This is a genomic window from uncultured Gemella sp. (assembly GCF_963525875.1).
Lineage (GTDB): Bacteria > Bacillota > Bacilli > Staphylococcales > Gemellaceae > Gemella.
This window is the reverse complement of the sequence record NZ_CAURMG010000013.1, coordinates 1-45,283: the sequence shown is the minus strand read 5'-3', so window position 1 is coordinate 45,283 and position 45,283 is coordinate 1. Positions and strand designations below refer to the sequence as shown.

Sequence of the window (45,283 nt, the reverse complement as noted above, 5' to 3'; positions counted from 1 at the left end):
ATTTAGAAGATAAAGAAGAAGTAATCGCAAGAATTAAAGAAGCTAGCGAATATGTACCATTAGAAAACATCTACTTAAGTACTCAATGTGGATTTGCTTCTACAGAAGAAGGAAACGTGATTACAGAAGAAGATCAATGGAAAAAAATAGCCCTAATCAAAGAAATCGTAGAAGAAGTTTGGGGTACAGAAGAATAATAATATTTTAGGTGCTTCCCTAAAAGTCTTAAAATTTAACAAAGTTCATATGAGAACTCATAGACGCAGTGGTTTATTGATATCTAAAATAGCTTTATAAAACTTTTTAGATATCTAATGAACTGTGTGGGAGTGACTCGACAAAATCTTGTCTCTACGAAATCCCGATTTTTGAGTTACTCTCAACAAAAGAGTTATATAATTAATGTAAATGACAAAAATAAGCACTTAAATTGACATCTTTATATATAATACAGTAAACTAAACTAGCATTGATTTCATTCGTTCAATGTTAAATAATATCTGGTTTTATTATTCTTATTATGAAATATAGTCTGTTTAATCAATACATGAGTAGCAATGTAAGTCTCTCACTGTCGAATAGGCAAATGTATTTAACCATTATTAAATAGGGGAAACCAAAATATTTTGTAGTTAGAAAATAGGACTTAAAATCAAGGAGGAAAAAAGAATGAAAAAAAACAAATTGTTTATAGGAGCACTAGCGTTAGTAATGAGTGTTGTAACAGCATGTAGTTCAAAAACGCAAAACACAATTACCACTTCTCAAGATAAAGATACTTTCACGTATGCTATTAGTGATGATCCATCATCAACTAACCCAATCAAGGTAAGTGACCGTTGGGGATTAACAATGACTAATATTATCTATTCACCATTAATCAAAGTTAATGGAGATGGTTCAAAAGAATACGCCTTAGCAGAATCTACTGAACTTGCAAAAGATGGTCTTAGCTTAAAAGTTAACTTAAGAAAAGATGTAAAATGGTCTGATGGACAAAAATTCACAGCTGATGACGTAGTTTTCACTTATCAAACAAAAGCTAAAAAAGAAAATGGAAACTTTAAAAACTTATGGATTGGTGACAAACCAATAACTGTTGAGAAAGTAGATGACTACACTGTAGTATTTAAATTCCCAGAACCAAGTGCAGCTGCGGCAAATAACATTGCGAATGAAACTTACATTATTCCAAAACACGTTTATGGAAATGTATCAGATTTCTCAGTTAAAGAATTAAAAGAAACACCAGTAGGAACTGGACCATACAAACTAGTAGAGAACAAACGTGGAGAATATATTAAATTTGAAGCGAATGAAAATTATTATAATGGTAAACCAAAAGTTAAAAATGTAGTACTACGTATTATTAAAAACGCTGATACTACAAAAGTAGCATTACAAAAAGGTGAGGTAGATGCAGCATATGTATTACCTGCTGCAATTAAAGATTTAGATTCTAAAAATATCGATACTTATCCTTATAGTGAAAACCGTATCGGATACTTAGGACTAAACACAAATACAGATGAATTAAAAGATGTTAAAGTTAGACAAGCTATTTTATACGCATTAAACAAAGAAGATATGAATAAAGCAGCTTACTTAGACAGTAAATACTACCAAAATCCTTATTCATTCTTACCACCGAAAAATCCATTCAATACTGATGATGTAGAGAAATATACTCAAAATATTGAAAAAGCAAAATCACTATTAAAAGAAGCTGGAGTTTCTAACTTGAAACTTAACCTAGGATATGCAAGTAACGATGCTGCAAATACTATCCAAGCAACATTCATTCAACAACAATTACAAGCAGTAGGAATTAATGTTGAGCTTCGTGGTGGAGATGAAACAGCTATCTTCACAGAGTTAAGAAAAGTTGGTTCTAAAGCTTACAACCTATTCTTAGGTGGATATATCATGGGTAATGATCCTGATTTATACTCTAAGCTATTTGGATCAAATGGTACTTCAAATTACTTCCAATTCAGAAGTGAAAAAATTGATGGATTATTCAAACAAGGTGCAGCTGAATTAGATGAAACTAAACGTAAAGAAGTGTACAAAAACCTTCAACAAGAAATTGCTAACCAAGCATACCTATACCCAATCGTAGATAACCAAAAAATCTTAGCGGTTAACAAACGTGTTGGAAATGTTAATGATGCTAAGTTAGTACCAATCTACACATTTGATGATTTATCAAAAATTACTCTTAAATAGTAATAAATAGTAGAAAATAAAATATAGTATGAGGGGGAGTACGATAAAATCCTATTTAATAATAAGATTTTATAGTATCTCCCTCGCTTTGTTAGTTTTAAGGGGAACGTTTATTTATAATTTATAACAAAAATATTTATGATAAATTATAAATTAATCTCATAAAAATATAGTAATTAGAATTTAAAGGAGATTGTATGATTCGATATATTTTGAAACGTATATTACAAGCAGTACCATTACTTTTAGTAATATCGTTTATAGTATTTACTTTAATACATTTAGCACCATATGATGCTATTGATGCACAGATAACATCGAATATGTCACAAGAAGAAATTAATATTCTTCGTGAACAAAGTGGGCTTAATAAACCATTCTTAATTCAGTATGTTGATTGGTTAGGGCAAATATTAAGCGGGAACTTCGGGCACTCACTAGTAACTCACAATAGTGTAGGAGAAGAAATCCTAGCGAAAATACCTAATACAATATCATTAGTATTACCAGCCTACATAACAGCACTAATAATCGCAATAGTACTTGGATTACTAGCTGCTGCAAACAAAGGTAAATGGCAAGATAAATTCATTGATGCTGTAGCTTCATTAGGAATAGCTACTCCATCATTTTGGATAGCGATGATATTTATTTATGTTTTAGGATATCAATTAAACTTATTCCCAATAATAGGGATGCACACAATAGGTAAAGAAGGCGATTTTGGTGATTTCTTATCACACTTTATTATGCCTTATCTAACTTTAACAATCGTATTCTTCGCAGAACTTACACGTTATGTGAGGTCTTCAGCTTTAAGTCAAACAAATGAAGAATATGTGGTAGTTCAACAAGCTTTTCAAGCGACAAAAACTCAAATTTTTACAAGACACATTATTAAAAATGTGTTAATACCGGTAATTACTCAAGTGGGTATGTCACTACCAATGTTAGTAACTGGAGCGATCATTACAGAAACAGTATTTAGTTGGCCAGGAATTGGACCATATATTACACAAGCAACTAGTGCATTAGATTATCCTATTATAATGGCAGTAATGTTACTTTCAGCTACACTAGTAATAGTAGGTAATTTAATTTCAGATATACTTTACTCTATAGTAGATCCTAGAATTAGAAGAGGAGGTAAATAAGATGAAAAGATTTATTAAAATAGCTAAAAGTTCAAAAATTTATATTTTTTCACTTATTTTTATAGCGATATTAGTGTTCGTTTCATTAATAGCACCTTTACTTCCTATTGATCCAGCGGCTACTGACGTAGCAAATCTATCTCAATCGCCGAGTTTACAACATTTATTCGGAACTGATGAGGTAGGACGTGATTACTTTATTCGTGTAATCTATGGAGGTCGTATTTCTCTTATAGTAGGATTACTGGCGATGGTGACTGCCGTAACGATTGGAACGATAGTAGGTCTTATCGCAGGTTATGTTGGTGGAGTTGTTGATACTTTACTTATGCGTTTAGTCGATGTATTATCATCTATTCCATGGCTAGTGTTAGTAATTGTACTTAGTGTGTTTTTAAAACCAGGAATTGGCTCGATTATTATAGTAATAGGATGTTTTTCATGGATGCGTCTAGCGAGATTAGTTCGAGCAGAGACTCTATCAGCAAAAGAATATGACTATGTGGTTTATAGTAGATTTAGTGGTGTTAAAACTATCAATATCTTAAAGAAACATATTATTCCAGCAATAATACCAACTCTAGTAGTAGCAGCAAGTGCTTCAATAGCTAATGCAATAATGACAGAAGCGGCACTTAGTTTCTTAGGACTTGGCATTCAGCAGCCTATGACCTCTTGGGGAACACTTCTACAAAATGCACAACAAAGTCTACAACGTGCTCCTCATATGGCAATTATCCCTGGATTATTTGTAATGTTAACAATTTATTCATTTAATAATATTGGTAACCTACTTACAAAATATATTCAAAAGGAGGAGCAGTAGTATGACAAACATAGTAGAATTAAAAAATTTAACGGTTAATTATAAACCTAATAAAGAAGTAGATAAAGAGCTAATACACGGTATTGATATTAATTTTAGAAAAGGTCATATCACAGGAGTTGTAGGCGAATCAGGAAGTGGTAAAAGTATCTTGATGCGTAGTATAATGTCTATTCTTCCTAACAATATTTTTGATAAAAATGATAAGTTTATCTTTGATGGAAAAGAAGTTAAAAAGGATGAAAAATTACCGATTTCTATGATTTTCCAAAACCCTATGACTTCACTAGATCCAGTTAGAACTATTGGTTTCCACTTAATAGAAGTAATAGAAAGATTTCAAAATAAATCTAAAGAAGATGCGAAAAAACTAGCTATAGAGCAACTTGAAAAAGTAGGTATTCTTAATGCGCCTCTAAGAATGGAACAATATCCACATGAATTATCTGGTGGTATGCGTCAAAGAATATTAATAGCTATGGCGCTACTTGCTAATCCTAAGTTATTGGTAGCGGATGAACCTACAACTGCTCTAGACGTTACGGTTCAAGCACAGATTTTATCTCTTATTAAGAAATTACAAAAAGAAACAGAACTTAGTGTAGCACTAGTCAGCCACGATTTTGGTGTAATAGCTGGAATGTGTGACTATGTGTATATTATGTATAGAGGTAGAGTTGTTGAAAAAGGAAATGTTGAAGAAATCTTTAACAATGCACAACACCCATATACAAAACAACTTCTTGCAGCGGCAAGATTAGAAAACACTAATAAAGAACTTCTGACTGTTGATTATAAGGAAGATGGCAAACACTATACTTGGCAAAAACTTAGCGATACTCATGAGTATCTGAAAGAGGTGGAGTAATGAGTAAAGAGTATTTAAAACTTAAAAATGTACGAAAAGTATATAAATCTAAAGGAATGGACAAAGAAGTCAAAGAAACTATAGCTGTTAATGACATTAGTTTAGATATTTATAAAGCAGAGACTTTAGCTGTAGTAGGTGAATCTGGAAGTGGAAAGACTACCCTAGGTAAAGGGATTTTAAATATAGATCCATTCATATCAGGGGATGTTTTTGTAGAAGGTAATGAGAAATCTTTAACAAAAATGTCAAAAAAAGAACTTGCAGAAGTTTATAGCAAGATGCAAATTATTTTTCAAGACCCATATTCATCATTAAATCCACGAATGAGTGCTTTAGATATAGTTATGGAAGCTTTACACAAAGAGGATAAAGAAACTGCGAAGAAAAAGGCGTTAGAAATTTTAGAGTTTGTTGGGATTTCTAACGAGGATGCGCTAAAATTATCAAATGCTTTTAGTGGAGGGCAACGACAACGTATCGGTATTGCTCGTGCAGTTGTAACGAGACCAGATTTCATTTTGTGTGATGAACCGACTTCTGCTTTAGATGCTTCAACACAAGCACAGGTAATTAATTTATTAAAAGATTTACAAGAAAAATTCTCTCTAACATATCTTTTCATTTCACATAACTTAGGTGTAGTAGAGTATATCGCAGATAGAATAGCTGTAATGTATAGAGGAAATCTAGTAGAGCTAGGAACAACAGAACAGATTATGAAAAATCCACAGCACATTTATACAAAACGTCTTCTAAGTTCTATGCCGATAATTGATCCTGTAAGAGCTAGAAAGATGTTCGAAGAATTTGAAGTTAGTGCAGAGGAAATAGTAATAACTGGCATAGAAAAATTCGAAGAAGTTGAAGAAGGGCACTTTGTGTTAAAATAATAATTTGAATGCCAATTTCAAAGATTAGAAAGAAAGTCAATCTTTTGAAGTTGGTATTTTGCAAAAATATTTAAAACAGATTTTGACAGCAAGCAAAGTTTGGAGTAAAATATTAGTTATAATTTATAACTAATGAAGAAGTTAAATAATGAGGTACAAATATGAGTAAGAAAAAAGAATTAAAAACTAATGCTATGCGATTTTTAGATGAAAATGGTGTAGAGTACAATCACTTTGAATTTGATGCAGAAAGTGATGCTGCGAAGACTGGTGTGGGAGTAGCCGATATTATCGGGCGCGATCATAATCAAGTTTTTAAAACAATTATGACTACAGATGGTAAAGGAAATTACGTTGTTGGAGTACTTATGAGTGAAGATAGCATAAACTTTAAGAAACTTGCTAAAGCAGCAGGTGTGAAAAGTTTATCAATGCTACCGCTTAAAGACTTAACAAAAATTACAGGATATGTAAAAGGTGGATGCTCACCTTTTGCAATGAAAAAACTATTTCCTACTTTTATAGATGAGAAATGCCGTGAAGTTGAAACGATTATTATCTCTGCAGGTAAAGTAGGTCACCAAGTAGAAGTAAAACCAGAAGTACTTGAACAGCTAATTGGTGCTCAAGTAGTAGACTTTAAAGCTGAATAATATAAGTAGTACGACTTTAGATAATGATTTGCTCTCAAAAAATTAGAGCAGATTCATATTTAAAGTCGTTTTTTATAAAAACAATCTTGAAAAGGCTTGCGTCGTTTTTTTAAAAAAGAGTATAATATTATTAAAAAAAGTAGATAGGGAGGTCAATACTTATGAAAAAAAGTATTAAAATAGGAGCAATGAGTTTATTATTAGTGCTACTTCCAGGAAGCTTAGGAATTGGTACAGTTTATTCTTCATCAGGTGGAAATACTAATGTGAATGAAGAAAATACAACATATCAAGATAATAATGTTGTAACGGATAAAAGTACAATTGTGAATAATTCTGAGAATACTGTAGAAAAGATTTCTAAAAGTATTCCTTATGACTATCCTGTAGGTTCAGCATACCCAACAAGTGTAAATTATAGTCAATTTTATGATGGAAATGGTTGGGTTTCAGGTACATTATACTTCAGTGATATATACCCAATAGGGAATGGAAAAGTACGTGTTTGGTATCATGGAGAATTAAATTAAGTATAATAAACTTATTTTACAGAGGTGTCTTAGAGCGTTTAAATGCTCTAAGACATTTTCTTTTTTTGGATAACTCCTTAAAAAATAATAAATTATTGTTGGAAAAAGACAATAATTCTCCCTAAATCTTTATGAAAACGTATAAAGTAACAATTTTTATGTTAATTGAAAAAGTATTGTAACATAATTGAAATACTTTAGATATTCTAATGAAACGTTGTTTTGATATAATCATTACAGTAAGGAGGCGTGGTATGTTATTTGATACACATGCGCATCTAAATGATGATGCTTATTTAGAAGACTTAGAAGAAACCATTGCTCGTGCAAAAGAAGCGGGAGTAAAATTAATAAATATAGTTGGTTTCGATGATAAAAGTATAGAAAAAGCACTGGAAATCACAGCTAAATATGACTTTTTATATTTAACAGTCGGTTGGCACCCAGTTGAAGCAATAGATTTCACTGATGAAAAATACGAAATGATTAAGAATATTGCTTTAACAAATGATAAAGTGGTAGCAATTGGAGAGATCGGATTGGATTATCATTGGGATAAAAGTCCAAAAGATGTTCAAAAAGAAGTATTTAGAAGACAAATTCAACTAGCAAAAGAAGTAAACAAACCAATTGTAATTCACACACGTGATGCAATGGCAGATACGATACAAATACTTCAAGAAGAAAAAGCTAGTGAGATAGGTGGAATAATGCATAGTTTCTCAGGTTCAGTTGAGAGTATGAATATTATGCTAAAAGAGAACTTTTATATTTCATTAGGTGGCCCAGTAACGTTTAAAAATGCTAAAACACCAAAAGAAGTAGCAAAAGCTTGTCCACTAGATAAGTTGTTAATTGAGACAGATTGTCCATATTTAACACCAACACCATATAGAGGTAAGAGAAATGAACCAGCATATGTGCATTATGTAGCACAGGAAATTGCAGATTTAAAAGAAATGTCATATGAACAACTAACAAAACAAACATTTAACAATGCATGTACGTTGTTCGGATTAGAAGAAAAAAAGGAGATTGATTAATAGAATGAAATTAGGTAGAATTATAGCCGCAGCGGCAACGTCGGGATTATTATTATCAGGAGCTTTCGTAGTAGCGGAAGAATATACAGGGCACAATGTTTTTGCCGTTAATTTAGATAATAGCAGTAAAATTGAGCTTAAAACTAAAAAAGGAACAGTAAGAGAAATTCTTATTGCTAACGATATTCCTTTTGGAGCAGATGATAGAGTAGAACCAGGTTTAGATACAAAAGTTAACGGTGGAGAAACTATTAACATCTATAAAGCACACGAAGTAACAATCGTTGATGGAGATACAACTACGGTAAGAAAAACTACTTACAGAAAAGTTGAAGATATCTTAAAAGAATTAAATATTACTTTAGGAGAAAAAGATCAAGTTACACCTGGATTAAATAGTGAGGTAGCAACAGTTGATACAATCAAAATTTTAAGAACTGGAAAAACTACTGAAACTAAAAAAGAAGTAATCAAATTTGAAACAAAAGAAGAAAAAGATGATTCTAAATATGTAGATGAAAAAGTTACAAAAGTTGAAGGTAAAAACGGTGAAAAAGAAGTTACTTACAATGTTGTAAGAGAAAATGGTAAAGAAGTATCTAGAGAAGTTGCTTCTGAAAAAGTAATTACAGAAGCTACAGCTAAAGTAGTGGTTGTTGGTACTAAACAACGTCCAGCAGCTGAACAATCATACGCAGCACCGGCTCAATCATATTCAGCACCAGGTGGTTCACTTGTGTTAGCTAATGGGAACACAGCAGGAGCGGATGGAGTAGCAGCAGCTCAAGAGATGGCTCGTCGTACTGGAGTGCCAGCGTCAACTTGGGAACACATCATCGCTCGTGAATCAAATGGTCAAGTAGGAGCTAGAAATGCTTCAGGAGCTAGTGGGTTATTCCAAACTATGCCAGGATGGGGATCTACAGCAACAGTTCAAGATCAAATCGAAGCGGCAACTCGTGCTTACAATGCACAAGGGTTATCTGCTTGGGGAATGTAATAAATAAGTAAAAGAAGACGATTAATCGTCTTCTTTATTTTTTTATATTTATATTTTCTTTTCAACTAGTTTGAATGTTACGAATGATATAGCTGAGCAAAATACTATTGATATAGCACTAGAGTGGAAGATGTTTCCAATTCCTACTAATGGAGAAACGACTCCACCTAAGAAGAATGGTACAAATCCAAAGAAAGCCGAGGCACTTCCAGCACGCTCACGCTCTAGACTCATAGCGATAGCAGAACCAGCAGGTAAAATAAATCCTAATCCTAGTAAAAGAAGGAAGAATCCTACTTCAATAAATAGGAAAGGTAATGTAAGTGTTAGTGCCACTGCAAGGTAGATGCTAACTAGTAACATGAGTGATAAACCTAGTTTGATACTAACTTTCTCTTTGAAATTACTAGTGCTCTTACTTCCTAAAACTATAGTAAAACCGTTTAGACCAAAGCATAAGCTGTACATTAATGGAGTTAAGTTATAGTGAGTTTGTAAGATGAATGGCGATGCTGCAATATATGCGAACATAGCAGCTAAGGCAAATCCTTGAATAATAACAAGAGCAAAGAATAGTCTATTTTTTGCAACGTGTACAATTGAATAATATGTCTTAGTTATTGGAAGGTCTAAGCGTTTTTCAACGGCTAAAGATTCATTGAATTTGAAGCTTACAGCTAATAAAATCACACCGATTAGAGCAAGTGTAACGAAAATTCCTCTCCAGTCTGTAAGTTGTAGTAATAAACTTCCTAGAATAGGAGAAAGAATAGGCGCTAAGCCATTAACAGCCATTAGTAATGCAAAGAAAGCGGCTAATTCACGTCCATTATATAAATCTGTAGAAATAGCACGAGAAATAACTACAGCTCCTGCAGAAGATACACCTTGTATAAATCGTAATACTATTATTGCATATACATTGGGGAAAATGATAATAGCGATAGTACTTAGTAAGTAAACTATTAAGCTGATTATTAATGGATTTTTACGACCATATTTATCACTAATAGGTCCGATAAGTAATTGTCCTAATGCAAGTCCGACCATACTACCTGTTAGCGTAAGTTGAATGGTAGAAGTACTAGCATTAAAAAACTCACTCATATAAGGTAATGCAGGTAAATATAAATCTGTAACAAAAGGCCCGAAAGCCGATAAAGTTCCTAAGAATAGTACTAGAAACAATTTAGAATTTCTTTTTAATGTCATGTTGACTCCTTTCGATTATTTAAGCAATATTAACAGATTATAGCATAAAAAAAATTTTTTCGTAAGTTTTTTTGTCTAGTTTTTTGGAAAAAAAGTTTATGTGTAATTTTCAGTTTTCATTTTTATAAGTAAAAGTTGTATTCCACAAAATTTTTAAAGAAAGATGAAGTCTGAGATGTTTACAGAAAATAACAAAAGTACTTAAATAATCTCAAGTGATTGATTTAAGTACTTTTATTTTACATCGAAATCGACTGAGTCGATATTTACGATTAATTTATTTTTTATAAACCAAATTAATGATAATACATAAACTGTATATGTAAAAAATAAAAAGCTAGAAAAAAGAGTAATCTTAGAGTTTTTTAATAGTAAAAAATTTATTAAGATAATTACTATATAAGCAATAAAAGCAACTACTAATCTTAGAGTATTTTTTTTAATCCAGTTATTGTATTTTGTTTGTAATTCGGCTCTTTTTATTTCTATATCCATAAAAAATCCTCCGAAGGGGGCAGATCCAAAAAATCTGAATTTTAACAAAGTATATATGAGAACTCATAGACGCAGTGGTTTATTGATATCTAAATATGCTTTAGAAAAGCTTTTTATATATCTAATAAACTGTGCGGGGGTGACTCGATAAAATCTTGTTTCTTTGAAATCACGATTTTTGAGTCACTCCCATTATAACAAAATAATAGTAAAGGTGCAATAAAATATATATACTGTAAAAAAGTGAATAATATTTGTATATATTGCTTAATTGTGTTGATTGAGTGCGAATAAATATGGTATAATTAAGTTGCCATATTATACACAAAATAGGAGGCAATATGTCTTATTCAAGAGATTATATATTTGAAAAAATAATAGAAAAACTACCCACTTTAAAAATCCATGAGAGGAAAGAAAAAGAAAACAGTGTTTTTATTTTAGAATATGAAAATCGCCGTGCTAAGATTGATATAGATAGTTTTGTGAGGAAGCTAGGAGATAAGAAAACTAGTAAAAGTGACAAGAAGATAGAGGAATTTGTTTACTACATAGTAGGAAACTTTAATGCACAAAAAAAACTTTCTATAGACGATGTAACTGAGGATGAATTATTGGAGAATATTTATCCAGTAGTGCGAGCAAGTAGTTTTAACAAAGATAATGAGAAAAATCTTGTTAGCTTTGATCATACAAATGAAACTAGAATTTATTTAGCTTATGATTTTAAAGATGGCTATAAATTACTAGATGGTAGTTTTCTTAGTAGATTTTCTAAAACGGAAGAAGAATTTTTAGATTTTGCTAAAGGTAATCTAGAAAAACTACCACTTAAGTATAATATGGATGAAGTTGCAGGAAATAAGTTTTATTTCCTAAATGCAAAAGATGGCTATGATGGGGCGAGAATATTCGATAAGAATGCCTTAAATTACTTTTATGATAAAATAGGTGGTTCATTCTACGTAGGTTTACCTCATCAAGATACATTGATAATTGCAGATGTGCAGAATAAACAAGGTTTAGAAATTTTGCAGAAGATGATGGTACATTTCTTTACAGAAGGTCTTGTACCAATAACGACAATAACGTTTAAATACGATGGAAAAGAACTAGAGAGTTATTTTATTTTTGTAGAATAACTTTAAAATTAAAATTATTATAGGAGAGAGATTTATGTTATTTTTTTACAACAAGAAAATGTTAGGAGAAACATTATTAATTACTATTCAGAGTAAAGAAGAGGTAACATACGAAGATAAGAAGAATATTACACTAATTAAAGATGAAAATGGTGCTTTAGTAGGTTTAAATATTTTCAATGTTGAGAATTTAAAATTAGATGGAGAAGGTAGTATCGATTTAACGGAAGAACAAAAAGAAATTCTTCAAAAACGTTTAGAGAAGAATGGGATTAAAATTGACCTAGAAGGTAATAATGATGAGTTCTTTGTAGTTGGGGAAGTTCTAAGTTGTGAAAAACACCCTGATGCTGATAAGTTAAAAGTAACAGAAGTAAAAGTTAGTGAAGAAGAGACCTTACAAATTGTATGTGGTGCTCCAAATGTAGAAGCAGGACAAAAAGTTGTTGTAGCACTAAGTGGCGCTATGATGCCGAGTGGTTTATTAATTAAAAAATCAAAACTGCGCGGGGTTGAATCAAATGGAATGCTTTGTTCAAAACGAGAGCTAGGGTTACCGCAAGAAGAAGCAAGAGGTATTTTAGTATTAGAAGCAGATACTAAAGTAGGAACTCGTGTGAAAGATTTGAATCTTAAATAGAATCTAACTAGGAGGTGTGAAATATGGTTAATTGGAAAAAATGGTTCTTAGAAGAAGATGAAGATGAAGTATTCGAAGAAAACACAGCTAAAAAAGAGGAAAAAGAGAAAAAAGATGAATTAGCTGAACGTAGGGAAAAAAGAGCTGAAAATAGAAAAAGAGAAAGAGTTTATTATGAAGATGAAGAAGATTTTGAAATAGATTTTAGTTCTAATAGAAATAGGAAATCATTTGATGATGAATTATCTCCAGAGTTTAGCGAAAACTACGAAAAAACTACAAAAAAATTAGATGACTATGAAGAAGTTGATTTAGATGACTTTGAAATCGATGATTATGAAGATGAAGATTTTGAAGAAGAGTTCAAAAAAGATAGAAAACCTAAAAAAGAAAATGGATTTATGTCTAAAATAAAAGGATTATTTGCTTCAAATAAACAAGATGAAGAGTTCTTAGACGAAGAAGATGATGAGGCTGAGGACTACAAAACATATCTAGAACGTCAAAAACGTGAGCAGAAAGAAAGAGCTAAGCAAGAAGAAAAAGAGAAATCTAGAGTAGTTAAAGAAAGATATAAAGATGAATCTGATTATGAAGACGATTCTGAATATGAAGAAGACTATGAAGAAGAAAGTAAGAAAAAAGTAGGCTTCTTCTCTAGGCTTAAAGATAAATTATTTAATGTCAGTGATGATGAAATAGACCAAGAGGAATTGGATGCAGTCTTAGATGATTTCGAAGAAGAATTAGAAAATGAAAAAGATCTTACTAAGAAAAAATCTGAAATAACAGATAAAAAACTAAGTAAGCAATCTGATGATGAACTAGAAATTGTGTTTGAAGAAGAACAAAAAGTAACTCCTAAATATGAAGAAATCGATATTACAGAATATGAAGAAAAAGAAGAAGTTGTACCGACAGGTAAGGTTACAGACTTGGGAGATGCTTTGAAAAAACTTGGTGTAAGTGGTACTGAAATGCGCGATGTGGATATTTTTGATGAGAATCCATCAAGAAGAGCGCATCCAACATTAGCTGCGGTTAGAACTAAGAGACTAAAACAAGATCATAAGATAGATGTTTTGGGAGACAGTGTAGTACTTGGTAAGGATAGTAGTGAATTAAAAGAAGAAGTAGCAAGTTCATTTAAAGGACAAGTTCAAGAGGACGTAGTAGTTCAAGATGAAAGAGTTACTAAAAATAAAGATGCACGAAAAGAATTCGAAGAAAACTTTAATACACTTGAAAGAAGAAGCGATAAGATAGAAAAAGATAATCCTTTATACGCTAAGAAAAACGACAAACTAGATGGAATTTTTGATGAAATTCGTGAGAAAGAAAGTAAAACTCATAAACAAGAAATACCAGAACTAGAAGTTAGAGAATTAGATGCTGAAGGAAGTCGTCGAGAGAAATTAAAATACACTTCTGTGGACGATGTACTAGAAGGTTCTGAAGATTTATTTGAAGATGATATTGATAGAGTGAGTAAAAAACTTGTAGGTGAAAGATTTGAAGAAGGTCAAGAAGTTACTGAGGATGTAGAAAACTTTAGAAAAGGTTTATACGAAGGTAAAAAATCAGATGAATCTCAAGAAAAGACAGCACTTGATGAGCTAATAGAATCAGCAAATGTAGATGTTTCACCGAAGAAAGAAGAAACTTTACCTGAAATCGAAGAGTTAAATGAAAATCTAGAAGATTTAAGAAAAGATAAACAAGAAGAAGTTTATGTTGATTTAGTAGAAGAAGCTGCTAAAATTGAAGACATCGAAATCGAGGATTATGAAAAGATTAAAGAAATCAAAAAAGATAGATTATCAGGATATAGTGACTATAATCTAGATGAAGAAGAAATCGAAGAATTAGAAGAGAAAAATTATTTAGACGAAACAACAGATTCTGTAGATATCGATAGTTTATTAAGGGAAGTTTCACCTAATAATAAAGTTATCAAAGCTTCTAATGATGTTGATAAATTTACTGATGAAAAAGTTGTTCCAAAAGAAGTTGCCCAAATGAGAGTAGAAGGAAGTGCAACTCCTAAGAAAGATGTCAAAGAAGAGGAAGTAGAGCGCGGAATAGAATATACAGAAAAACTATATACTAATGATGTTTTTGAATACTTTGATAAAGGGAATGGTTCTAAATTAGGTGAATACAAAACTGTTGATTATGGTTATCGACCTGTAAGTAAAGAAAAAATCGAAAATAATCAAAAAATACTTAATGCTATTTTTGAAAAATATTCTTCAGCAGGATTGTCTACAGCTACAAGATCAGTAACGGGACAAATGATGAACTCAAATACAATAACACCAAAACCTCGTAGTGTTGGTAAGTTTAAACCTTCACCTGTTTATTCTTCTGTATATGGTTCAGCATCTAGAAATGTAGCTTCTGATACAAATAAGCAAGTAGGGATTTCAACAACGGGACTTTCAATTAATACCCCTGAGAAAAAATCTGAAACGCAGATAAAAAAATCAGAACCTAAAGTAGAAGAAAAAAAGGTTTTAAGTTCTAAAAATGATGCTAGTATAGAAAAAGATAATGCGAATATCTATAAAGAAATAGCTGCTCAAGAGGAAACAGTTTGGAATATAGGAACAGCAAAAAGAGTTCCAAAAAATAAAGTGAAAAATAAGAAAAACTAGTTAGACATATGTCAAACAGGGAGTGACTCAAAATGACAATTTTTGAGTCACTCCCTTAGTTATTAGTCAATTACATATTGACCAGGGCTTATTGTATTAACTATAGTCTCAAAAAGTATAATACCAACTACATTAAGCATAAGACGAGAACGAATTTTCTTCCTATTTTTTGGAGCATCATAGACTTTTATTAAATGGTCACTCATTTTAGCTAGAGGGCTGTTTGTAAGGCTCGTAATAGATAGGATTGTAGTGCCGCTTTGCTTTGCTTCTAGAATACAATCATTAATAACATCAGTATTACCACTAAGAGAAAACACTAAAATCACATCATCTTTTGTACAGATGTCAGGAATTCTTTTAATAGAATAGTGCTCGAAATAATCGTTTGCCCATAAGTTTATAAGTTTAAGCTTTCTATTAAAGTCACTCATAACCATATAACTAGAACCGCTACCTAGACAAAAAATACGGCGTGCGTTGATTATTTTTTCGGCAAAAATATCAAAGTCATCTTGGTTAAGAATTGACATTGTTCTAGAAAATTCAACACTTAGCTGTTCTTTTAGAGTGATAAAAGTAGATGAAGTAGAGTGATTACTATTTTTAGCTAGTTCTTTACTAATTTTCAGATCGTATTTTAGATCGATAAAAGTATTGTAACCTAGTTTTTTGCAAGCGCGAATTACGGTAGAAGAAGAAACGAGAACAGCCTGCTTAATTTCTTTTAAAGTGATATGTTCAATATTTTCTTGTTTCATAAGATAATCGATGGCTTGTTGTTCAGAGATAGATAGTTTATCATAATTGTCTTTTAGATTGTCAAAAAACATAATTTGCCTCCGAGAGTAAAATTTATTAATGAATTTCCTTTTCTTTACTCAGTATTATGTATCATAACATAAAAATCTAGAAAATAAAAGCTATTTTATCAATGGTTTACATAGTCTAGTAAAATTTTACTAAAATAGTAATAAATTACAAATGAAGGAACTTTTAGGCAAAATAGGAAAAATCGTTTTCAAATCTGATATAATATGGCTATACAAAATTATAAAAGGAGAAAAGGTAATGGCAAAGAAAAAAAATAAATTCGTCTCTGCTTTTGAGCAATTCGGACGTTCGTTCTTATTACCAGTATCTGTACTTCCTGGTGCAGGTATTATTAAAGGGATCGGGACAGCCTTCAGTAATTCAAACACACTAAAAATGTTCCCAGCGTTAAAAAATGACATTATTCAATTTATTATGAAATTCCTAATCGTATTAGGGGATACAGCATTCAACAACTTACCAATTATATTTGCGGTTGGGGTAGCTGTAGGTTTAGCAAAACGTGAAAAAGGTTCTGCTGCACTTTCTGGTTTACTAGGATTCATCGTATTACACTACGTACTTAACTTCCTATTAGTACAAAGTCACAAATTAGTAGACACTAGTAAATTATCAAGTAACGAAGCAAAATTAGCATTATCAAATGCCATGCAGACAAAAGTACTTGGTATTCAAACAATGGACCTTAGTGTATTCGGAGGTATCATTGTAGGTATTGTTGTATACTTCGTCCATAAGTGGGCTGTTAAAGTTCAATTACCAACAGTTATTGGATTCTTCAGTGGACCACGTTTCGTACCTATCGCAACTATCGTAATCATGTCAGCAGTTGCTACTGGATTATTCTTCGTATGGCCTCCAGTACAAAAAGGTATCAGTGTATTATCAATCTTCATCCTTAAGTCAGGACCTATTGGAACGTTCCTATATGGTTTAGTAGAGAGAGCATTATTACCATTCGGTCTTCACCATGGTTTAAACTGGCCAGTTCGTACAACAGAACTAGGTGGAGCTTGGGAAATTGGTGGACAACGTGTAGTTGGTACAATCAACGCTTACTTAGCATCATTAGCTGATCCAAACGTACAACACGTAGATCCAAGTATAACAAGATTTAACGGTGGTAAATTCGTTTACTTTATGTTCGGTCTTTCTGGTGCAGCTTATGCAATGTACAAAACAGCTGACGAGAAAAAACGTAAAGTTGTAGGATCATTATTATTCGCAGCTGCAGGTACTTCATTCTTAACAGGTATCACAGAACCAATCGAATTTACATTCTTATTCGTAGCACCTATTCTTTATGTAGTACACGCATTCTTAGCTGGTTCAGCATTATTCGTAATGCACATGTTAGGAGCTGGGGTAGCTACTCCAACTGGACACGGATTTATTAACTGGGTAATCTACGGAGTACTTCAAGGTCCTAAAACAGCTTGGTGGTTAGTACCAATCGTTGGTGTAGTTTACTTCTTTATCTACTACATCGTATTCAGATTTATGATTGTTAAATTCGATCTTAAAACTCCTGGTCGTGAAGACGGAGATGATGTTAAATTATCTAATAAAAACGAAGCTCGTGCTAAACTTGGTGTAGAAATCGCTACAATTGGTAAAGAAGAAGCACCAAAATCAGTTGACGTAGCTGCTGGCGATGATGAAGTAATGGAAACAGTACAAAAAACACCAGAAGGTATTAGAAAACAAGCTACTGAGTTAATTAAAGCGCACGGTGGTCCAGATAACATCGAAGCGGTAGATGCTTGTATTACTCGTTTAAGAATTAATGTAAAAGATAAAAGTGTAGTTGATCAAGAACGTATTACAACAAAACTTGGAGCTATGGGATTTGCGGAGAGTGATATGCAAATGCAATCAATCTACGGTTCTCATGCCAATGTATTAAAAATGGAAATCCAAGACATGCTTGGTATGGAGGAATAATTTCATGAAGAATTTGTTTGTTACAGACTTAGACGGAACATTTGTAAAAAATTCAGTGTTCGTTGAAAAAGAAGATTTAAAAGCGTATCATGATGCTAAAAATTACGGGGATTTCTCAGTTGCGACTGGGCGTTCTGTTGAAGAAATCAAATACATTGCCGAAGGTAATGATATGGATGTTACACACATGATAGGGTTTAACGGAGCGGTCGTAACAAGACAAGATGAAGTTCTTTTTGAAAAACATATTCCTACTAAAGATTTAACTGGAATATTCGAATATCTAAAGGAAAGCAAATTAATATTTGATGCTTTAGATGGAAAACAACGTATCGGTAATTTTGATCATGAGAAAAAAGATAGATTGTGGAACATGGAACTCATTTGTGTTGAAAATCCTTTTGAACTGTTAAAAGGAAAAACAATCTATAAAATAAATGTAAGACCAACAAAAGAACAATTAGATTATCATTACGATATAATGAAAGAAAAATTTCCAGAAGTAGAGATTTATAAATCAGGTTCAACACGTATGGAGATCACAGCAAAAAATATTTCTAAAGCAAGTGGTATAGAAACTATTAAGTCAGGATATGATAGGGTAATAGCTTTAGGAGATTCGGGAAATGACGTGGATATGTTTAAAGTAGCTGACATCTCATACTGTATGAACCGTGCGCCACAAGAAGTAAAAGATCAGGCTACACATGTAGTAGAAGATTTTGCAGCGGCGATAAAACATTTTGTAGAAAACTATGAATAGAAAAATAAAGAACCGGCAGAGATGCTGGTTCTTTTTATGTATTTAATATTTCTCTAATATTTCACCTCTTACTCCTGAGATAAGATAAAGTGAACCTGTAATTAGAAGAATTTCATCGTCCTTCAGAGTTGGAATAATATTGTTTAAAGCAACCTCGTAATTATCGTATTTAGTAACATGAGTATCACCAAAACTTTGAACTAGATTATCAAGATTTGATTCTTTAATTTCGATTGGAACTTTTGTTGCTGAGAATTCAGCAGGGATTGTTTTTAATTTTTCAATCATATCTTTATAATCTTTGTCTTCCAGAATACCAAGTAGAATCTTTAGTTTAGGGAATTTTTGTTTATTTAGGTATGCTACTAGACTATCAATACCATCATTGTTGTGCGCGCCATCTAGAAGGATATTTTCACGAATCCATTCTAAACGTCCTACCCAAACTGATTTACTTAGAGCTTCTTTTATAACCTCATCTTCTATATCAATAATATTGCGTTTTTTCAGGTTAGATAATGCTTCTAAAGCTAAAGATGCGTTAAAAGCTTGGTGAGCTCCGACCATTTTAGTAGAATAATCTATACCTTTATATGAAAATTCATTGCCTTTAGCTTCAACTTTATTCACAACAATATCTTTTTCATTTAGGATATTTAAGTTAGCATCTTTCTCCTGACAGATGTCTTTTATTACATTTACAACACCTTCACAAGCAGGGTAAATTAGAACATTATCATTTTCTTGAATAATTCCACCTTTTTCATAAGAAATTTTTTCAAGAGTATCGCCAAGAATCGCAGTGTGATCTAGACCGATTTTTGTAATAATAGATAATACTTTCTCTTTAAAAATATTTGTTCCGTCATACCTTCCACCAAGACCAACTTCCATAATTACGAAGTCTGTTTTTTGATTTCTAAAGTATAATAAAGCTACACCAGTGATGATTTCGAAGAATGACAGTTTATCACTAGGATCTGGATTATTTTTGTCGTAAGTTTCTTGAACTAGTTTGAATAAACGATAAGCTTCTTTGTACGAAATAAAATCATCATTAACACGAATTCTATCGTTAAAACTCAGCATACCAGGGCTTGTGTATAATCCAACTTTATACTTAGTTTTTAAGACATCCTTTAAATAAGAACAAGTAGATCCTTTACCATTAGTTCCAGCAACATGAATTACCTTAAGGTCTTTTTCAGGATGATCGAAGAGTTCAAGAATATGTTCCATTCTATGAAGACCAAGTTTCATACCAGTACGTTCTATTTTATACGATGAAGTAATAAGAAGTTCTTCACAAACACACTCAATTGCATAGTTCACAATTTCATCTTCATCTAAAGTCAAAAGTTTTTCAGCAAGTTGTTCTAAACTTAACTGACTGAAAAGTTCTAATATGTTATTTTTATCTTCTAAATTATTTTCTTTTAAATATTTCTCAAATTTTATTTTACAATTCAAATTCATAAATAAACACCAACATTTCTAATAATATACACTTAATTTTATAATGATAAAGATGAATTGTAAAGGATATAATTTTGGGGATTTGTTGAAGGGATTTAAGTTAAAGCTAAAAATCACGATTTCTTAAGAAAAAAGATTTTATCGAGTTCCCCTTGCACAGTTTATTAGATATCTAAAAGCTTTTATAAAGCGAATTTAGATATCAATAAACCACTACGTCTATGAGTTTTTATATGAACTTTGTTAAATTTTAGGACTTTTGGGGCAACCCTGGTTATATTGATTAGTAGATTTGAAATTAACTATGAAAAATAATAACTTTAGTTTCATTTTAACTATAGTTTTAAGTTTACATAAGGTTTGGGTTATAAAATATAAACATACCAAAACTTAATAATATTTTTTTTCATAATATATGGGACTGATTATTTTATCAGTCCCTTTCTCCATTTTCAGAATAGTTTTCAAGTTATTCCTTGAATCTTTAATTCAAAGTGCTATAATATTATTTATGAAAAAAACATCAGTAAATTTATTAGAAGGTCCGATATTACGGGTGATGATTGCTTTTGCGATACCGGTTATGATAGCAAATATTTTTCAGCAACTCTATAATACGGTGGATATTATGATTGTTGGTAGATTCCTTGGAGAAGAATCCCTTGCTGCTGTTGGAGCTACTGCTGCGATATTTGAGCTTGTAGTTGGTTTTGCATTAGGTACAGGAAATGGTATGGGTATAGTTATTGCCCGTTATTATGGTGCAGGAAACTATGAAAAGTTAAAGAGTGCTGTAGCTGCTATGTTTGTAATAGGAGGGGTATTGAGTATTGTGATTGCCGTATTAGGTAATTTTGCTTTATATCCATTATTGAAATTACTTGGGACACCAAGTAATATTATTGCTCAGTCTTATGAGTATATTTATCTTATAGTAGTATTTGTAGGTGTTACTCTTGCGTATAATTTATTTGCGGGACTACTTCGAGCAGTAGGAGATAGTAAGGCTGCATTATATTTTTTAATTTTTTCAGCAATTGTTAATACTGTATTAGACATATATTTTATTGCATACTTACATATGGGTGTGCGCTCGGCTGGGGTAGCAACAATTATTTCACAAGGAGTGTCTGCTGTATTGTGTTTTATTTATATTCGTAAAAAAACTCCGTTTTTAATCCCATCTAAAAAACATTTTACATGGAATAAAAAACTTTATGCTGATCTATTGGGCCAAGGTATTTCTATGGGGCTTATGTTTTCTGTTGTTTCGATTGGAACTTTAATTTTGCAAACTTCGATTAATGCCTTAGGTTCAACGATTATCAGTGCCCAGACAAGTGCTAGAAGAATAATGATATTTGCACTTCTTCCAATAATAGCTATGAATGCGACTGTAACAACCTTCACATCTCAGAATTTTGGTGCGAGACAATATAGACGTATTGTTGAAGGTCTTAGACAAGCGATGACTATTGCGATTACTTGGTCAATTTTTATTAGTATTGTATTATTTTTTGCTAGTCCATATTTAAATGAACTTGTCACTGGAAGCAATGATGAAGAATTAATTTATCAAGCTTCATTATATCTAAAAATTAGTTCAGCATTTTATCCGGTATTAAGTGTATTAGTAATACTAAGAAATGCCTTGCAAGGTTTAGGGCAAAAGATGATGCCACTTATTTCGAGTATTATCGAAATGCTTGGGAAAATATTCTTTGTGATATTTATAATACCAAGTACAGGATACCTAGGTGTAATACTCGTAGAACCCATTCTATGGTGCATAATGGCTGTTCAATTGTACTATGCATTTAGAAAAGAACCAGTTATTCGTTCGTTGAAGAAACAGAGTGAATAGAAAGTTAGGAGCAGTACTCAATTAATAATTTAGAGAAGTAATTCTAAAATCACGATTTTTGAGTCACTTCCTTTTTTACTGCAAACACCAAAGTCACGTGATATAATAGTAAGGTATGCAAAATAAAACGATAAGGTGATAGAATGAATAAATTAAAAAAATTATTAAATGAAAAAAAATATTTAATTATGGGGATATTGAACTTTACTCCGGATTCTTTTTCGGATGGGGGAGATTTCTACGATGTGGAAGCTGCGATTGAAGGTGTTCGTAAGATGGTATCTGAAGGTGCGGATATTATTGATATCGGTGCGGAATCGACTCGTCCAGGTTCGACTGTAGTTAGTGAGGAAGACGAACTTGCTAGACTGAAAAGCGTATTTCCAACTTTAAGAAAAACATTCCCTGATGTATGTTTTAGTGTTGATACATATAAGCCTAATGTAGCTAAATATATGATTGAAGCTGGTGTTGATGTGCTAAATGATGTGAATGGAGCTAAAGGGAGCACTATGGCTGATGTTGCTGCTAAGTATGATATTCCAATCTTCATCATGCACAATGGTGGTGTAGAAGAAGGTCGTGAGATTGAACAAGTTGTACGCGAACTAGGTGAAAGTGTTGATATTTGTCTAAATGCAGGTGTGAAGAAAGAAAATATTATTGTCGATCCTGGAATGGGATTCGGTAAAACTGCAGAAGCTAACCTAGAAATTACACGAAAACTAGAGTTACTTAATTCATTAGGTTGTGAAATCTTATATGCGGTAAGTAGAAAGAGAACAACAGATTATGTACTTGGTGGTAATAGTAATCCGAAAGATAGAGATATAGTAAGTGCTACTTTATCATTAGAAGCGGTGAAACGAGGAGCTAGAATGGTTCGTGTTCATAATGTAAAAGTTATGAAAGAAGCCTTAATAACATATGAAATAATTAATGGCTAATCTAACAGAAGGAGGTTAAAATGAAGAATACATTTGTTTATAATAATCATTTAGAAGCGAAGAAAGTTCTTAGTACGCTTGAGAGTGAATTAGAAATATGCGATGAATTTATTTTCAGCGTGGCGTTTATTTCTGAAAGTGGTTTAACTAGTTTACTTCAAACTTTGAAGAATTTAGAAGAGAAGAATATCCGTGGGAAAATTTTAACGACGAATTATTTATATTTTAATACTCCTAAGGTGTTAGAGAAATTGTCTACTTTTAAAAATATATCTCTAAAAATTTATGACTGTATAGAAAATAAACATGGCTTTCACACTAAAGGTTATTTATTTAGACGCGGTGATTCATGGAAAGTGCTGATGGGAAGTTCGAACTTAACGAGTGCTGCACTGACTATAAATAAAGAATGGAATACCTTTATTGAAGGGGATAGGATTTTAGTTGATAATGTCTTATATGAGTTTAATAGCTTATGGATGAAATCTAAGCCTTATTTTGAAATAAAAGATAAATATGTTGAAGAATTCGCTACTAATAAGATTGAAACTATTACTAAGAAAATTATTTCCGAGGAAATTAAACCGAATAAGATGCAAAGGAGTTTTATAGAAAATTTTGAAAAACTACGTAATCAAGATAACAAGGGGCTTCTTATTTCCGCGACAGGAACTGGTAAGACATTTGCGGCTGCTTTTGCGATGAAGAGTATAGGTGCTAAGAGATTGTTGTTTATAGTCCATAGAGAACAGATTGCTCGTCAGGCGCTGGAGACATTTAAGACTATTTTTGGAACTAGTCGTAGCTATGGTCTTCTTACAGGTAAAGAGAAAAATATAGAAGCCGATTTTATTTTTTCTACTGTTCAAACTATATCTAAAGAAGATGTTTTTAAGAGTTTTAACGAGACTCATTTTGAAGAAATTATAATAGATGAGGTGCATAGGGCAGGAGCTGACAGTTATCTTAGATTGATGGATTATTTCAAACCGACATTTTATCTAGGGATGACGGCAAGTCCGGATAGAACGGATAGTTTTAATATTTATGAATTATTTAACAATAATATTGTTTATGAAGTTCGTTTAAAAGAAGCGATGGAAAATTCATTATTATGTCCGTTTCATTATTTCGGGATTAGTGATCTAGAAGTTGATGGTAAGGTTATTGACGAACTGAGCGAGTTTTCAAATCTAGTGTCTAATGAACGCGTTGAGCATATTATAAGTAAGATCGATTATTATGGTTATTCAGGAGATAGGGTAAAGGGTCTAGTTTTCTGTTCGTCAAAACAAGAAGCTAAGGTACTGAGTGAAGAGTTTAACGCACGTGGTTATAATACTACTAGCTTAACGGGTGAAGACAGTCAGGAGCGCCGTGAACAGGAGATTGCTAAGTTAGTTGCGAATGATGGAGAACAGTTAGATTATATTTTTACTGTAGATATTTTCAATGAAGGTGTAGATATTCCTGAGGTTAATCAGGTAATTATGTTAAGACCTACTCAAAGTTCTATTATCTTTATTCAACAGCTAGGTCGAGGCTTAAGAAAATCTGCAGATAAGGAGTTTGTCGTAATAATAGATTTTATCGCCAATTATAAAAACAACTTTTTAATCCCAGTGGCTCTATCTGGAGACAATAGTTATGACAAAGATACTGTAAGAAAGTTTTTATCTCAAGGGACTAGGTATATTCCGGGGATGTCGACTATTCATTTTGATGAAATCTCTAAACAGCGAATTTATAGCGCGATAGACAATGTGAAGTTAAATACGTGGTTATTTGTTACTGATGAATATAATAAGCTAAAAAATAAACTAGGAAGAATACCTACGTATTCAGACTTTGAGAACTATGATGCCATAGATGTTAGAAAGATTTTCGAGGTAGCTGGAAGTTATTATTCATTCTTATCTAAGAAGGAAAAACAGTTTGAATATAGTGGAAAACTGACAAAGACTTCAGAGAATATGTTGAATTTTGTCTCTACTAATTTAATCTTGAGTAAAAAGATAGAAGAACTTATAATTTTACGTTTGTTATTAGATGAGAAGAAGCATGATATTCTTACAGAGTTTGAAGAAATTATGTTGAAAGATTATAATAAATTTATTGCAGATTATGAGCTGGATGTTAGTAGAAAGATACTTACTAATAATTTTGTAACTAGCAGTGTTACTAAGAAGAAGTTTCATGATTGTATATTTTTAGATGAGAATGCATCAGAGATAAAAGCGTCTAAAGAATTTGAAGAACAGTTACAATCAGAGATTTTTAGGGAATTATTACTAGATTTGGTAGACTATGGAATATATAGATATAATAAATATTACAAAGATAATTTATACAAAGATACTAATTTTGTATTGTATGAAAAATATAGTTTTGAGGATATTTGCAAATTATTCTCATGGGGAATTAACTACGTACCACTAGCTATAGGTGGTTATAAGTACGATGAAAGAACAAAGACTTTACCAGTGTTTATTAATTACGACATTGATGAAAATTCATTTAACCGTGATTACACACATGGATTTTTACCGGATAATGGTTTTACTTCGATGTCGAAGCCTAGAAGGAATTTAGAATCAAAAGAGTGCGATTATTTCTATAATAATGAAACGAAAATCTATCTATTTATGAGAAAAAATAAAGATGATAAAGATGGAGCACGAATTTTTTATTTCCTAGGTGAGATGAAGACGACAGGAAAGCCTAAATTAGTAGCTAGAGAAAGAAGCGGAGATACAGTAATTCAATTCTTCTATAAAATACAGACTCCAATTCGTGAAGATATGTACGAATATTTCACGAGGGATAGGATATAAAATAGAGAGTAACTAAAATGAATTTGAGTTCATGGGAATTAGAATTTCATTTAGTTGCTCTTTTTAGTTTTATTGTGGAAAATGTATTGGGGATATTTTGGTTATTGAAAACTTTACAGTTTGATTGTAAAATATAAAATAATATAGGAGGTGGTATTCGATGAATATTTTCTTGAAAAATAAACTCTATAGGCTATTCACTATTTCATTGGCTTTTGGGAATGCGGGTAGAACGCTATTTGACATTGCGTTTATTATTTATGCAACGAGTTTACCGAATCCAGAATTAGCGGTGAGTATAGTTTCAATAGCTACAACATTACCTTATATTATCTCATTCATCTTAGGATATTTTGCAGATCAGACAAAAGATAAGTATGATAGAATACTATCTACGAGATTTTATCAGTTTTTATTATTTTCGTTATTTGCCTTAGTGTGTATTTACGGCGTACAATGGTGGATTTTTATTGTATTAGTATTTGTAAATATAGTTGCGGATATTCTAGGTGGATATAATAGCTATTTATCAATGTCGACAAATACTAGATTGGTATGTAAAGAACAACTAAGTGAAGCATTAGCATTTATCAGTTCTATAAACAATACAATCTCACTTGGTGGAAAAGCTGTTGGAGTATTCGTTTTAGGGCTTTTAAGTTATAATTACTCATACTTTGGTATGTTGAATGCAACGCTTTTCTTGATAGCATTTTTAATACTAGCAAAATATAAAAATGAGATGAAAGACGAGATTGGTAGTTTTAAAGTTGAGAATACAGAAAAGGTGAGTGTAAAAAAATTTTTAAAGGATACTATTGAAAACTTTAAAATACTTCGTGAAATAAAGAAAATATATAACTTCATTTTACTATTTCTAGGCATGAATTTTTATTCATCAGCGATGTTTGCCTTACTTTTAGTAATTTTAGTAAAAAATGATAGCTTATTATTTGGGAATGTAGCTTATACTATTACTTTATTAGAAATTGTGGAGGTACTTAGTACAATTGCCGGAGGAGTTTACCAAATTAGTTTTTATAAAAATATGAGTTTGAGAAATAATGCTATATTAGAAATAATTTTATTCATTATGTATGTAGGAAATCTATTGATACTTCAAAATAAATTTATACTCGTGATTTTAACTGTAATAATAGGTTATTTTGCAGGAATATCGAATCCAAAACTAGATGCATTGATTTTACAATCAGTGCCTGAGAAAAAACAAACATCAATATATAGTATTTTTAGTACTGTTATTACAATTTCAGTACCAATAGGAACAACAGTTGTATTATTTTTCGCTAATGCTATTAGTACAGCATTTGCATTATATAGTTTGTTAATATTATTAATAGTTGTTTTGATATATTCGTTTAAAGTTAGACAATAATAAATAAAACAAGCCCCTTAGATTTTTTCTAAGGGGCTGTCTCTATTCATTACTTCTAGGATGAAAGGAAGTATGAGTCTAATGTTTAGTTATTTGAATGAATAGCTTATTGATTTTCTACGAATTTTTTCTCGTCGAATCCGAACCAAGCTGCTTCCATGATACCTTCCATATCTTTGATTAGAGCTAATCTTGGGTTAGCTGGAGTACATTGATCTTCATATGCATCCATTGCTAGAGTAGGTAGAGCTGCTTTGAATGCTTCGTAATCTACACCGTGATCTCTGAAGCACATTGGAGTTCCTACACGTTTACCAAGTTCGAATACTGCTTGAGCATAAGAATCAACTGCTTGTTCAGGAGTATCAGCTTTTAGCCCTAGCATACGAGCGATATCTTGGAATCTTTCATCAGCTTGATAGTGTTCGTATTTAGGCCATAGAGCCACTTTACCTGGACGAGTACCGTTGTATTTGATTACGTATGGTAATAATGTTGCGTTTGTTTCACCGTGAATAGTGTGGAATTTACCACCGATTTTGTGAGCCATTGAGTGAGAAATTCCTAAGAATGCGTTAGCGAAAGCCATACCTGCTAAGCAAGAAGCATTGTGCATTTTTTCTCTAGCGTCTTTGTCGAATTCTTTAACAGATTTTTCTAAGTTTTCGAATACAAGTTTGATTGCTCGAAGTGCTAAACCATCAGTATAGTCGTTAGCAAGGATAGAAGTATATGCTTCGGTTGCGTGTGTCAATACGTCCATACCTGTTGCAGCAGTTGGTCTAGCTGGTACTGTTTGAACTAGTACTGGGTCAACGATTGCTACGTGTGGAGTGATAGCGTAGTCTGCTAACGGATATTTTTTATCATTTTCTTTATCAGAGATTACTGCGAATGGTGTAACTTCACTACCAGTACCTGATGTAGTTGGTACAGCGATGAATGTAGCTTTTTGTCCTAAGTGAGGATATTTAACAGTACGTTTTCTAATATCTGCGAATTTTTGAACTAGTTCAGTGAAGTCAGCGTCTGGTCTTTCGTAGAATAACCACATGATTTTAGCTGCGTCCATTGGAGATCCACCACCTAGAGCTACGATAGCGTTAGGTTTGAAAGTATTCATGATTTCTAATCCACGTTTTACAGTTGTGATGTCTGGGTTTGGTTCTACTCCAGCGAACACCTCATATTGAACTTTGTTTTTACGACGATTTAGTTGATCGATGATACGTCCTGCAAATCCAAGTTTAACCATAGATTCATCAGTTACGATCATTACTCTTTCTAAACCCTCCATTTCACTAAGGTACTTAATTGCATTTGGTTCAAAATAAACTTTTGGAGGTAATTTGAACCATTGCATATTGTTGTTTCTACGTCCGATTAATTTGATGTTAAGTAAATTGATTGCGCTAACGTTACCTGATACTGAGTTGCGACCATAGCTACCACATCCAAGAGTTAGAGATGGGATAAATGCGTTGTAAACATCCCCGATTCCTCCGAATGTAGAAGGAGAGTTCCAAACTACACGGCATGCACGAACAACTTTACCGAATACTTCAGCAACTTCTTCATCTTGAGTGTGGATTGCTGCAGTATGTCCTAAACCGTTAAACTCAACCATTTGTCTAGCTTTTTCGATACCATCTTCAGTGCTAGTAGATTTTAATACAGCTAAAACTGGAGATAATTTTTCACGAGTAAGTGGTTCTTTAACTCCAACTTCGCTACATTCAGCAGCTAGGATTACAGTTCCTTTTGGTACTTCAAATCCTGCTAATCTAGCGATTTCTGTAGCAGGTTTACCTACGATAACAGAGTTTAGTTTAGCACCAGCGCAGTTTTCAGAATTTGCTTCAACACCAAATAGTAAGTTTTCTAATTTAGTTTTTTCTTCTTTAGATACGAAGTGTACTCGATGTGATTTCATGATTTTAACGAATTCATCGTATAATTCTTTATCAACGATTGCTGCTTGTTCACTTGCGCAAATCATACCATTGTCGAATGCTTTACTTAATACGATGTCGTTAACTGCTTGTTTAAGTTTAGCGTCTTTGTGAACATAAGCAGGTACGTTACCAGCACCAACACCTAGAGCAGGTTTTCCGCAAGAGTATGCTGCGCGAACCATTGCGTTACCACCAGTAGCAAGGATAGTAGCTACTCCCTCGTGGTTCATAAGTGCGTGAGTTCCTTCCATTGAAGGTTTTTCGATAAATTGAATACAGTTTTCAGGAGCCCCTGCTTTAACTGCAGCATCACGAACGATACGTGCAGCTTGTTTAGAACACTCATTAGCAGATGGGTGGAAACTGAATACGATTGGGTTACGTGTTTTTAAACAAATTAATGATTTGAAAATTGTTGTTGAAGTTGGGTTAGTTGTTGGAACAACACCGCAAACAACACCAACAGGTTCAGCTATAGCTGTAAGTCCATCTACATCGTCTTTATCGATTACTCCAACAGTTTTAAGGTCACGCATATAGTTTACGATATACTCACATGCATATAAGTTTTTAATAGCTTTATCTTCAACAACTCCACGACCAGTTTCTTCAACTGCAGCTACAGCTAAAGGGCCATGTGCTTCAAGTGCAGCTACAGCAGCAGCCTGAACTATTGCGTCTATTTTTTCTTGATCCTCAATTTTTTTGAATTCATCTAAAGCAACTAGCGCTTTAGATACTAGTGTATTTACTTCCTCAACTGGGTCTACAGTTTGTAATGTTTCTTTTGCCATAATATTTAACTCCTTTGACTAGGGAATTTATAACTGAAAGAGAATATGTGTTATTTAAAATCTATAAGATTTAAAAATTCAATCTCTGTTGTTATAAACACCTTTTATTTAATTACAATCATATTTTACCACTAAAAATTAAACAAGTAAATATCTGTGTTATAACTGATTTCTATATAAAATATATATTTTTTTATTCGATTTGAATGTACAAATATTTATTCGTGAAGAAAGTTTCTTCATGTTAAAAAATCTGTTCTACAAATAAAATACTTTATAAAAGTAAGCTTTTCAGTTTATTATATAATATTTATTTTATCTATTATATAACAGAATATAAGGTCATAAGTATTGGTAAAGAGTGAAATATTATAGTAAAAATAAAGATTCTATAATTGATAAAGGTTATCAATGGAATTGAAAGTAAATTCTATTATATAATAGAAGAAAAAGTAAAGTATGTTTATTAAGTAGTTGGACTAATATTTGTGAACATGAGAAATAGTATAATATCAAAAGTCTAACTTGAACAAGGGAAACATTTTTGATTGTTAGAAATATTAAAATGTTAATTTTAGTTTTTAGGTGAGATAGATAAGTTTAATATTAAAAAAAATGGTAAATTCCCAAAGTAAGTTCCAGTAATATTAAAAAAATTAAAAAATATTATAGTTATTAGTTGCTTTTTATTTCTATAGTTGATATAATAATCGCTAGAGTAATTTTATTACTCCTTACTCTTTAGAAAGCTAGAGAGTCGCAAAGACCAAAAGGAGGTAACACACATGAGAAAATATGAAGTAATGTTTGCTGTTCAACCACGTATCGAAGAAGAAGCTAAAAAAGCTGTGGTTGATAGATTCGTAAATATTCTTTCAGAAGGTGCAGAAGCAGTAGAAGTTAAAGATTTAGGTAAAAAACGCCTAGCTTATGAAATCGAAGACTTCAGTGATGCTTACTACTATGTAGTAGAATTAACTTCAGAAACAGATGCGTCTACAAAAGAATTCGACCGTTTAGCAAAAATTAGCGATGACATCATCCGTCACATGGTAGTAAGATTAGAAAAATAAGGGGTGAAATACTATGGTAAATCGTGTAGTATTAGTAGGTAGATTAACTAAAGATCCAGAGTTGAGATATTCTAGTTCGAATATTCCAATGCTTTACTTCTCAGTAGCTGTAAACAGAACATTCACTGACCAAAATGGTCAAAGACAAGCAGACTTTATTAACTGTGTAGCTTTTAGAAAGCAAGCAGAAAATATGGCACGTTTCTTAGGACGTGGAAGTCTGATTTCTGTTGAAGGTAGAATACAGACTAGAAATTATCAAGGTAAAGATGGAAATACAGTTTATGTTACTGAAGTAGTAGCAGAAAGTGTTCAATTCCTTGAATCAAAAAACAGTTCACATAGTAGACAAAACAATGGTTTTGACTCAATGAGTTTTAATCAACCTCAATCACAACCAGCGTATAATAACAATAATCAAAATTATTATAACAATACTAATCAAAACTTTGGACAAGCTAATTCAGCTATGCAAGATTTTATTAATGATAGTTCATCATTCTCTGACTTTGGGGAAAATTTCCCGAGTAACTTAGATGATGACTTCATGCAGGATGTAGTAAATCCGTTTAAAGAAGACTAAAATTACATAGGAGGACATGCACAATGGCAGTAACTAACAATCGTCGTAACAACATGCGTCGTCGTAAAAAAGTATGTTATTTCACTAAAAATAACGTAGAATTTATCGACTACAAAGATGTAGAATTACTTAAAAAATTCATCTCAGAACGTGGAAAAATTTTACCACGTCGTGTAACAGGTACTTCAGCTAAGTACCAAAGAATGTTAACTACAGCAATTAAAAGAGCTAGACACATGGCGCTTTTACCATATGTAGTAGACGAAAAATAAAAATAATGATTAAAAAAGATGAGCTAAGGCTTGTCTTTTTTTTATGCTCTGATATAATAAAAGTGAAATATAGTAAAGAAAATTATTATTACAGGGGGAAAAGCGATGGAATTAAGAAGATTAGATGAGACAAAGGTACTAAAAGATCCGGTACATAGTTATATACATATTCATTATGAAGTTATCTGGGATTGCCTTGATAGTAGAGAATTTCAAAGATTACGTAGGATAAGACAACTTGGTGGAGATTTCCAAGTATATCCAACGGCAGAACATTCGAGGTTTTCTCATTCACTTGGTGTGTATGAGATAGTTAGAAGAATGGTGACTGAAATTAAAACTTTGAGCGCAGAGTTAACTGAATATGAAAAAGTATGTGTAATGTTAGCAGGTTTACTACATGATGTAGGGCATGGTCCATTTTCTCATGCATTTGAACATGTTACTAGGCATAGTCATGAGGAATATACAGCAAAAATTATACTAGGAAACACAGAATTAAATTCTATCTTAAAGTCCGTTTCAAAAGCCTTACCTGAAGATGTCGTATCGATAATTCAGCATACTCACAGTAACGATATATTGAATCAGATTGTGTCGGGGCAGCTTGATGCAGATAGGATGGACTATTTATTACGAGATTCTTATTTTACAGCAACAAGTTATGGTCAATTTGATCTTGAAAGAATATTACGAACTATGCGTGTTAGGAAAACTGATGAAGGTAGAAAAGTAATTGTTGTAAAACATACTGGTATCCATAGCGTAGAGGATTATATTATGGCTAGATATCAGATGTACTGGCAAGTTTATTATCATCCTGTAGCTAGAAGTTATGAGGCGGTATTTATTCAATTATTTAATAGATTAAAGGATATTTTTGTCGAAAATAAATCTTACTTTGATGATATGAGGGTGTTAGTACCTTTCTTAGAAAAGTCAGAAGTGACAGAAGAAGAGTATTTTAAATTAGATGAAAATGCTTTGTTATATTTCTGTACGTTAATACAAGAAAAAGGGGATAGTGTTGCTGCAGATCTTGCTAAAAGATTACAAAATAGAAAACTGTTTGAGTATGTGGATTATAGTGAGGAAAATCTAACTCAGATTAGAAATATGTTGAAAAAAAATGGTTTCGAAGAACGTTATTATTTAAGAGTTGAGAATGTAGAAGCGAGTGTATATAGCCCGTATAAAGGAAGAAAAATTCTGATTGAGAAGCTTAATGGAGAAATAGTGGCGTTAGAGAAGGCTAGTAATATAGTAGAATCGATAACAAAAGGACAGACTAAAAAAGAGGGGACTATATTTTTCCCTAGATAATAATATAAAAATTAAGGTAATAGAGGGGTTGTTGATCATGATATGATAATGCTTAGGTTATTATCTTAATTTTTTTAAGTATAGATGAAATCTTCTTATAAAAAGGTTCGAAACTTCTTTTCAATTGTCAGAAAATGATTTATTTTTAACTTACTATTGATTTTAGTTTTCGGAAATGTTATAATCATAGTTACATATTAAAGAAATTATAAATTTTAACAACAAAGGAGAGATGTAAAATGTTTGAATTAGCAAATGTAGCAAGACCAGGGGTAAGTGAATATATTTCAGGAAGTGGGGCATTGTCTGCACTTGATAATAGATTAGAAGGATTTAAAACTCCTTTGATTGTTACTGGAGAAAAATCTTACGCAGCGTTTACGAAATTTTATAAAGGAAATAGAGAGTTTAGAGTAGCGAAATATGATGGATCGGCATCTTTTGAAGATATGCAGCGTATTGCTGATGAGTACGGTGAAGGTGTTGATGTAGTTCTTGGAGTAGGTGGAGGACGTGTTATCGATACTGCGAAAGGTGTAGCACAAAACTTAAATGTTGAGTATATGACAGTACCAACGGTAATCGCAACTTGTGCACCTTATGCACCGGTGGCGGCAGTTTATCATCCAGATCATACATTTAGAGAGGTTGCGTATTTTAAACGTACAGCATATGCTTGTGTAGCAGACTTAGATTTATTATTAGAATCTCCAAAAGAGTACTTTGTAGCTGGAATTGGGGATACTCTAGCGAAATGGTATGAAGCAGTAGTTTTAGTTGAAAGAAATAATAAATTTAATGATCCTTTTGTAAGAATGGGATTAGAAGCAGCTAAAATCACTCGTGATGTACTTTTACGTGATGCTAATGGTGCGTTAGAAGCTATGGAAAAAGGTGAAGTAACAGAAAGTTTTAAAAATGCTGTAGATACAGTATTTGCTATCTCAGGATGTGTTGGATGCTTCGGTGTTCACTATGGACGTATGGCAGGAGCTCACGCAGTACACAACGGTATGAGTTTAGTTAAAGAAACGCACTCTGTGCTACATGGTACAAAAGTATCTTATGGTATCTTAGTGCAATTACTTGCTGAAGGTAAGAGAGAAGAAGTTGAAAAACTTGTTCCATTCTATAAAGATAATGATTTAGCTTATAACCTAGCTTGTGTTAATGTAACAGAAGATGTAGAAGAGAAAATGCAAAAAATTGCGGAGTTTGCAGCTAGTGAGAAAGAAACATTTAAACTTGCGGTTGATGTTTGTACACCTGAAGTTGTTGTAGCTGCGATGAAAGAATTAGAAGAATTAACTAAATAATATAACGTAAAAAAGACCTCGGATATTTTAATCTGGGGTCTTAAGTTTTACGTTTTATAAGTTGTTTTTTAAAATTGGTACTAACATAGCGTTACTAATGTTTTGAGCAGTGTCATCTTGTAGTAAATAATTAACTATTTCATAACCGAATAGAATAGCTACGGCTGGGCCTTGGGCAGTGATGACGTTTTTATCAATGATTACTGCTTTTTCATTATTGTATGATTTACAGTTGATTTCTTTATCAAACCCTGGGTATGAAGTGACTTCTTTATCTTCAAGTATACCTGCTTTGCTTAAAACGATAGGTGCGGCGCAGATAGCTGCAACAAGTTTTCCAGCGTTATACATATCTTGGTAGAATGTGATTATTTTATCGTTGTCACGAAGTAATGTGCTTCCAGGTATTCCACCAGGGATTACTATAGCATCGTAGTCTAAGATATTGTCGATGTCGCTAATTTTTTTATCTACTATTATTTTCACGCCGTGAGAGCTTGTTATATAATCTTCATTGTTGGCAGAAATTAGATCAACATGAATATTTGCACGACGTAGTATATCAAGAGGAGCGATAAGCTCCAATTCTTCGCTTCCATTTTCAACGAATAAAGCAACTTTTTTTGTCATAAAAAATCCTCCTAGTGTATTTTGTGTAATGTGTAAAGAATAAAATATTTCTCATGTTCTCTTATTGCGGTGAAGGACGCTTTCGACTAATTTTTCATGTGATTACACATGAAAAATGGATTCTACAGCTAGAAAATGAGCCGTAAGTCTCATTTTCTCCTAATAAAATTGAATTCAATTTTGTCGCCACCACGATAGAGAACATGAAATACATAATTATATATAAATTTAAATATTCAAAGGAATTGAAATGTAAAATCATTTTGTTTACTTATCATTTCTCTTTATTTTAATTTTATTGTATTTTCAAAGAAAAATCAACCACCTACGGAAGATGGTTGATTGTGTTTAAACTCAATATTAATTATTTAGAAATTTCTAAAACTCCGTATCCAGTATCACGGCGTTTGTAAACTACAGAAATCTCATTTGTGTTATGGTCTAAGAATGCGAAGAAATCGTGCCCTAGAAGTTCCATTTGGAAAACAGCTTCTTCTCTTGTCATAACTTCTACTTTAAGTTGTTTAACTTTACCGAAGTCTAAAGCAGTTTCTTCAGTTTCTTCTAGCTCGTTAGTAAGAATATTTTCTTCAACAAATCCTTTTTCGCGACCTTTTCTATTGATTTTTGTTTTGTGTTTTCTCATTTGACGTTCAAGTTTATCCACAACTAAATCAACAGCAGCGTATAAGTCTTCGTTAGTTTCTTCTGCACGAAGGGTTACTCCTTTAAGTGGAACAGTGATTTCTATTTTTTTCTTATTATTTTTGTATACTTTAGCATTAGCGTAAACGTTTGCTTCTAAACTGTCAGCAAAGTATTTTTCTAATTTAGAAACTTTATTTTCAACATACTCTCTAATTGCTTGAGTAATTTCTAAATTTTCTCCTCGTACTTGATATCTTAACATTTTAAAGCACTCCTTTCATAAAGTAGCCTAGCTACTTTATAGGGGGTTCCCCCTCTTTTTATAGTTTTATTATACCACTTTTTGGTAACGTTAGCAATACAGTTCGCATAAAAATGTTACTTTTATAAAATATACATTTATTTTGCTTTATAAATATATTTTTGTTAAAATAAAATTAAACATTAATAGTATAAAGTTAGAAGGATATATATAAACTTAAAATGCTAATAAAATGAGGAAAAATACTGAAAAAAATTTATTGGAAATTTGCAGATAAGGGGTAGTAGAAAATGATTTTTAGGGAGTATTGTGAATTTATCGAGGCGCTATATAATATACGTTATTCAAGAATGACAAATTCAGAAAAAAATACATATTATAGAAATATTAAAGAAAGCTATGATAGTTTCGGGAAAATTAATGAGGATTTTGAAGAAATTTATAATGAGATAATGACGGGAGCAGTCTGTACTTTAGGAGAAGAGGATTTATCTATTTTAAGAAAGTACAATGGACTGCTTTTGTCTATTTCTAGGTTATTAAAACTAAATATAAAGATTCATTATTTAGATAATTGTCCTTATGTTGAAAAGATATATTCACTAAGGTCGAATGGTGATAGATTTCATTGCTTACAGTGTGATAACAAAGATAAAAATTTATTTTTTAGTTTTATAAGTAGAGATCAAAAAATTACGTATTGTAAAAGATGTATAGATTTTGGAAGAAGTGATGATTATTTTATAAAATTTCACATAAGTATACCGATGTTTGACTTGGAAATTCCAAAGTTGCCAAGTGTAAAGTTAAGTGATATTCAAGAAGAAGCAAGTGTTTCTTTAGTTCGTAACATTAAAAATGGTAACAGCACTCTAATATGGGCAGTTTGCGGTGCAGGGAAGACAGAAATAGTGTATGCTGCGATATATCAAGCACTCTTATCTAATAAGCGAATTTGTCTAGCTATTCCGAGAAGAGATGTAGTAAAAGAACTGATTGAAAGATTTATGCGTGATTTTAGAGGATATCCGATAAGTGTATTACATGGTGAAGAAAAAATATTAGAGGATTCGAATTTCTATATTATGACTACTCATCAGCTTGTTAAATACTATAATTACTTCGATGTTATTATTATTGATGAGGTTGATGCTTTTCCGTATTCTGGGGATGAATGTTTGGAAAATGGAGCTAGGACCAGCTTAAAAAGAGGAGGAGTATTTGTGTTTTTATCTGCAACGCCGTCTGATAAAGTTAAATCTAGTGTTGAAGAAATCGTGAAAATACCAATACGATACCATAGATACCTGTTACCTGTGCCGAAAATAAAAATTGAAAAAGCTGAGGTGTTTGAATTTTCAAAGAAATCCAAGTTCATCCAAGAATTTATAACGAGTAGTTTAGAGAAAAAACGCCGTGTATTAATATTTGTGCCGGAGATAGGAATGTGTGAGTCTGCGGTTTTATATTTTAAGAAGATTTTACCGGAAAAAGTATTAATAGATTTTGTTTATAGTGAAGATAAGCAGAGAAGTGAGAAAGTTCAAAGATTTTATAATAGAGAAATAGATATTCTTGTAACTACTACAATATTGGAACGTGGGGTAACTTTTGATTATTTGGATGTTTTGGTTTTTGATGCGAATCATATAAATTTTACGAAAGCTGCTTTGATCCAAATCTCGGGAAGAGTAGGTAGAAAAGATTATGATAATTCTGGTGATATTGTATTTTTAGCTGATAAGATAAGTAAGGATATGAAAGCAGCGGTTAAAGAAATTGAGTATATGAATAATTTAGCTAAATATAGAAAATTAAATAGAGGTAGAGTATGAAATGTAGTTTTTGTGGATTAGAAATTAGAGAAAAATTGGGGTTTGATACATTATTTGAGAAAAAAGAGAAATTTCAACTTTGTACTACATGTAAAGAACATATTGATATAAATGTTACAGAAGTGGGATGTTATTCGTTATATTATTTTTCAGATTATGAATTTGTAAAAGATGTTATTTATTCAATAAAATATTTTGGAGAAATAGAGTGCTCTATAAAGTTCAAAAAACTTTTTGAGAAATTCTTTTCTTTTAATGAATTTGACTTAGTTACTATTGTTCCAGCTAATAGTATTCGAGAAATTATTCGTGGATTTGATCATATTGAACAGATTTGCAAGGTATGTGATGTGGAATTTGTAAAACTTCTTGGTTGCGAATATAGAGAAAAACAATCGAAATTGCATAAAGAAAGAATTGAGAATAAATATTATTTTTTATCTAATATACACAGTTTAGATAATATTAAGAGTATTTTGATTGTAGATGATATATATACGAGTGGAATGACATTATTTGGATGTGCTAAAATCATTAATGAGGTATACCCTAATATAAAAATAAGTTTCTTGACACTTTCGAAAGTAATATAATGAGATATTTTTATTATACAAGTTTTATTTTTATGGTATAATGTTAAGGTTGAATTTTAAAATATTAGTTCGGCAATTCGTAAAAAATTACTTATATTACATAGTTAGGAGATGGTTAAAACAAAAATTTTATTTTCGTTTATTATGATCGCATTAATTTTAATTTTGGTGATTTTCTTATCTAAGAAATTCGAATTAAATAGAGATCAAGTAGTAATATTTTGGATATTAGTTTTATTCTGGTCTGCGATAAGTATTATACGTGCTTATAGGAAGTTATATGCAATTACGCCGATTGATCAAGGTGGACTTTCTTTAACACCAGTACTCGCAGCCCAAATAGCAGCAGGATATGGGCTTACAAGTTTAATCATAAGGTTACCGATGTTTTTAGCCAGTGATATATTTAAAAGACGTAAAATATTTGTGCAAATTTCACTATTTTTACTAATAGTGACTTCATTTTTAGTTGCATTTAATGGTAATTATGTAACTTTATACTTATCTTCATTGTCGTTGGGTATTAGTGCAACTATGCTTGCATTATTTAATGTTATTTTCTCAGAGACATTTTCTAAAGATAAAGCGGCAGTTTCAGTTTCGATATTATCTGTGGCCCCATTATTAGCTGAGTTTATTGCAGCACCTATACAATATGTTTTTACAATGAACACTTATAAGCATTTTGATTATATGTGGTTAGTTACAGGTGGTATTGCAGTAGTAACCTTTATATTATCGTTTATGATGAAAGATTATCGTCCTGTTGATAGTGATTTTTCATTCGATAAGGTAAAAGTGGTAATTAAACATAAGAGTTTTATTTATATTTGTTTATTAGCTTTATTACTTTCGTTTATAAAATTCTCAACGAGTGGAGCTAATATGATTGCTTATGGTAAAACAGAGTTAAACATGACGCCTCTTATGCTTGCGTATATGGATGCTGTTTTTGCAGTGCCACAGCTTATTGCGGGAGTTCTTGTAGGGGTATACTTCACGAGAAAATGGGGTATACAAAAAACCTTATTATTCCTATTAGGATGTTCGTTAGCATTCTATGTAATAGCATTATATGTTAATAATCCATATGTTATTTATTTTAGTTATATCTTAAATGGTTTAGGATATGGTGGAGCTTATAATGCATTGATTTCTTTAGCAATGCAATATTTTGATAGAGAATATCGTAATGTAAGTATGGGAATATATCAAGCGTTCTTTGCTTTAGGTATTTATTATGGTGACTATATTTATGTGTGGATAGCTAAACATGTTAAAAATGGGTTATTTGGTTTCACACAAAGTAAAGCTATTTTCCTTATTGTAATAGGCATGACTTTATTAAGCATGCTTATGGTTAAGGTTAAAGTTAGAGATAATTAAAAAAGTTGATTCACAATTTTGTGAGTCAACTTTTTTTAATATATAAAAATTTATCCAATTAAATCTGCTCTTATCCAACCATCACGACTACCGTATGAAACATACGCCCAAGCTTCACCTTGTGAGTTAATTTCAATATAGTGTTGGTATACAGGGTTTCCAACTTTAATTGCGGCAATAATACTACTTGAATCGTTTGAAGAACTTCTTAAGTTAACTCCGGCTGATGGTTTAACATATACAGTACGTTCATCGCTACGGCGACTAGAAGAATTAGATGAGCTAGAAGAACTTTCCTTCACAATTATAGTTTCTTTTTCTTTAGCTTTTTCATTTAGTCCGTTAACAGTAAATGTACGTTTAAATTCCCCAGTTGCTTTTAATTTCAATTTATTTAATGTATTTTTATTTAAAGTAATAGTAACTTCAACTTTATCACCATTTTTTAAGTTGCTTTGCTTATCAAATGAAACATCTGGATTTGATAGTAGGTTTGAGATTTCAGCATTTGTTTTTGCAACCTCAGGAACTTTTTTAATGTCAACTTCAGGTTTACCTTCACCTTGAGCACCGTATGTAACAAAGTTTACCTCATATGTTGATAAATCAATTACATTATCTTTTTTCAAGAATTTATTATATCCAAAGTACAGTACAACGACTAATACTACGAAAGTAATAATTGCTGTTAATACAACTGGAATTATACTTTTTTTCTTTTTTGGTTCTTCTGTGTAAATTGGTGGAACATTATAATTTTGTTGGTTATTATAATGTTGTTGTTGATGATTGTTGTAATTTTGTTGTTGATCGAAGTTTTGGTATTGAGTATTTTGATATTGTTGATTATATCCTTGATTATTGTATTGATTGTTATCGAAGTTTTGATCATATCCCTGATTATTATATTGATTATTGTCAAAGTTTTGATCGTAACCTTGATTGTTATAGTGGGTATTGTTAAAATTTGGGTTATTATAATTTTGATTATTTTGTCCTTGATTATTTTTATTCATTTAATTCTCCTTTTATTTAATAGTATTTTAATTTGCGTAATCTCCACCAGGAGCATTAAGATATTCTTCTAGCGAAATATTTTTTTCATAAATAGTTTTAGCTACGTCTTCACCAACATAACGAATATGCCAACTTTCTTCCATATATCCGGTTTTTTCTACAAATTCAGGTTTATATCTAACGATAAATCCATATTTGTGAGCATTTTTTCCTAACCATTCTGCAGCTTTTTTACTGCTTTCACTAGTACCTTCTGCTCCTAAAAGTTGACCTTGGTTGTCGATAAGATCAAAAACTAATCCTGTTTGATGTTCGCTATAACCAGGACGAGCAGAAAATCTATCGGCTTCTTGTTTTCCATGAGCAGCAACATAATTATTGTATAATCCTGCTTGAGTACCATAAGCTCTAAAGCCAGAAACCTGATTAGATACATTTAACCCTAAAGATTGTGCATCACTTATTAATTTATTTACTTTTTGGCGCGCTGTAGGGTTTTCTCCAGGATTGTAGTTTGCAGGAAGAGGGTGTTTTTTATTAGCTAATATAATACCATTAATAATTGTTGGTTGAGTAACCGTCTCTGGAGTTTTTCCATTGGTAGATGGAGTGTTTTCTTTATTGTTATCAGTTTTTGTGTTTTCATTAGTAGGAGAAGATTTTTTAATATCTTTTTGATTAGTTGTATTAGATGGTGTTTGATTATCGTCTTTATTTAGGTAATAATAACCACCTAATGCTAATATTAAAACTGCTAATGTAACTGTAACAATAGTAATTACATATTTTTTCATGAAAATATCCCTTTCTATAAAATATAATAAATGTTTTTAATCTAAAAATTAATACAAAGTTTGTTGCAACCTTTACTAAATATCATAAGTTGAATAATACTTTTTGTCAATTATAAACAGTGTTTAGTATGGAAATTTATAAAAAAATTAATTTTTAAAGTTTGATTTGAAGTTAATTTTTAAGGAACTCAATCTGTAGAGTGGAAGTAGAGTTTAGGTGAGATTTGTTTTTTTATTTTCCTTTAAAAAAGTGTTGAAATTTGGTATAATAATAAAGATACCTATATAGTGTGAAATATATATAGTGGTATTATTAAAATGAAAAAGGAGTGTTAATTTGGATAATAACATTTCAGAACTTTTGAGTAAAGAAATTAAAGAATTAATGAAAAATAAATTTTTCTTTAGAACACCTAGTGATATTAAAATATTGGCTTATTCGGTAAGTTATTTGTTATTAATATTATTTGGAATATTCTTGAATATAGAAATTGTGACGGCCTTTCTTTCTGTTTTCCCACTTACATATGTATTAGGAGCAAAAGGACTTAAGTATTACATTCCATTAATTGCTTCGGGAGGATTAATACTATCATTATTAGCTTCTCCTAATATAATAACTTGGTTTGGAATACATATGATTATATCTTATGTAGTGTATAGGACGATATATGTAAGAGGATCAAAAGTTTTCTTAGTAGTTGCAGTTAGTTCCTTAATATTTTTAGCTGTAGCATTGTATATATTCTTATCAATAAGATTGGGGCATATAACAATTGATAGTAAACAAATACTAGATTTTATTAATTCTTATGTGAATTCTATGGCGGAAATGAATCAAAGTGTTGATAAGAACTTAGTACTAGAGAGTTTTTCTAATCTTCAAAAATCATTCCCTGTAACGATCTTTATAGTATTATTTGCATATAGTCTTTTGTTGGTTCAGTACACATTATCGTTATTAAGTAGAGAATATGTGATTATACCAGTATTTCCAAAATTTAGTAGAATAATGTTGAGTCCTAGAAGTGGATATATATATATTGGGGTTACATTATTAACTTTTCTTGTAGAAATGGAAACTGGCAGTGATACTTATAGTTTTTGGAATATTTTATTCCAAAATTTAACAGGAGTGCTATCATTGGCGTTTGTTTTGAATGGATTATTTACAGCATTTTTCTTTATAGAACAAAAATCTAATTCGAAAATACCGATAGGTAAGCCTGTTGTATTTGCCTTGATGTTTATTTTTAGTCCTATTTTTGAATTACTAGGATTTGTTGACAGTATATTTAAATTAAGAGAAGGATATATTGTTATGAAGAGGGGGAGATAAGCATGAGTGATAAGAAAAAATATGAATTAATTATCTCTATTATTTTTCTAATAGGTGCAATTCTAAGTGGTATATTTAATATTTACAGTTTAGTAATTTGTCTGTTGATGGGCTTATTTATTTTCATTCTTTATAGTCTGCAGAAGAAAAAAGCTGGTGAACAAATGGAGCGTTATATTAGTAAGTTGACTAATAGAATCAAAGATTCATCAGAAAAAGGTATAAATAAATTCCCTATAGGTATAGTTGTAATCGACAAAGATAAAAATATAGAATGGGCGAATAACTTTATTTATAAAAATATCAAAGTTGAAGAAATAAAAGGTTTAAATATTTTAGATCTTATGCCTGAAATTAAAGATCTATTTGATTTAGAAACTCCGGTTGATAATCAGTTTGAAATTTTTGGTAAACATTATAAAGTTAATTACCAAAGAGATAGTGGTTATATTTACTTCTTTGATATTACTGAAAGTAAAGTTGTAATGCAAAGATTTAGAGATACTAGACCAATCATACTTAATTTGAGTCTTGATAACTATGAAGATGTGTATGATTCTCTAGATGATGAAGTAGCAAGTAGACTAGATGCTACTATAGTTATTACTTTAACGGATTGGGCTAAAAAGAATAGTATCTACCTTAAAAGAATTGATGAAGATAGATTTATCGGATTGTTAAATGTAAAAGATTTAAAGAAAATAGAAAAAGATAAATTTCAAATTTTGGATACTATTAGAAGTTTGAAAGAAGAGTTCGATGCACCGATTACACTAAGTATAGGAGTAGGGATGGGTACGGATTTCTTACCAGAGCTAGGTGAACTAGCTAAAAGCTCGCTAGACTTAGCCTTAGGTCGTGGTGGAGATCAGGTTGCTATGAAAGATGTTGATGGTACAATAAGATTTTATGGTGGTAAAACTAATCCACAAGAAAAACGTACTAGAATTAAGGCGCGTGTTGTCTCTAATGCGTTAGCTGACATAGTAAGTGACAGCGATAAGATCATTGTAATGGGGCATAGACGTCCTGACTTTGATGCTATTGGGGCTTGTGTTGGTATTTATACTTTTGCCAAGTTTTTAAATAAAGAGTGTTATATTATCTTAAATGAAAGCGATCAAGATGAAACTATACAAAAAGTAATGTTTGAGATTGATAGTCAAGATGAACAATTATCAAAAGTATTTGTAGATAGTGACGAAGCATGGGAGCTTATGACCCCGCAAACAACATTAATAGTTGTAGATACTTCAGATGCTTCTCGTGTTATCGATGCAGCAATTTTATCAAAAGCAAATAGGAAGGTAATAATTGATCACCATAGACGAGGTGAAGATATAATTACTAACCCATTACTAACGTATATAGAACCTTATGCTTCATCGGCATCGGAATTAATAGCAGAATTAATAGAGTACCAAACTAAGATAGAGAAAATCTCACCTATTGCGGCAACGATAATGCTTGGGGGGATAGTAGTTGATACTCAAAACTTTTCGATAAGAACGGGATCTAGAACTTTTGATGCGGCAGCATATCTAAGAAGTAATGGTGCTGATCCGACAAAAGTTAAAACAATTTTAAAAGAACCGTTTGAAAACTTTATGAATAGGGTAGAAATCATTAATAATTCTATTCAGAAATCCCCAGAAATTATTATGGCGAAAGCACCAGAAAATAAATATTACACTAATGTCATGTTAGCTCAAAGTGCGGATTTACTGCTTACTTTAAAAGGAATTGAATGTAGTTTTGCTATAGGATATTTAGATGAAGGTAAAGTGGGTATTTCGTCAAGATCGTTAGGTAATATAAATGTTCAGTTGATTATGGAAGAGCTTGGTGGTGGTGGCCATCTTGCTAATGCGGCAACACAAATAGAGGGAATCAACTTGGATGAGGCGCTTGAGCGATTAAATGATGCGATTGATAAGGTATTAGGATAATAAGATAAAATAGATTAAAAGGAGAAATTGTAATGAAAGTTATATTTGTAGAAGATGTAAAAGGAAAAGGTAAAAAAGGAGATGTTAAGGAAATTGCTGATGGATATGCAAAAT

Annotated in this window: 37 protein-coding genes and 3 pseudogenes; 31 read left to right on the top strand and 9 right to left on the bottom strand. The window is 31.6% G+C overall.

Going from position 1 to position 45,283, the window contains the following annotated elements:
- The 11 genes and pseudogenes from RWQ73_RS03855 to RWQ73_RS07970 all read left to right on the top strand — a co-directional run.
- Positions 1 to 197 (top strand): annotated as a pseudogene (locus RWQ73_RS03855) (5-methyltetrahydropteroyltriglutamate--homocysteine methyltransferase); the annotation flags it as partial.
- Positions 198 to 669: 472 nt separating this feature from the next.
- Complete coding sequence (locus RWQ73_RS03850; protein ID WP_314406779.1) at positions 670 to 2,229, top strand: ABC transporter substrate-binding protein; 1,560 nt, start codon at positions 670 to 672, stop codon at positions 2,227 to 2,229.
- Positions 2,230 to 2,426: 197 nt separating this feature from the next.
- Positions 2,427 to 3,383, top strand: a complete 957-nt coding sequence (locus tag RWQ73_RS03845; RefSeq protein ID WP_314406778.1) for an ABC transporter permease — start codon at positions 2,427 to 2,429, stop codon at positions 3,381 to 3,383.
- A 1-nt stretch (position 3,384) separates the two neighbouring features.
- Positions 3,385 to 4,209 (top strand): ABC transporter permease, encoded by an 825-nt coding sequence (locus tag RWQ73_RS03840; RefSeq protein WP_314406777.1) that lies wholly within the window; start codon positions 3,385 to 3,387, stop codon positions 4,207 to 4,209.
- A 1-nt stretch (position 4,210) separates the two neighbouring features.
- Positions 4,211 to 5,077 (top strand): ABC transporter ATP-binding protein, encoded by an 867-nt coding sequence (locus RWQ73_RS03835; RefSeq protein WP_314406776.1) that lies wholly within the window; start codon positions 4,211 to 4,213, stop codon positions 5,075 to 5,077.
- Entirely contained in the window at positions 5,077 to 5,970 is an 894-nt protein-coding gene (locus tag RWQ73_RS03830) for an ATP-binding cassette domain-containing protein (RefSeq protein ID WP_314406775.1), read from the top strand. Before RWQ73_RS03835 ends, RWQ73_RS03830 begins: the two co-directional genes overlap by 1 nt.
- 161 nt (positions 5,971 to 6,131) lie before the next feature.
- Entirely contained in the window at positions 6,132 to 6,623 is a 492-nt protein-coding gene (gene ybaK / locus RWQ73_RS03825; protein WP_314406774.1) for a Cys-tRNA(Pro) deacylase, read from the top strand.
- A gap of 161 nt (positions 6,624 to 6,784) precedes the next feature.
- Complete coding sequence (locus tag RWQ73_RS03820) at positions 6,785 to 7,153, top strand: hypothetical protein (protein ID WP_314406773.1); 369 nt, start codon at positions 6,785 to 6,787, stop codon at positions 7,151 to 7,153.
- A 254-nt stretch (positions 7,154 to 7,407) separates the two neighbouring features.
- Positions 7,408 to 8,196, top strand: a complete 789-nt coding sequence (locus tag RWQ73_RS03815) for a TatD family hydrolase (RefSeq protein WP_314406772.1) — start codon at positions 7,408 to 7,410, stop codon at positions 8,194 to 8,196.
- 4 nt (positions 8,197 to 8,200) lie between these two features.
- Positions 8,201 to 8,581: pseudogene (locus RWQ73_RS07975) on the top strand (ubiquitin-like domain-containing protein); the annotation flags it as partial.
- A 36-nt stretch (positions 8,582 to 8,617) separates the two neighbouring features.
- Positions 8,618 to 9,196 carry a G5 domain-containing protein gene (locus RWQ73_RS07970; RefSeq protein WP_399541036.1) on the top strand — a complete coding sequence of 193 codons (579 nt, stop codon included), beginning with the start codon at positions 8,618 to 8,620 and terminating at the stop codon, positions 9,194 to 9,196.
- 48 nt (positions 9,197 to 9,244) lie between these two features.
- Here RWQ73_RS07970 and RWQ73_RS03800 read toward each other — a convergent pair whose 3' ends face one another.
- Both RWQ73_RS03800 and RWQ73_RS03795 read right to left on the bottom strand, forming a co-directional pair.
- The gene (locus tag RWQ73_RS03800) at positions 9,245 to 10,408 is read right to left on the bottom strand and encodes a multidrug effflux MFS transporter (protein ID WP_314406771.1); all 1,164 of its coding nucleotides are present in this window, start codon (positions 10,406 to 10,408) and stop codon (positions 9,245 to 9,247) included.
- Between the two features lie 234 nt (positions 10,409 to 10,642).
- Complete coding sequence (locus tag RWQ73_RS03795) at positions 10,643 to 10,903, bottom strand: transporter (RefSeq protein ID WP_314406770.1); 261 nt, start codon at positions 10,901 to 10,903, stop codon at positions 10,643 to 10,645.
- Between the two features lie 341 nt (positions 10,904 to 11,244).
- On the opposite strand from RWQ73_RS03795, the gene RWQ73_RS03790 reads away from it, so the two are divergent.
- The 3 genes from RWQ73_RS03790 to RWQ73_RS03780 are packed head-to-tail and all read left to right on the top strand — an operon-like array spanning position 11,245 to position 15,342.
- On the top strand, positions 11,245 to 12,045 hold the full coding sequence (locus RWQ73_RS03790; RefSeq protein ID WP_314406769.1) for a DUF1444 family protein: 801 nt from the start codon (positions 11,245 to 11,247) through the stop codon (positions 12,043 to 12,045).
- 34 nt (positions 12,046 to 12,079) lie between these two features.
- Positions 12,080 to 12,685 (top strand): YtpR family tRNA-binding protein, encoded by a 606-nt coding sequence (gene ytpR, locus RWQ73_RS03785; protein ID WP_314406768.1) that lies wholly within the window; start codon positions 12,080 to 12,082, stop codon positions 12,683 to 12,685.
- A gap of 23 nt (positions 12,686 to 12,708) precedes the next feature.
- Positions 12,709 to 15,342: a hypothetical protein gene (locus RWQ73_RS03780; RefSeq protein WP_314406767.1), complete on the top strand. Its 2,634-nt coding sequence runs from the start codon at positions 12,709 to 12,711 to the stop codon at positions 15,340 to 15,342.
- Between the two features lie 62 nt (positions 15,343 to 15,404).
- Here the strand turns inward: RWQ73_RS03780 and RWQ73_RS03775 are convergent, their stop codons facing one another.
- A complete protein-coding gene (locus tag RWQ73_RS03775) occupies positions 15,405 to 16,175 on the bottom strand; it encodes a MurR/RpiR family transcriptional regulator (protein WP_314406766.1) in 771 nt (256 codons plus the stop codon).
- Positions 16,176 to 16,413: 238 nt separating this feature from the next.
- On the opposite strand from RWQ73_RS03775, the gene RWQ73_RS03770 reads away from it, so the two are divergent.
- Both RWQ73_RS03770 and RWQ73_RS03765 read left to right on the top strand, forming a co-directional pair.
- Positions 16,414 to 18,120 (top strand): PTS transporter subunit EIIC, encoded by a 1,707-nt coding sequence (locus RWQ73_RS03770; RefSeq protein WP_314406765.1) that lies wholly within the window; start codon positions 16,414 to 16,416, stop codon positions 18,118 to 18,120.
- 4 nt (positions 18,121 to 18,124) lie between these two features.
- Positions 18,125 to 18,883 (top strand): Cof-type HAD-IIB family hydrolase, encoded by a 759-nt coding sequence (locus tag RWQ73_RS03765; RefSeq protein ID WP_314406764.1) that lies wholly within the window; start codon positions 18,125 to 18,127, stop codon positions 18,881 to 18,883.
- A gap of 42 nt (positions 18,884 to 18,925) precedes the next feature.
- Here the strand turns inward: RWQ73_RS03765 and RWQ73_RS03760 are convergent, their stop codons facing one another.
- The gene (locus RWQ73_RS03760) at positions 18,926 to 20,359 is read right to left on the bottom strand and encodes a folylpolyglutamate synthase/dihydrofolate synthase family protein (protein ID WP_314406763.1); all 1,434 of its coding nucleotides are present in this window, start codon (positions 20,357 to 20,359) and stop codon (positions 18,926 to 18,928) included.
- 415 nt (positions 20,360 to 20,774) lie between these two features.
- On the opposite strand from RWQ73_RS03760, the gene RWQ73_RS03755 reads away from it, so the two are divergent.
- The 4 genes from RWQ73_RS03755 (at position 20,775) to RWQ73_RS03740 (ending at position 27,400) form a co-directional block, all read left to right on the top strand.
- Positions 20,775 to 22,223 (top strand): MATE family efflux transporter, encoded by a 1,449-nt coding sequence (locus RWQ73_RS03755; RefSeq protein ID WP_314406762.1) that lies wholly within the window; start codon positions 20,775 to 20,777, stop codon positions 22,221 to 22,223.
- A gap of 143 nt (positions 22,224 to 22,366) precedes the next feature.
- On the top strand, positions 22,367 to 23,170 hold the full coding sequence (folP, locus tag RWQ73_RS03750) for a dihydropteroate synthase (RefSeq protein ID WP_314406761.1): 804 nt from the start codon (positions 22,367 to 22,369) through the stop codon (positions 23,168 to 23,170).
- 20 nt (positions 23,171 to 23,190) lie between these two features.
- Entirely contained in the window at positions 23,191 to 26,004 is a 2,814-nt protein-coding gene (locus tag RWQ73_RS03745; RefSeq protein ID WP_314406760.1) for a DEAD/DEAH box helicase, read from the top strand.
- Between the two features lie 160 nt (positions 26,005 to 26,164).
- The gene (locus RWQ73_RS03740) at positions 26,165 to 27,400 is read left to right on the top strand and encodes an MFS transporter (RefSeq protein ID WP_314406759.1); all 1,236 of its coding nucleotides are present in this window, start codon (positions 26,165 to 26,167) and stop codon (positions 27,398 to 27,400) included.
- Positions 27,401 to 27,506: 106 nt separating this feature from the next.
- Here RWQ73_RS03740 and adhE read toward each other — a convergent pair whose 3' ends face one another.
- Positions 27,507 to 30,149 carry a bifunctional acetaldehyde-CoA/alcohol dehydrogenase gene (adhE, locus tag RWQ73_RS03735; RefSeq protein WP_314406758.1) on the bottom strand — a complete coding sequence of 881 codons (2,643 nt, stop codon included), beginning with the start codon at positions 30,147 to 30,149 and terminating at the stop codon, positions 27,507 to 27,509.
- 785 nt (positions 30,150 to 30,934) lie between these two features.
- Between adhE and rpsF the strand changes: the two genes are divergently transcribed.
- The 5 genes from rpsF (at position 30,935) to RWQ73_RS03710 (ending at position 34,716) form a co-directional block, all read left to right on the top strand.
- On the top strand, positions 30,935 to 31,222 hold the full coding sequence (rpsF, locus tag RWQ73_RS03730; RefSeq protein WP_314085406.1) for a 30S ribosomal protein S6: 288 nt from the start codon (positions 30,935 to 30,937) through the stop codon (positions 31,220 to 31,222).
- A 13-nt stretch (positions 31,223 to 31,235) separates the two neighbouring features.
- Entirely contained in the window at positions 31,236 to 31,805 is a 570-nt protein-coding gene (locus RWQ73_RS03725; RefSeq protein ID WP_314406757.1) for a single-stranded DNA-binding protein, read from the top strand.
- A 23-nt stretch (positions 31,806 to 31,828) separates the two neighbouring features.
- Complete coding sequence (rpsR, locus tag RWQ73_RS03720) at positions 31,829 to 32,077, top strand: 30S ribosomal protein S18 (protein ID WP_003144201.1); 249 nt, start codon at positions 31,829 to 31,831, stop codon at positions 32,075 to 32,077.
- 105 nt (positions 32,078 to 32,182) lie between these two features.
- Positions 32,183 to 33,400 (top strand): HD domain-containing protein, encoded by a 1,218-nt coding sequence (locus RWQ73_RS03715; protein ID WP_314406756.1) that lies wholly within the window; start codon positions 32,183 to 32,185, stop codon positions 33,398 to 33,400.
- A 239-nt stretch (positions 33,401 to 33,639) separates the two neighbouring features.
- Entirely contained in the window at positions 33,640 to 34,716 is a 1,077-nt protein-coding gene (locus tag RWQ73_RS03710) for an iron-containing alcohol dehydrogenase family protein (protein ID WP_314085402.1), read from the top strand.
- Between the two features lie 54 nt (positions 34,717 to 34,770).
- On the opposite strand, the gene RWQ73_RS03705 is transcribed toward RWQ73_RS03710, so the two are convergent.
- A complete protein-coding gene (locus tag RWQ73_RS03705) occupies positions 34,771 to 35,346 on the bottom strand; it encodes a DJ-1 family glyoxalase III (RefSeq protein ID WP_314085400.1) in 576 nt (191 codons plus the stop codon).
- A gap of 364 nt (positions 35,347 to 35,710) precedes the next feature.
- Positions 35,711 to 36,256 carry a ribosome hibernation-promoting factor, HPF/YfiA family gene (gene hpf / locus RWQ73_RS03700; protein WP_314085398.1) on the bottom strand — a complete coding sequence of 182 codons (546 nt, stop codon included), beginning with the start codon at positions 36,254 to 36,256 and terminating at the stop codon, positions 35,711 to 35,713.
- A gap of 290 nt (positions 36,257 to 36,546) precedes the next feature.
- Here hpf and RWQ73_RS03695 point away from each other — a divergent pair, with 290 nt between their 5' ends.
- From RWQ73_RS03695 to RWQ73_RS03685, 3 genes are all read left to right on the top strand, one after another.
- A complete protein-coding gene (locus tag RWQ73_RS03695; protein ID WP_314406755.1) occupies positions 36,547 to 38,091 on the top strand; it encodes a DEAD/DEAH box helicase family protein in 1,545 nt (514 codons plus the stop codon).
- Positions 38,088 to 38,684 (top strand): ComF family protein, encoded by a 597-nt coding sequence (locus RWQ73_RS03690; RefSeq protein WP_314406754.1) that lies wholly within the window; start codon positions 38,088 to 38,090, stop codon positions 38,682 to 38,684. Before RWQ73_RS03695 ends, RWQ73_RS03690 begins: the two co-directional genes overlap by 4 nt.
- A 111-nt stretch (positions 38,685 to 38,795) precedes the next feature.
- Entirely contained in the window at positions 38,796 to 40,070 is a 1,275-nt protein-coding gene (locus tag RWQ73_RS03685) for an MFS transporter (RefSeq protein WP_314406753.1), read from the top strand.
- 50 nt (positions 40,071 to 40,120) lie between these two features.
- On the opposite strand, the gene RWQ73_RS03680 is transcribed toward RWQ73_RS03685, so the two are convergent.
- A complete protein-coding gene (locus tag RWQ73_RS03680; RefSeq protein ID WP_314406752.1) occupies positions 40,121 to 41,086 on the bottom strand; it encodes a hypothetical protein in 966 nt (321 codons plus the stop codon).
- Between the two features lie 27 nt (positions 41,087 to 41,113).
- On the bottom strand, positions 41,114 to 41,881 hold the full coding sequence (locus RWQ73_RS03675; protein WP_314406751.1) for a M15 family metallopeptidase: 768 nt from the start codon (positions 41,879 to 41,881) through the stop codon (positions 41,114 to 41,116).
- A 337-nt stretch (positions 41,882 to 42,218) separates the two neighbouring features.
- Between RWQ73_RS03675 and RWQ73_RS03670 the strand changes: the two genes are divergently transcribed.
- The 3 genes and pseudogenes from RWQ73_RS03670 to RWQ73_RS03660 all read left to right on the top strand — a co-directional run.
- Positions 42,219 to 43,220: a DUF2232 domain-containing protein gene (locus tag RWQ73_RS03670; protein ID WP_314406750.1), complete on the top strand. Its 1,002-nt coding sequence runs from the start codon at positions 42,219 to 42,221 to the stop codon at positions 43,218 to 43,220.
- 2 nt (positions 43,221 to 43,222) lie between these two features.
- Positions 43,223 to 45,169 carry a DHH family phosphoesterase gene (locus RWQ73_RS03665; RefSeq protein ID WP_314406749.1) on the top strand — a complete coding sequence of 649 codons (1,947 nt, stop codon included), beginning with the start codon at positions 43,223 to 43,225 and terminating at the stop codon, positions 45,167 to 45,169.
- 32 nt (positions 45,170 to 45,201) lie between these two features.
- Positions 45,202 to 45,283 (top strand): annotated as a pseudogene (locus RWQ73_RS03660) (50S ribosomal protein L9); the annotation flags it as partial.

Excerpts from the sequence above, each read along its gene's own strand:
- RWQ73_RS03850 (WP_314406779.1), top strand. The coding sequence starts at position 670 with ATGAAAAAAAACAAATTGTTTATAGGAGCACTAGCGTTAGTAATGAGT.
- RWQ73_RS03845 (WP_314406778.1), top strand. The coding sequence starts at position 2,427 with ATGATTCGATATATTTTGAAACGTATATTACAAGCAGTACCATTACTT.
- RWQ73_RS03840 (WP_314406777.1), top strand. The coding sequence starts at position 3,385 with ATGAAAAGATTTATTAAAATAGCTAAAAGTTCAAAAATTTATATTTTT.
- RWQ73_RS03835 (WP_314406776.1), top strand. The coding sequence starts at position 4,211 with ATGACAAACATAGTAGAATTAAAAAATTTAACGGTTAATTATAAACCT.
- RWQ73_RS03830 (WP_314406775.1), top strand. The coding sequence starts at position 5,077 with ATGAGTAAAGAGTATTTAAAACTTAAAAATGTACGAAAAGTATATAAA.
- ybaK (WP_314406774.1), top strand. The coding sequence starts at position 6,132 with ATGAGTAAGAAAAAAGAATTAAAAACTAATGCTATGCGATTTTTAGAT.
- RWQ73_RS03820 (WP_314406773.1), top strand. The coding sequence starts at position 6,785 with ATGAAAAAAAGTATTAAAATAGGAGCAATGAGTTTATTATTAGTGCTA.
- RWQ73_RS03815 (WP_314406772.1), top strand. The coding sequence starts at position 7,408 with ATGTTATTTGATACACATGCGCATCTAAATGATGATGCTTATTTAGAA.
- RWQ73_RS03800 (WP_314406771.1), bottom strand. The coding sequence starts at position 10,408 with ATGACATTAAAAAGAAATTCTAAATTGTTTCTAGTACTATTCTTAGGA.
- RWQ73_RS03795 (WP_314406770.1), bottom strand. The coding sequence starts at position 10,903 with ATGGATATAGAAATAAAAAGAGCCGAATTACAAACAAAATACAATAAC.
- RWQ73_RS03790 (WP_314406769.1), top strand. The coding sequence starts at position 11,245 with ATGTCTTATTCAAGAGATTATATATTTGAAAAAATAATAGAAAAACTA.
- ytpR (WP_314406768.1), top strand. The coding sequence starts at position 12,080 with ATGTTATTTTTTTACAACAAGAAAATGTTAGGAGAAACATTATTAATT.
- RWQ73_RS03780 (WP_314406767.1), top strand. The coding sequence starts at position 12,709 with ATGGTTAATTGGAAAAAATGGTTCTTAGAAGAAGATGAAGATGAAGTA.
- RWQ73_RS03775 (WP_314406766.1), bottom strand. The coding sequence starts at position 16,175 with ATGTTTTTTGACAATCTAAAAGACAATTATGATAAACTATCTATCTCT.
- RWQ73_RS03770 (WP_314406765.1), top strand. The coding sequence starts at position 16,414 with ATGGCAAAGAAAAAAAATAAATTCGTCTCTGCTTTTGAGCAATTCGGA.
- RWQ73_RS03765 (WP_314406764.1), top strand. The coding sequence starts at position 18,125 with ATGAAGAATTTGTTTGTTACAGACTTAGACGGAACATTTGTAAAAAAT.
- RWQ73_RS03760 (WP_314406763.1), bottom strand. The coding sequence starts at position 20,359 with ATGAATTTGAATTGTAAAATAAAATTTGAGAAATATTTAAAAGAAAAT.
- RWQ73_RS03755 (WP_314406762.1), top strand. The coding sequence starts at position 20,775 with ATGGGACTGATTATTTTATCAGTCCCTTTCTCCATTTTCAGAATAGTT.
- folP (WP_314406761.1), top strand. The coding sequence starts at position 22,367 with ATGAATAAATTAAAAAAATTATTAAATGAAAAAAAATATTTAATTATG.
- RWQ73_RS03745 (WP_314406760.1), top strand. The coding sequence starts at position 23,191 with ATGAAGAATACATTTGTTTATAATAATCATTTAGAAGCGAAGAAAGTT.
- RWQ73_RS03740 (WP_314406759.1), top strand. The coding sequence starts at position 26,165 with ATGAATATTTTCTTGAAAAATAAACTCTATAGGCTATTCACTATTTCA.
- adhE (WP_314406758.1), bottom strand. The coding sequence starts at position 30,149 with ATGGCAAAAGAAACATTACAAACTGTAGACCCAGTTGAGGAAGTAAAT.
- rpsF (WP_314085406.1), top strand. The coding sequence starts at position 30,935 with ATGAGAAAATATGAAGTAATGTTTGCTGTTCAACCACGTATCGAAGAA.
- RWQ73_RS03725 (WP_314406757.1), top strand. The coding sequence starts at position 31,236 with ATGGTAAATCGTGTAGTATTAGTAGGTAGATTAACTAAAGATCCAGAG.
- rpsR (WP_003144201.1), top strand. The coding sequence starts at position 31,829 with ATGGCAGTAACTAACAATCGTCGTAACAACATGCGTCGTCGTAAAAAA.
- RWQ73_RS03715 (WP_314406756.1), top strand. The coding sequence starts at position 32,183 with ATGGAATTAAGAAGATTAGATGAGACAAAGGTACTAAAAGATCCGGTA.
- RWQ73_RS03710 (WP_314085402.1), top strand. The coding sequence starts at position 33,640 with ATGTTTGAATTAGCAAATGTAGCAAGACCAGGGGTAAGTGAATATATT.
- RWQ73_RS03705 (WP_314085400.1), bottom strand. The coding sequence starts at position 35,346 with ATGACAAAAAAAGTTGCTTTATTCGTTGAAAATGGAAGCGAAGAATTG.
- hpf (WP_314085398.1), bottom strand. The coding sequence starts at position 36,256 with ATGTTAAGATATCAAGTACGAGGAGAAAATTTAGAAATTACTCAAGCA.
- RWQ73_RS03695 (WP_314406755.1), top strand. The coding sequence starts at position 36,547 with ATGATTTTTAGGGAGTATTGTGAATTTATCGAGGCGCTATATAATATA.
- RWQ73_RS03690 (WP_314406754.1), top strand. The coding sequence starts at position 38,088 with ATGAAATGTAGTTTTTGTGGATTAGAAATTAGAGAAAAATTGGGGTTT.
- RWQ73_RS03685 (WP_314406753.1), top strand. The coding sequence starts at position 38,796 with ATGGTTAAAACAAAAATTTTATTTTCGTTTATTATGATCGCATTAATT.
- RWQ73_RS03680 (WP_314406752.1), bottom strand. The coding sequence starts at position 41,086 with ATGAATAAAAATAATCAAGGACAAAATAATCAAAATTATAATAACCCA.
- RWQ73_RS03675 (WP_314406751.1), bottom strand. The coding sequence starts at position 41,881 with ATGAAAAAATATGTAATTACTATTGTTACAGTTACATTAGCAGTTTTA.
- RWQ73_RS03665 (WP_314406749.1), top strand. The coding sequence starts at position 43,223 with ATGAGTGATAAGAAAAAATATGAATTAATTATCTCTATTATTTTTCTA.